This is a genomic window from Pseudomonas sp. URMO17WK12:I9 (assembly GCF_900230165.1).
GTDB classification, from domain to species: domain Bacteria; phylum Pseudomonadota; class Gammaproteobacteria; order Pseudomonadales; family Pseudomonadaceae; genus Aquipseudomonas; species Aquipseudomonas fulva.
Genome location: NZ_OCMQ01000005.1, coordinates 228,385 through 286,055, shown reverse-complemented (window position 1 = coordinate 286,055; position 57,671 = coordinate 228,385). Strand labels below are relative to the sequence as shown.

The window sequence follows — 57,671 nt, the reverse complement described above, 5'->3', positions numbered from 1 at the left end:
TGGTGCTGGTGATGACAGTGCTGCACAAGACCTTCGCGGTATTCCCGCTGCTGCTGCTGAGCCTCGTGTTCTGCATCATCGTCTCTGGCAACGACCTGCTGGGCGCCCTGGCCCTGCGCAGTGCCCGCTGGCTGGGTGAAATCAGTTACAGCCTCTACCTGCTCCATGGGCTGGTGCTGTGGTGGCTCGCCTATCGCCTCTACCCCTCTTACGGGTTCACCTACGACGACCACGGGGCATTCATGGCCGTGATCGCCATCGCCTGCACCGTCCTGGTGGTCTTGAGCAGCGCCACGTTCCTCATACTGGAAAAGCCGGGGATCGCCCTGGGCAAGCGCCTGGCTCAGCGCCGGCAGACCAAGCCTGACAACCTGAAGTCAGGTTCGACCCGCCAGGCCTGAGGCGCGCTGCTCGGCATAGGCGAGAAACGCCTGGATATCATCGCTGCACAGCTTGCCCACCACGTGGGCAAGCTCAGCAGGTGGCCAGTCCCACCAGGCGCTGGCCAGCAGTTGCACGCGTACCGCTTCCGGGAATCGCCAGCGCACGACGCTGGCCGGGTTGCCGCCGACCACCGCGTAAGCGGGTACATCCCGCGTCACCACGGCCCCAGCGGCCACGATGGCGCCACTGCCAATGTTCACCCCCGACAGGATCGTGCAGTTGGAGCACAGCCACACGTCGTTTCCGATGGTCACATCCCCGCGGCTGAAGGCATAGCCCTCTATGACCGATGCCTCGGGCAGCATGGCCGGGAATGGGTAAGTGGTGACCCAGTCGGCCCGATGATGCCCGCCAAGGAAAATCTGCACGCCTTCGGCAATCGAGCAATAGGCGCCGATGCGCAGCGTCGTGCCCTCTTGCCAGTCATGCACCTCGGGCACGCCATAGCTGCCCACGCCGAAAGCGTACTGGGGGTAACGCGCGGCAAATCGCGCCTGCCCGCGCTCGATGGCCGGCAGCTTGCGAATCGCCCGCTTGGCCCGTTTTTCCCGGTAGCGCGATAGCCAGCCCATGGCCCTTCAGCCCTTTTCCAAGGACGAGAAGAACAACCGCCCCAGCCCGCGCCAGGTCTTGCGCGTATAGGCGCGCAGTGGAATCTGCGCCAGCAGTTCGCGGGCCAGCTTGCGGTCACGGTTGGCCACCTTGAGGAACATCGAGTTCAGCGCCTTGAACTTGACCTGCTCGTAGGCCGGGTGATCCTTGAACTTGGCATAGGTACGCAGGATGTTGTCGATCATGAATCGGTGGTTCTTGTACGAGTTGCTGGCATGTTTGCGGTAGCGCGCCATGACCACGCTCAGGCCATCGATGAAGTACCCGGCATGGGTCACCTTCAGTTCGATCAGCAGGTCTTCCAGGCGGATATCCGGGTCGAAACCGCCCACCTTCTCCAGCGCCTCGCGGCGGATCAGCAGCGTGGGCGCAGGTGGGTAGGGTTTGCGTTCCAGGAACATGTCCTCGAAGTCCAGGCGCCTGAACGGAACCTCGCGGCGCTGCCGCGCTTCGGGGAACAGCTCACCCTGGGAATCGATGAGCTCGATGTTGCCAGCGCAGATACCCACTTCGGGCTTGTCGGCCATGTACTGGACCTGGATCGCGATGCGATCCGGCATCATGATGTCGTCGGACCCGAACGGCGCGATCAGCGTGCCCCTGGCCCGCGCAATGGCCTCGTTGAGCGTGTGGGTCAGGCCTTTGTTGCGCTGCACGCGAAAATCGAAGCCATGTTGCGCCTGCAGACGCTCGATACGCTCGACGCTGTCATCGGTCGAGCCGTCGTCCACCACCAGCAGCTCGATGTGCGGGTAGGTCTGGTTCAATACGCTGAGAATGCTCTGCTCGATGTAAGGGCCATGGTTGTACGATGCAATGATCACCGTGACCAGGGTTGGGTCCGCACTCATTTCGGCTCCTTGGCAGCCAAGCCCGACTCGATCAGCGCCAGGTATTGCTCACGGAACACGTCGATGTCGTGGTGTTGATTGAGGTAGTGGTAGGCCTGCTCGCCCTTGGCATGCAACGCCGCGTCATCCAGCGCCAGGTAGCGGTCCAGGGCCGTGGTCAGGCTGTCAACGTCCGCGGGCTTGACCACCTCGCCGCCCGCGCCGGTAATCAGCGGCAACATGGCCGGCACGTCGCTGGCGATGACCGGCAAGCGCCCGCTCATGCCTTCGAGCAGGGCAAGGCCAAGGCCTTCGGCTAGCGATGGCATGGCCCAGATGTCGAAGGCACGGACGTAGCGCAGGGCGTTGTCACGAAAGCCCAGCAGGTGCGCCCTGCCCGTCAGCCCCAGGCGATCGATCTCAGCCTGCAGGCGCGCCTGCTCACGACCAGCACCGATGATCGCCAGCTGCGCGGTGGGGTACTTGTCCTTCAGGGCGGCAAGCGCCTGGATCAGGTAGGTATGGCCTTTGACCGGCACCAGGCGGCCCAGCGCCCCGACCATGCGAACGTTCTGGGCCAGGCCAAGTTGCGTACGGGCCTCGGCCTTGTCCAGCTGCAACGCCTGGGCCTGATCCGTGTCGATGGCGTTGGTGATGGCGTGGGTGTTGGCATCGGTGAAACCGCAGGTGCAATCCAGCAGGTACTGCTTGACTGCCGGCGACACGCCTACGAACTGCCAATGCCCGTCGATCAGGCGCTGGGTCTGACGACGGCGGTAGGCGCGGTCGTACTCGCCGAAGCCATGGGAAATGCCGATGCACAACGGGATCTTCAACCAGCGGTTGAGCTGCAACAGCATGTTCACAGGCTTGAAGCGGTTGCAGATCACCACGTCGAAGCGTTCGCGCCGGCAGTACCGGTAGAGCTGCCACAAGGCCTTGAGACGCATGCCCTTGAGCGCACTGTCGCTGAAGTCGAAGTACACCGAATGGTCGGCGCGGCTGACCGGTTGGCCAGGCGCAGGCCGGCCCTTGAGAAAGGCCATGGTCGTTTCGAACCGATCCGCTGGCAGCGCCTTGAAGATCTGCTCGGCCAGGTCGGCGAAATCGTGCTGCTTGATGTTGTAGTCCGGTTGCAGTTGCAGGACTTTGAAACGCTTCATACGTTTTCCCGATGTACACCCTGGTGGCGGTCCGTCAGAACCCAGAACAGCTCGTGGCGACGCACGGCCTTGCGGAAAAATTCGTTCTCGCCGTAAGGCGAACTGCGCCGGCCTGCCAGCCAGCGCTGGATCACCCGTCGCACTCGGCGCTTGAAGGGCGGGCGGGGCTGCAGGTCGTGCATCATGCCCAGAGCCATGGCCTTGTCCAGTTGCAGAGGACGGTCCAGCACCAAGGTGCACGGCTGCCCGACCGACAACGCGTGGGTGACCGGCGGCAAGGCCACGCCTGCACCGCTGTCGCCCATGGGCCAGCGGTCGTTGTCGTGCAGGTGATTGGCATAGCCCAGCAGGATCTCGGGTTGCCACGGCAGGCCCTGCAACGCTTCCTGCAGGGCTTGCTGGGCAGCCACGTGGTCAGGGTGCGGATCGAGCACCGGGTGCGGCATCACGATCACTTCCGGACGCGCCTGTTGTATCAACGCGCGCACGTCGGCCAGCAGGTTGTGCCAAGTCGGGACGCCGTCGTCGCCGGGCAGAGGCAACGCGTTGAGGGTACGGAAGGGGCGCGTGTCGGCCATGTCCGCTTCACGCGAGCCGAAGGGGGTCGTCGGTGCCTGCCGCATGGCCGGCAATTGCAGGCAGAAATAGCCCAACTGCACGCAGCGCTCTTGCGCAACGCCTGCCCAGCGAGGCACCGCGATACTGTCCCAGGCGCGCAAGCGCCCTTTGAGGCGCGCAGCCTCGACAGATGACAGGCCCATGGCCTGGTAGTGCTCGGCCTCGATTTCGCCAGCGGTCAGGGTCACGATCCAGGCTTCGTCTGCCTGGCTGTACAGGCCGTAGGCGGCAAGTTCGGCATCATCGGCATGGGGCGCGATGACCATCACCCGCTTACGACGTAGGTCTGGCTGCTGGAACATCCACAGGCGCGGCTGGCCCACCAGCCGGCAGAAGCGCCCGCGCAAGGTGATCTGGCCCTGACGCAGCGCCGTGTCGAGCCCAGTCAGGTTGAGGTAGCGCTTGCCGCGAACACCGCGCTCGAACACCTGCAGGTCTTCGCCACCTGCGCCTTCGATGGACACGCCGGGGTCAAGAAACCTGCCCAGCAGGGCGCAACGCAGCTCAACCTGCAGCACCCACGTGGCGCCTTCTGCGACGGGCAATGCAGGTAGCTGCAAGCGGCCGTCCTTCAAGCTCACGCCCGCCACTTCATCGGCCTCATCGAAGGCGTAGGTGTAGTCGTCGGCCGGGGTGTAGAACAGATGATCGGCCAGCCATGCCTCGTGGGCCACCCACAGCAGCGGCAGCAGCAACAACGGCAGCCACCAGGTGACCAAACCCAGCGCAATCAACGCCGCCAGGGCCACCAGGAGCGCGAGGCGCTTGTTGCGCCGGTGGCGCTTTAGCAACTGCTGCTTGCGGCTCACGCCTGGTACACCGGCACGGGGTGGCACCAGCGGTCCTTGTACTCGCGGTCGGCACGGCCGAACGAGAACCGCAATGGCTTGTTGCGCGCGCGGGCGTCTTCCCAGGCGGCCTGGGTGTTGAGGAAACTCAACACGCTGCCGGGGCTGAACGCCTTGGTCTCGGGGTCGACGCCGCCATTGACGTATTCGACGCTGATCCACTCAGGCGCCTCGACGCGGTACACCAGCTGGATGGCGATAGGCTTGTTTTCGAGCAGCAGGACCGAGCCGATCAGCAGGTCCCGCAGCCGCGCGATCACGTCGCCCATGCGCTCGGCGCCGGTGGCTGCGAACCCCCAGCGACGCTGGAAAAGGTCGCAATACATGGCGGCGATGGTAGCGGCATCGAAGTCGCTGATCGGCCGCACCACGCCACCGGCTTCTTCCAGTAACCGCAGCTCACGGCGCTGGTTGTAACGGAATTTCTTCGACAGGTCTTCGGGCGCACGGGCCATCGCCAGCTGTTCTTTCTGCGCCTTGAGACCAACAAAGCGGCCCTGGTTCAGCTCGGACAGGTAGCGTGCGCCATGGCGCAGCGGCGCAGCGGCGTCGGCCGCCGCCGGCAGGATGATTTCGGCATTGCCCAGGTCAAACAACGCCTTCTTGCCGCTGCGCTTGAGCACGTCCTTGGACAGCGCCAGGTGGCGCCCCCAGGTGGGAATGGCTGCCTTGAGCTCCCCGCCCTGATGCCAGGCCAGGTAACGCACGGGGATCTGCGCCAGGTCCGCCAACTGCGAGACCACCAGGGGATGAGTGGCGACACTGCCGCCGAAACGCGCCCAGGCCTGGGCATAGGTTTGCGCGTCAATGACTTGCCAGCCACGCTCGCGCAGGGCTTTTACATGATTGAACATCAGGCCCCCACCAACGCGCGAACCTGGGGCAGTTGCCAGAAGGTATCGCGCACCGCCTGGTCCGAGAAACGCTCGCGCAGGCGTTCGAGCATATGCTCGGCGCACGCCTGGCGTTGCGAGTCGTCCAGCGCAGCCATGCGTTCGAGGCCTTGCGCCAGCTGGCTGGCCTCGCCCAGTGGGAACAGCATGCCGACACCCTCGACCACTTCCCGCGCGCCGCCACAGGCCGTGGCCAGCACCGGGACGCCAGCGACCATGGCTTCGAGCAGGACCATGCCGAAAGGCTCATGGTCGGAACTCAAGGCGAACACGTCGAAGGCCTGGAAATAGCGACGCGCATCGGGCACCTGCCCCAGGAAGTCGACCTGATCGGCAACGCCCAGCTCGCGGGCCAGGGCCTTCAGTTTGGGTTCCAGGCGGCCCTTGCCCAGGATGGCCAGGCGCGCACCACCCGGCAAGGCCGGCAATGCCTGGGCAAAGCCGCGCAGCAAGGTGGCCTGGTCCTTGTCCGGGTGCAACCGACCGACGTTGCCCACCACCCAGGCCTGCGCATCCAGCCCCAAGGCTTCGCGTGCCTCGGCACGCGGCACCAGGGCAGCTTGCAGGGCCGCGATGTCGATGCGGTTGTACAGCGTCTGGATGCGCTCGGCGGGCCACTGCGCCAGGCAGCGGCGCATGTCGTCGCGCACTGCGTCGGATACACCCAGCAGGCTCAAGCGCTTGCTGAACAGGTTGGCGAACAGGCGCCGGCCTTTGCGCTCATAGTCGCCAAAGGCATGGTGCACGCCTATCACCGGTAACCGGGTGCCGAGCAAGGCGACGTAGATCGGCTTGAAGCGGTGAGCTATGCAGAATGCGAAGTTGCGCTGGGCCGCGACCTTGCGCAACGCCCGAATCGCGCCAAGCTTCAGGCCACGGACCGCCTTGGAGCTGAACTCCAGAAACAGCACTTCATCCGACGCACAGCCGGCCGCCACCTGCGGGTCGGCTGCGCCGGTCAGAAACACGGTCGTAACCTTGTAGCCGCTGCCCTCGAACAGGCTGGCGTATTGACGGGCACAATCCAGGAAAGGCCCATCATAGCCATGGCAGAACTGCAGGATGCGCGGTTCAGAGCGGCTGTTCATAGGCGGCAGCGCCGTCCTTGACGACAAGGATGTCTTCCATGATCAGGTACTGCAGATCCGAGCCGAAGAACATGTTCAGGGCATCGGTCGGCGAGCAGATCATCGGTTCGCCCCGGCGATTGAGCGAGGTATTCAGCGAGACGCCATTGCCGGTCAGGTCTTCGAGCGCCTTCATCATGTCGTAGTAGCGCGGGTTGTATTCGCGCTTGAGCACTTGGGCACGGGAGGTGCCGTCCTCATGGACCACTTCTGGCACGCGGGTTTTCCATTCTTCAGCCACTTCGAAGGTGAAGGTCATGAATGGCGCCGGATGGTCGACCTTGATCATTTGCGGGGCGACCGTATCGAGCATGGACGGGCAGAAGGGTCTCCAGCGCTCACGGAACTTGATCTGCTCGTTGATGCGGTTGGCAACGCCCGGCACGCTCGGGCAGCCAATGATCGAGCGACCACCCAGGGCACGCGGGCCGAACTCCATGCGGCCCTGGAACCAGGCCACCGGGTTGCCATCGACCATGATCTTGGCGATGCGCTGCGGCATGTCGTCGAGCTTGCGCCATTTCGGGGCGTTGGGATGACGAGCACAGGCCGCGATCACATCTTCGTTGGAGTAGGACGGGCCAAGGTAGACGTGCTCCATCTTCTCGACCGGCACGCCGCGGGCGTGGGACACGTAGGCTGCCGCGCCCACTGCCGTACCGGCGTCACCGGAGGCCGGCTGCACGAACAGCTCCTTCACATCGGAACGGGCAATGATCTTCTGGTTGAGTTTCACGTTCAGCGCACAACCGCCGGCGAACGCCAGCTTGCCGGTTTCGCGCAGGGTATCGCCCAGGTAGTGGTCGATCATCTGCAGGGCGATCTTCTCGAACAGCGCCTGCATGCTGGCTGCGTAATGGATGTACGGCTCGTCGGCGATGTCGCCTTCGCGCTTGGGCCCCAGCCACTCGATCAGCTTGGGCGAGAAGTAGAAGCCCTTGCCTTTTTCCTTGTAGCGACGCAAGCCGATGACGTTGGCGTAATCGGTGTTGATCACCAACTCGCCGTTTTCGAAACTGGCCAGGCGCGAGAAGTCATATTTGCTGGCATCGCCGTACGGCGCCATGCCCATGACCTTGAACTCACCGTCGAGCATTTCGAAACCGAGGAATTCGGTAATAGCGCCGTACAGGCCACCCAGGGAATCCGGATCGAAGAACTCCTTGATCTTGTGGATCTTGCCGTTCTCGCCGTAGCCGAAGAAGGTGGTGGCGTACTCGCCTTTGCCGTCGATGCCCAGGATCGCGGTCTTTTCCTTGAAGCCCGAGCAGTGGTAGGCGCTGGAGGCATGAGCCAAGTGATGTTCCACGGGCTCGATCTTGACCTTTTTCGGGTCGAAGCCCAGCTGCTCCAGACACCAGACGATCTTCTTGCGGTAGCGCTTGTAGCGGCGGTTGCCCATCAGGATCGCGTCGAGGGCGCGGTCCGGTGCGTACCAGTAGCGCTTGGCGTAGTGCCAGCGCGCCTTGCCGAACAGGCTGATGGGCGCGAACGGGATGGCAATGACATCGACGTCGGCGGGCTTGATGCCGGCTTGTTCCAGGCAGAACTTCGCCGATTCGTAGGGCATGCGGTTTTTCGCATGCTTGTCGCGCACGAAACGCTCTTCTTCGGCGGCGGCAATCAGCTTGCCGTCGATGTACAGGGCCGCGGAAGGGTCATGGCTGAGGGCGCCGGACAGGCCAAGAATCGTCAATGCCAAGGGATAGGCCTCTTCATTCGGTAGAGATGCGCCAGCGGCCCGGTGGGCGGGTGGCGGCTAAAAGGCGGGATTATAACGCAAAGCGCAGCGTACGCATGCCTCTGCAAAGGCTACGCCTTCGGCCACGGCACAAACTCCACAAGCACGGCAACCGCGCAACTTGTCCATCACGCGGTCACTGTGGGAGCGCCCTAGCGCCGCGATGGGCCGCAAAGCGGCCCCTGCACTACGCGCTGCGAAGCTGAAACCCTGCGGCCACTTTGCGGCCCATCGCTGACTAGGCCGCTCCACGCTCTGTGGGGCTACTCACTCAGGCGTCACGCGGCCTGTGTGGAGCAGCCTCGCCGGGGCGGCCTTATTCGGCGATCAGCCAGTCCATGCGATAGCTGCCTTCGGTCTGCGCCAACTCCCGGGCGAGCCAGGGCAGCAGCTCCTTGAGTTCATCTTCCAGCCCCCAAGGCGGGTTGGCGATGGCAAGCCCAGATCCATTGAGGCCTTGCGGGCTGTCCTGGTGATGCACATACAGCTCGACGCGCAGCAGCTTGGGCGCCCCAGTGCTGGTAAGGTCCTGGTAGAAACGGGTCAGCGACCGCTGGTCCTTGATGGGGTACCAGATGGCCGCCACCGTCTGGCGCATCCGACCAATGGCTTCCTTCATCGCGGCTGTGCAACGCTTGAGTTCATCGGCCTGCTCGAACGGCGGATCGATGAGCATGACCGCGCGTTTTTCCTGCACGGGCAACAAGGCGCGCGGCACGTGCCAGCCCTCGCCCAGGTGCACGAACACGCGCGGATCCTTCTTCATGTTTTCCTTGAGCAGCGGCCCGTCCTCCGGGTGCTTCTCGTTGAGCAAGGCGCGGTCCTGCTGACGCATCAGGCGACGCGCCAATTCAGGTGAACCCGGGTAGTAGCGCAGCTCGCCGTCTGCGTTCAGACGCTTGATGACGCGCAGGTAATCGGCGGTCATGGCCGGCAGGTCGTCACGGTTCCACAGCCGCGCGACCCCCTCGAGGTACTCACCGGTCCGGCTCGCCTGGTCACCCTTGAGGTCGTACAGCCCCAGCCCGGCATGGGTGTCGAGGTAGGCGAACGGTTGCTCCTTGCGCGACATCAGGGCGATGAGGCGGGTCAGCACGATATGTTTGAGAACGTCGGCATGGTTGCCGGCATGGAAGGCGTGACGATAGTTCATGGCAACTCCTGCGCAGAGCGCAAGTTTACCCTGCCTGGCAAACGACGTCAGGCCTGACGGTCGTCAGAAAACAACGAACCCGCTACCGCAGTGCAGCACGAACCTTTGAAGGCCGTGCGGACACTGCAGGAGCGGGCCCGTCTTTCAGCTAGCAGCGCGCCTTGGCGCTGTCACTTGTCAGCGTGATACGCCGCATCAGCCGTCTCGAAGCGGCTCACCATCGCCTGCGAAGGACGGCCCAGCTTGCTCACCAGGACGATGGCGATGCTGGCGAACAGGAAGCCAGGGATGATTTCGTACAGCCCCATGGTGTCGAAGCTTTTCCACAGGATCACGGTCAGTGCACCCACCACGATACCGGCCAGCGCGCCATTGCGCGTCATGCCCTTCCACAGCACCGAGATCAGCACGACAGGGCCGAACGCAGCACCGAAGCCCGCCCAGGCGTAGGCCACCAGGCCCAGCACGCGGTTTTCAGGGTTGGCAGCCATGGCGATGGCGATCAGGGCCACGGCCAGTACCATCAGACGACCGACCCACACCAATTCTCGCTGGGAGGCATTCTTGCGCAGGAAGGCCTTGTAGAAGTCTTCGGTCAGCGCACTCGAGCACACCAGCAGCTGGCAGCTCAGGGTACTCATCACCGCCGCCAGGATGGCCGACAGCAGGACACCGGCGACCCACGGGTTGAACAGGATCTTCGCCAGCTCGATGAACACGCGCTCGTGGTTTTCGTTCACCGGCCCGGCCACCTCAGGGTGGGCCGAGAAATAGGCGATGCCGAAGAACCCAACGGCGCAGGTACCGGCCAGGCACAGGATCATCCAGGTCATGGAAATACGGCGCGCCTTGGCGATGGACTTCACCGAATCGGCCGCCATGAAGCGCGCCAGGATATGTGGCTGACCGAAGTAGCCCAGCCCCCAGCCCATCAGCGAAATGATCCCGATGAAGCTGGCGCCCTTGAGCATGTCGAAGTGGGCCGGGTTGACGGCCTCGATCGCGGCGAAGGTCTGGTCTAAGCCGCCGGTGGAGATCAGCACGATCACCGGGGTCAGGATCAGCGCGAAGATCATCAGCGACGCCTGGACCGTGTCGGTCCAGCTCACGGCCAGGAAGCCTCCGACGAAGGTGTAGATGATGGTGGCGGCTGCCCCTGCCCACAGCGCTGTCTCATAAGACATGCCGAAGGTGCTCTCGAACAGGCGAGCACCGGCCACGATGCCAGAGGCGCAATAAATGGTGAAGAACACCAGGATGACGATGGCCGAGATGATCCGCAGCAGGCCGCTCTTGTCCTCGAAACGGCTGGAGAAGTAGTCCGGCAGGGTGAGCGCATCGCCGTTGTGCTCGGTCTGCACGCGCAGGCGCCCGGCGACGAACAGCCAGTTCAGGTAGGCGCCGACGGTAAGGCCGATGGCAATCCAGACTTCTGACAGACCCGCGAAGTAGATGGCGCCGGGCAGGCCCATCAGCAGCCAGCCACTCATGTCGGATGCACCGGCCGACAATGCGGTGACCACGCTGCCGAGGCTGCGGCCGCCGAGAATATAGTCGGAAAGGTTCTTGGTGGCGCGGTAGGCAGCGAAGCCGATCAGCACCATTGCTGCGATGTAGACCACGAATGTGATCGTTAAGGGATTACCCATGTGTTGGCCCTGGCGTTTGTTGTTATCTCATGCGCACCCACATCGTTGGTGGTTGCACCCAGGCGGCAGATGCTATTCAACAACGTAAATCCGGTGCAACCATTTTTCACTGTGAAGTTGCACCCAAGTATGCATTTTCAGACAAAGCCTCGTTTTTGCTCCCTAATGGGGCAGATGAGGCTCTTTTTTAGAACAAATCCTTCCTCGCCTGACGCTTTGACCCTCACTGAAAACGACAGCCTGACGAGTTGCACCTTATTCACGACATTTTAGGGTTGCACCTGGTTGCACCCGCGTTTTCCTGAAGATAATCTTGTCGCCAGCTTAAGCCACACTCGTGGCAATAATGAGGATAAGAAATGGCGACGACCACCCTTGGGGTCAAACTCGACGACCCTACCCGTGAACGACTCAAGGCCGCTGCGCTGTCCGTGGACCGCACGCCGCACTGGTTGATCAAGCAAGCGATCTTCAGCTACCTGGAGAAGCTCGAGGGTGGCGCGACCCTGACCGAAATCAATGGCCAGACCCTCGGCCTGAACGATGAAGCCGGCGACGTGCAGCCCGAGCAGGGTCACCAGAGCTTCATGGAGTTCGCCGAAAGCATCCTGCCGCAGTCGGTGCTGCGCTCGGCCATTACCGCCGCCTACCGTCGGCCCGAGCAGGAGATGGTGCCGATGCTGCTGGAGCAGGCGCGCCTGAGCGCTCCGCTTGCCGACGCGGCCAACAAGATGGCTGCCGGCATCGCCGAGAAGCTGCGCAACCAGAAGAGCACCGGGGGCCGGGCCGGCATCGTTCAAGGCCTGCTGCAGGAATTCTCGTTGTCGTCGCAGGAAGGCGTGGCACTGATGTGCCTGGCCGAAGCGCTGCTGCGCATTCCCGACAAAGGCACCCGCGACGCCCTTATCCGCGACAAGATCAGCACCGGCAACTGGCAGCCGCACCTGGGCAACAGCCCGTCGCTGTTCGTCAATGCCGCCACCTGGGGCCTGTTGCTAACGGGCAGGCTGGTAAGCACCCACAACGAATCGGGCCTGACCTCCTCGCTGACCCGCATCATCGGCAAGAGCGGCGAGCCGATGATCCGCAAGGGCGTGGACATGGCCATGCGCCTGATGGGCGAGCAGTTCGTCACGGGCGAAACCATTGCCGAAGCACTGGCCAACGCCACGCGTTTCGAGTCCAAGGGCTTCCGTTATTCCTATGACATGCTCGGTGAAGCGGCACTCACCGAGCACGATGCCCAGAAGTACCTGGCATCCTATGAGCAAGCCATCCACTCGATCGGCAAGGCATCCAACGGCCGCGGCATCTATGAAGGCCCGGGCATCTCGATCAAGCTCTCGGCCCTGCACCCACGCTACAGCCGTGCCCAGTACGAGCGGGTGATGGAAGAGCTGTACCCGCGCCTGCTGTCGCTGACCCTGCTGGCCAAGCAATACGACATCGGCCTGAACATCGATGCCGAGGAAGCCGACCGCCTTGAGCTGTCCCTCGACCTGCTCGAGCGCCTGTGCTTCGAGCCTGCACTGGCCGGCTGGAACGGTATCGGTTTCGTCATCCAGGCGTACCAGAAGCGCTGCCCGTATGTGATCGACTACGTGATCGACCTGGCCAAGCGCAGCCGCCACCGCCTGATGATCCGCCTGGTAAAAGGCGCCTACTGGGACAGCGAAATCAAGCGTGCCCAAGTCGAAGGCCTGGAGGGCTACCCGGTCTACACGCGCAAGGTCTACACCGACGTGTCCTACGTCGCCTGCGCCCGCAAGCTGCTGGCCGTACCCGAGGCCATCTACCCGCAGTTCGCCACGCACAACGCCCATACCCTGTCGGCCATCTACCAGATCGCCGGGCAGAACTACTACCCCGGCCAGTACGAGTTCCAGTGCCTGCACGGCATGGGTGAGCCGCTGTACGAACAGGTGGTCGGCAAGATCGCCGATGGCAAGCTGAACCGCCCTTGCCGCGTGTATGCACCGGTCGGCACCCATGAAACCCTGCTGGCCTACCTGGTTCGTCGCCTGCTGGAAAACGGCGCGAACACCTCGTTCGTCAACCGCATCGCCGACCAATCCATTTCCATCCAGGAACTGGTCGCCGACCCGGTCACCAGCATCGAGCGCATGGGTACCCAGGAAGGCCGCATCGGCTTGCCACACCCCCGCATTCCACTGCCGCGTGACCTGTACGGCACCGAGCGGGCCAACTCCGCCGGCATCGACATGGCCAACGAGCACCGTCTGGCTTCGCTGTCCTGCGCCATGCTGGCCACCGCCAACAACGACTGGAAAGCCGGCCCGCTGCTGGCCTGCACCGCCAGTGACAGTGCGGCAACGCCGGTTCTGAACCCTGCCGATCACCGCGATGTGGTCGGCCACGTTCAGGAAGCGACCGTTGCAGACGTCGACAATGCCATCCAGTGCGCACTCAACGCAGCGCCCATCTGGCAGGCCACCCCGCCAGCCGAGCGCGCCGCCATCCTGGAACGCACGGCCGACCTGATGGAAGCCGAGATCCAGCCCCTGATGGGTCTGTTGATCCGCGAAGCCGGCAAGACCTTCGCCAACGCCATCGCCGAAGTGCGCGAAGCCGTCGACTTCCTGCGCTACTACGCCGTCCAGGCGCGCAACGACCTGAGCAACGATGCCCACCGCCCATTGGGCCCTGTGGTGTGCATCAGCCCTTGGAACTTCCCGCTGGCGATCTTCACCGGCCAGGTAGCCGCAGCCTTGGCCGCCGGCAACCCGGTACTGGCCAAGCCTGCCGAGCAAACCCCGCTGATCGCCGCCCAGGCGGTGCGCCTGCTGCTCGAAGCCGGCATTCCGGAAGGTGTCCTGCAACTGCTGCCGGGCCGCGGCGAAACCGTCGGTGCTGGGCTGGTGGGTGACGAGCGCGTCAAAGGCGTGATGTTCACAGGCTCCACCGAAGTGGCGCGCCTGTTGCAACGCAACGTGGCGGGTCGCCTGGATAACCAGGGTCGCCCAGTGCCATTGATCGCCGAAACCGGCGGCCAGAACGCGATGATCGTCGACTCCTCGGCCCTGACCGAGCAGGTGGTGATCGATGTCGTGTCCTCGGCCTTCGACAGTGCCGGCCAGCGTTGCTCCGCCCTGCGCGTACTGTGCCTGCAGGAAGACTCCGCCGACCGCGTGATCGAGATGCTCAAGGGCGCCATGGCCGAAAGCCGGCTCGGTTGCCCGGACCGGCTGGCCGTGGACATCGGCCCGGTGATCGACGCTGAAGCCAAGGCTGGCATCGAGAAGCACATTCAGGGCATGCGCGAGAAAGGCCGCTCGGTCTATCAGGTGGCGATTGCCGACAGTGCCGAGATCAAGCGTGGCACCTTCGTGATGCCAACCCTGATCGAACTGGACAGCCTCGACGAGCTCAAGCGCGAGATCTTCGGCCCCGTCCTGCACGTGGTGCGCTACAACCGCCGCAACCTGGACCAGTTGATCGAGCAGATCAACAATTCGGGGTACGGCCTGACCCTGGGTGTGCACACGCGTATCGACGAAACCATCGCCAAGGTGGTCGAGTCGGCCCATGCCGGCAACATGTACGTCAACCGCAACATCGTCGGCGCCGTCGTAGGTGTACAGCCGTTCGGTGGCGAAGGCCTGTCGGGCACTGGCCCGAAAGCCGGCGGTCCGCTGTACCTGTACCGCCTGCTGTCGACCCGCCCGGCGGACGCCATCGGCAGCCACTTCCAGCACCAGGACGGCGAAGCCAAGCCAGACCGCGCACTGCACGAGCAGTTGGTCAAGCCGCTCCACGCGCTGAAGGCGTGGGCCGAGAGCAATCAGCTGTCCGACCTTGCCGTGCTGTGCAGCCAGTTCGCCAGCCAGTCGCAGAGCGGTATCGCCCGTCTGCTGCCAGGCCCGACCGGCGAGCGCAACACCTACACCATCCTGCCGCGCGAACACGTGCTGTGCCTGGCTGACAACGAAGCCGACCTGCTGGCGCAGTTCGCTGCGGTGCTCGCGGTAGGCAGCTCGGCGGTGTGGGCCGACGGCGAACCGGGCAAGGCCCTGCGCGCCCGACTGCCCCGTGACTTGCAGGCCAAGGTGAAGCTGGTACCCGACTGGAACAAGGACGAAGTGGCGTTCGATGCCGTGATCCATCACGGCGATTCGGACCAGCTGCGCAGCGTCTGCCAGCAGGTGGCCAAGCGTGCCGGTGCCATCGTCGGGGTACACGGCTTGTCCAGCGGCGATCATCAGATTGCACTGGAGCGCTTGGTCATCGAGCGTGCGGTGAGTGTGAACACTGCGGCGGCTGGGGGTAACGCCAGCTTGATGACCATCGGCTAACGCTGAAGGTCGAAGAAAAGGGAGAGCTCGGGCTCTCCCTTTTTTATGGTCGCCATCTTGCCGCAGTGACAACCTGGCTAAGCAGCGGCGCCCGTCCAATAGCGGTGGTGTGACCCGTGGTATCGCAAGTGGCTTGCGGCACCACGGGCTTTACTTTTCTCACGCCATATCACCCAGACCTATTAACCTGTCCTCGCCATCCAACCCGCTTCTACACTCGCAGCATTGTGCCCCAGGACCGCCGTCATGCCCGAGACCTTGCTTAGCACCCGAAACCTGGCATTCGAACTCTATGAAGTCCTCGACGCCGAAAGCCTCATACAGCGCCCTCGCTTTGCCGAGCACAGCCGTGAAACCTTCGACGCCGCGCTGACCACTGCGCGCACCATCGCCGAAAAATACTTCGCGCCCCACAACCGCAAAGCTGACGAAAACGAGCCGCGCTATGTAGACGGCCGCGCTGAGCTGATCCCAGAGGTCAAGCCTGCCGTCGATGCCTTTCTTGAAGCCGGGTTCCTCAACGCCAACCGCGACTTCGAGGTCGGGGGCATGCAGTTGCCCAGCCTTGTGTCACAAGCCTGCTTTGCGCATTTCCAGGCTGCGAACGCCGGCACCACCGCCTACCCGTTCCTGACCATGGGCGCGGCCAACCTGATCGAGAGCTTCGGAAGCGAAGAACAAAAGCGCCTGTACCTGCAGCCGATGATCGAGGGCCGCTACTTCGGCACCATGGCGCTGACCGAACCCCACGCAGGGTCTTCGCTGGCCGATATCCGCACCCGCGCAGAACCTGCCGGTGACGGCAGCTACCGGCTCAGGGGCAACAAGATCTTTATTTCCGGCGGTGACCATGAGCTGTCGGAAAACATCGTGCACATGGTCCTGGCCAAACTGCCGGACGCCCCACCGGGGGTCAAAGGCATCTCGCTGTTCATCGTGCCCAAGTACCTGGTCGGGCCCGACGGTAGCCGGGGCTCGCGCAACGACGTAGCGCTTGCGGGGCTGTTTCACAAAATGGGCTGGCGCGGCACCACGTCCACTGCGCTGAACTTCGGCGACAACGGCCAGTGCGTGGGCTATCTGATCGGCCAGCCACACCAGGGCCTGGCCTGCATGTTCCAGATGATGAACGAAGCACGCATCGGCGTCGGCATGGGCGCGGTGATGCTCGGTTACGCCGGTTACCTGTACTCGCTGGACTATGCGCGTCAGCGTCCACAGGGCCGATCAGCCGACAACAAGGACCCGCAAAGCCCGGCCATCCCGATCATCGAGCACACCGATGTCAAAAGGATGCTGCTTGCGCAAAAGGCCTATGTGGAAGGCGCTTTCGACCTGGGCTTGTATGCGGCGCGGCTGTTCGACGACACCCACACCGCACCCGATGAAAACACTCGCCAGCAGGCCCAGGCGTTGCTCGACCTGTTGACGCCCATCGTCAAATCCTGGCCCTCGGCGTATTGCCTGAAAGCGAACGAACTGGCCATCCAGATTCTCGGTGGGCACGGCTATACCCGGGAGTACCCGGTCGAGCAGTATTACCGTGACAACCGCCTGAACCCCATCCACGAAGGGACCGAGGGCATCCAATCGCTCGATCTGCTGGGCCGCAAGTTGGCCCAGAACGGGGGGGCCGGGCTCAAACACTTGATGCGCCTGATCGCTGTCACTGGCGAGCGCGCCAGCCATCATCCCGTCCTCGACCCGCTGCGCCATCCCCTGGAGCAGCTGGTCAACCGCTTGCAAGGTGTCACCCTGGCCCTGCTCGGCGACCTGGCCCAAGGCAAGGTTGCCGGCGCCCTGGCCAACTCGACCCTGTACCTCAAGGTCTTCGGCCATTGCGTGATTGGCTGGCGCTGGCTGCAACAGGCGATTCATGCCGAACTCGGTCTGCTTCAGTGCGGCGCCACTGACCGCGACTTCTACCTCGGCAAGCTGCAGGCAGCCCGGTATTTCCTTACCTGCGAAATACCGGGCTGCCATGCAGACCTGGCTTTGCTCGAGGCGCGCGATGACACCAGCTTGAACATGCAACCAGGGTGGTTCTAGAAGGTGGCCCAAACCCGCTCATCGTTGCGGACACTCCCCTGACGACCGCACACGTCGAGCGGTGCGGGTGATGGCAATGCCTGTGGCGACTATCGCGATACCCAGATAGGTCGTCCAGTGAATGGCATCGCCGAACATCAACGCCGCCCAAATGAGCGTTACAGGGGGTTCCAGGTAAACCAACGCGGACACCCGTGTGGCAGACAGTTTGGTCAAAAGTATCCACAGGCTCAGGTAGGCGATGAAGGTCGAAAACAACGTCAACCACGCCACCGCCACCCAGACCTGAGCGCTGCCGGGCAGCTCAATCAGGCGCAACGGCACTCCCGTGACGCTGAGCAGTACCAGCGTCGCGCTCGATTGCAGGAAGAGCGGCATCAACAAGCCTTCTTTACTGTGATCCGTGCCCATGACCGACTGTCGCCGTTGGTAGACGGTGGCAATTGATAACGTGATCGCGGCAATCAGCGGTAGCGCATACAGCCAGGGTTCGAGCCGGGTGGAAGACAGGCGGTATTCACCAAGAATCACCACACTGACACCGGCAAACCCAAGTCCCAGCCCAAGCCACTCCTGCCTGCCGCTTCGCTCCTGCTGATCCGCGCTGCCCATCGCCGCCGTGATCAGGGGCTGCAGCGCGCAAATGATTGCGGCTATCCCCGCCGGCAAGCCACCGCGTATGGCAATGTAGACACTTATCAAGTACGCGAACTGGGCCAGAAATCCGATGACCGCGTTGTAGCGAACTTGCGCCCAGGACAGGTTGCGTAATCGATGCCATACAAACGGCAACAGACAGCAACTGACCAACAGGAAGCGCCAGAACAGCAAGTTCACCGCGCCTGCATCCTGCGTGCCGAGCCGTGCGCCAATGAAACCGGAACTCCAGGACAGGACAAAGACAACTTGCAAGACCAGCATGTAGAGCGCACTCGAAGGCATGGTCACGCCCCTGTCTGACGTAATTCTTCGAAGGTGATGGGTTCGATACCCAGCCTGGCGTAGTGACGGGCTGCCGATCGATGGAGCGCCCATCGCAAGGCTAACCAATTGGGGAGTGTTCGAGGGATGCCGTCATCCGACGCCAAGTGCCAGAAGCGGTTGGAATCGTCGTTGAAGTAAGGGCAATGAAAGGACAACACGAGCGACATTCGTCGCCCACTGAGTACCGGTCGCACACCGTGGAACAACCGACTGCCGAAGATGAACAGCGCATCGCCCGATGCGTTCAGATGCGCCGTTTCGAAGGTCCGGTAGTCCAAGGCGTCGAACGTATCGACTGTGCCATTGTGATACAGGAATTCGCCGCCGGTATAACTGGCCGGTCCCGTTAACACGATGTTCAACACATAGTTCGTGCCGTCGGTGTGCCACATGCCCCTTTGCTGCTGTTGCTCGGGCGGTTTCGGGTAGTAATAGTTGACCTGCGAGCGGGCATTGAGCATCGGATAAGGCACCAGTGGCACGCCCGCGATGCGCGAGACAGCCAACAGAAATGCACGGCTGCTCATCATGTCGTTGATAAACGGCGAGCGTGCCGTCACCCCCCGCGTGCGCCGGGAAATGATCCAGTCACTGTCACCTGCCACGTGCTCAAGGCGTGCGCAGATGTCTTGCAAAATGGTGACGCACTCAGGTGTGAACAGCCGATGAACCGCCGCAACCCCTGTGATCGTATCAACGGCCAAGCTCGCATGTGGGCTCTGGCTGTATCCCAGTTCGCCCAGCGTACGGATGTCTGCAATAGCAGGCCCCACTGGCTGCAGCAGATCGTCCCGCCAGCAAGCGTGACCGTCAGAACAGGCCGTTGATGGCCGAGGCGCGCCCTTGAAGGTCGACTTGAGCGCCAGCTTGATTCGGCCCAGGCCGCGTTCGAACAAGGGCAAGGTATTCGAATGGCTCATGACGTCTATCTCCGTTTGATCACGCTATTGGAGGTATTCAGCGATCTGATAGCGCACCGAACCATCACCGCTGGCAAATTCATCGACCACCCTGCAGTTGCAATGCCGAGCCCGAGTGCGGCGAAACTGCTCCGGGGTGAATTTCAGACAGATGTTGGTCAACAGGAACCCCTCTGTTTGCCCGTGTAGGACAGGCTGCAAGGTGACTGCCACATAAACGGTTTCGTCGAGTATGCGCAGGGGCACCAGCAAGGCTTCATGCTCAGCCATGGGGCAGAAACCTTGTTGCAGGGCAACCAAACGGGAGAACTGAACCATATTGGCATTGGCGTAGAAACCGAGAATGGTTTGCTCCAGGCCAGGCTCGTATACCTGCATTTCAGAAAGAACGTAGGTCCCTTTGCCGGCCAATGTACGAATCAGTCTGCCCGTACTGACCGGCCATTCATTGCCTTCCTGGAAGCCCAGCAAGGTAATCAGTGTGATGTCCTCATCAGGATGCAACGCTTCGCGGGTCACGGTGCGATAGTCGGCAGCGATATAGTTGAAGCTGCCCTGGGCGCTCAGGATCGGACACAGGGCATCCCTCATGGCCGGTTCGGAAGTCTGATTGATGTCGATGGCGGTGTAGCGAACGGCCGTACAGGTGTCAGCCATATGCTTGAGCAAACAAGCACTCTTGACCGGTTCCGGCCCTAGTTCAACGTAATGAGCACTGCGGTCGCGGCCTAGAGCAGCCAGTCGTTGTGCTACATCACCAATAACGCTGCGCAGTGGTCCCCTGCCTTGCGCATCGGCGCACAAGCCAGGTTCATTCAAGCCCTGCTCGTTGAGGGCGCGCATGAGCAAAAATATCTCGTGGTTGAAGCGGTAGGTGTCTTGAGTGCCCTGTTCAGGCGGCGCGAGGGTTGAGTATTTCTCGTGGTTTTCGACGGACCATAACCGTGCCCGTTGATAGGAAGGGGTATGCACAAGAGCGTCTACAACAAAGTCGTTCAGGCTCATCCGTATCATTCCTTTGCATTTCGGCAGTGGCGCACGCTTTGACCTCACGTTAAGAGGGGCTATAAAGCCTGTACAGTTGATTAAATCGAAGTGCTGATTCGATCCAGCCAAATCAGGTGGTTTCATGGGCAAAGGTCTAGATATCAATGTGTTGAGAACTTTCCAGGCCGTGGCTCGACTCGGTCGTTTCAACGCAGCGGCAGACTATGTCCATCGCAGCCCTTCAGCGGTGACCACGCAGATACAAAAGCTCGAAGAGCAGGTTGGCCAACAGCTGTTTGCGCGTAGCAACCAGGCGGTGGCGCTCACGCCCGCAGGCCGGCATCTGCTGGGCGAGGCGACACGCTTTCTGATCGCCCACGACAAGCTGCTGGCGACGCTGTCTCCCCGGCAGCTGACCGGCAAAGTCCGTCTAGGAGTACCGGACGGCTATGCCGCCACGCTCATGAGTGAGTGTCTGCCGGTGTTCGTTGCCAGTAATCCGAAGATGGAGCTGGAAGCTGTGGCGTGCTCCAGCGCGCAGTTGCTGGACTTGTTTGCCAGGCAGCAGCTGGACCTGGCCGTGGCGGTCAGCAGCGAGCAGATCCAGCAGGGTGACTGGCTGCGCTCCACAGGACCCCGTTGGGCTGCCGCGAAGGGCTTCATCCGCGATGACAGCCGCCCGCTACCCCTGGCATTGCAATTAAAGGGCTGTCCATACCGGGAGGCAGCGCTCCAGGCATTGAAAGCCAAAGGCATCGCGTACCGTATCCTGCTGGAAAGTGCCAACTGGCATGCGGTACTGGCCTGCGTCAAAAGTGGCCTGGCAGTTGGCATCATCGAGGCGCTCGAAGCCGACGACGCGCTCGTCTTTTTGCAAGACCAGGATCTGCCGGCGCTTCCCCCGCACGGCATCTACCTGTTGACGGACACCGCGCACCCTGTGGCAGTGCACTTGCACGCACTGCTCAAGGCTGCCATACAAAAAGAAGCCGACTAAGGGTTCGCAGCAACGCAAACGACCGTTAATGCCTGACCAGCACATCAGCAGGCTGCCATAATGACCCGGCATTGCCCGAGCCCGTAGCGCGGCCCGCCTTGGCATTGCCCAGCGCGTGGTTCCAGGGGGCCACCGTGTATCCGGAGGCTTGTCCATGTTCGATTCCAGCACCCTGCTGCGCCAGCGCTTCGCCGCCCTGCGCAGCACGGCCGATCTGTTTTCCTTGCGCCATGTCAGACAGTCGCACCAGGCCTTGTCCGTGCGCCGTAACGTTGCCGAACCGCCTGCCTTGAGCCAGGACGAGGGCGCCATGCTGACCGTGCGCATCAACGGGGTGGAGGCCTACGCTGCCACGGCCGATCTGTCCCAAAGCGGCCTTCAGCGCGCATTGGAGCAGGCTGAAAACCTCGCTCGACAGATTGCCCGCTACAGCCTGCTGGACCTGCGCGATCAGCCTGTGCCCACCGGGCGTCACGATTACCTCTCGCCTCATTTCGACCAGCCCATGCCGGGCCTTGCCGACTGCCTTGGCCTGCTCGCCGAAGAATCGGCCAGCGTGCCGTCGGACTCACGCCTGGTGGACTGGCAGGCGAGCCTTGGCATGAGCCTGGTGGAGCAGACGTACCTGAACTCGGCCGGTGCCGAACTGCGCCAGGCCCAGCGCTTTCTGTTCCCTGGCATGGCGGTGACGGCCAGCGATGGCCAGGACAGCCAGAGCCGCAGCCTGGGCAGGGAGAACTTCGGTCAGCAGGGTGGCTTCGAAATCATCGAGCGCTGCGGCCTGAGGGGCGCTGCCCGGCAGGTTGCCGACCAGGCCCTGCAATTGCTGCAGGCGCCGAACACGCCCAGCGGCGTGCGCGACCTGTTGTTGATGCCTGACCAGATGATGCTGCAGATCCACGAGTCCATCGGCCACCCCTTGGAGATGGATCGCATCCTGGGCGACGAGCGCAACTACGCCGGGACCAGCTTCGTCAAAGCCGCCGACTTTGGCCGGTTGCAATATGGTTCCTCCCTGCTGAACGTAACCTTCGACCCGACCTTGAGCGAAGAGCTGGCCAGCTACAGCCACGACGACGATGGCACGCCGGCCAGCAAGCAATTTCTCATTCAGAACGGCGTGCTGCTGCGCCCGCTGGGCGGTGCCCTTTCCCAGTTCCGCTCTGGTCTGGGCGGCGTGGCCAACAGCCGCGCCTGCGGCTGGAACCGGGCGCCGATCGACCGCATGGCCAACCTGAACATCGAGCCGGGTGATCAGTCCCTGGATCAACTGATCGCAGGAATCGAGCATGGCATCCTGATGCGCACCAACCGGTCCTGGTCCATCGACGATGCGCGCAACAAGTTCCAGTTCGGCTGCGAATGGGGCCAACTGATCGAACATGGCGAACTCAAGGGCATCGTGAAGAACCCCAACTACCGCGGCATCTCCGCACGGTTCTGGCGCAACCTGGCCGCCGTCGGCGACCGCAGCACCTTCCAGGTCCTGGGTACCCCAAATTGCGGCAAGGGCGAGCCCAACCAGGTGATCCGGGTCGGCCACGCCTCGCCGGCTTGCGTGTTCAGCGCCATCGACGTGTTTGGAGGAGATGCATGATGAAACAGGCCTTCCAATCCCTCATCGACACCCTGGGCTCTGCCCTTCAGGCAGGCGAACACTACACCCTGGGGTTGAGCGCCGAGCAGTCGCAGTTCGTGCGCTTGAACCACGCCAAGGTCCGTCAGGCGGGCGAGGTAAGCCAGGCCAGTGCTCACCTGCGTCTGATCCACGCCGGTCGTCAGGCCGAGCAACAGCTGACCCTTAGCGGTGATAGGCACCTGGACCGTCAGCGCTTGCTCGACGCCCTGTCGCAACTGCGCCAGATCCTGCCACTGCTGGCAGCAGACCCGTACCTGAGCCTGGATGACAGTGCCTGGCGCAGTGACAGCCAACAGACGCAGGCCCTGCCCGACCTGAATGAGGTGCTGGCCCTGCTGGAACAGGAAGCCGGTGACCTAGACCTGGTCGGCATTTATGCCGCAGGCCCGATCTGGCGCGGTTTCGCCAGCTCATTCGGCGCCTTTGGCTGGCACCAGGCTAATAGCTTCAACATCGACTGGAGCCTGTTCCACGAGAGCGGCCAGGCGGTCAAGGCCAACTATGCCGGGCAGGTATGGCGCGCCGACGACTTTACCGCTCGCCTGCGCCAGGCTCGGGCGCAGTCGGGCCACTTGGGGCGTGCGCCGGTGGTACTCCAACCCGGCAGCTACCGCGCCTACCTGGCGCCTGCGGCCATGGACGAAATCGCCGGCATGCTGTGCTGGGGCGGTTTCTCGGCGCAGGCCCTGGCGACCGGCAGCAGTGCCTTGCAGCGTTTGTACAGCGGTGATGCCACACTCAGCCCACTGATCAGCTTCACCGAGCAGGTCAGCGGCTCATTGAGCCCGGCGTTCTCCGACGAAGGTTCACCGCGCCTGGACGTGGCGCTGATCGAGCAGGGCAAACCAGCACAACGCCTGGCCTGCGCGCGCAGCGCAGCCGAATTCGGGGTGTTGGCCAATGGTGCCGACAGCTACGAGTCGCCCTGCGCACTCAGCCTCGCACCCGGCCAATTACCCCGTGAACAGGTCCTGGCGCGGCTCGGCACCGGCCTTTACATCAGTAACCTCTGGTACTTGAACTACTCCGACCTGCCCGCAGCGCGCATGACCGGCCTGACCCGCTTCGCCACGTTCTGGGTGCAGGACGGGCAGATCCAGGGGCCGGTGAACACGATGCGCTTCGATGACAGCCTGTACAACCTGCTGGGCGACCAACTGGAGGCGCTGACGTGCGAGCGGGAGCTGATCCTCTCCACCAGTACCTATGGGCAACGCAGTACCGGATCGAGTCATTTGCCGGGCGCGCTGGTCAAAGCCCTGACGCTGACATTGTGATTGGAATTTGCCGGCCCCTTCATGGCGGTCGCCACGCCTGCCTTGCCCCGTAGGCGCGGCGTTCGCCGTGAAGAGGCCAGTACAGACAGACGAGGACGTCATGCCCGAACGCACCCCGCTCGACCCCATCACCGCCCGCTGGCTGCCATGGGTGGTGGCGATCGCCTTCTTCATGCAGTCGCTGGACGGCACCATTCTCAACACCGCCCTGCCCGCCATGGCCCGCTCCCTGGCCGAAGACCCCCTGCGCATGCAGGGTGTGATCATTTCGTACATGCTCACCGTGGCCTTGCTGATCCCCGCCTCGGGCTGGATCGCCGACCGCTTCGGCACCAAGCGCATCTTTTTCAGTGCCATCTTGCTGTTCAGTTTCGGTTCGTTGCTGTGCGCGGTGGCCAACAGCTTGGGCTTTTTGATCTTCGCGCGGATCGTGCAGGGGCTCGGCGGGGCGCTGATGCTGCCGGTCGGCCGGCTGGTGGTGCTGCGTGCCTACCCTCGCACCGAACTGGTGCGCATCATGAGTTTCATCACCATCCCCGGTCTGCTCGGGCCATTGCTGGGCCCGACGGTAGGTGGCTGGCTGGTGGAGATCCTGAGCTGGCACTGGATCTTCCTGCTCAACTTGCCGGTCGGCCTGCTGGGCTGCTACGCCGTCTGGAAGTTCATACCCGACCTGCGCGGCGCCGAGCGCACTACGTTCGACGGGCCGGGCTTTTTGCTGTTCGGCGCCGCGATGGTGCTGATCACTATCGCCATGGAAGGCCTGGGCGAGCTGCACCTGCCGCACTTGCGCGTCATGTTGCTGCTGTTCGCCGGCATGGCCTGCCTGGCGGCCTACTGGCTGCGGGCCGGGCGCGACCCGGAGCCGTTGTTCTCTCCCAGCCTGTTCCGGGTACGTACCTTCGCCATCGGTATCTTGGGCAACCTGTTCGCCCGCCTGGGCAGCGGGGCACTGCCGTTCCTGGTACCGCTGCTGCTGCAGGTAGCGCTTGGCTATTCACCGGCACAGGCGGGCATGAGCATGATCCCCTTGGCGGCGGCGGCCATGGTCGCCAAGTCCGTGGCCAGGCCGCTGATCGAACGCCTTGGTTATCGCATCATCCTGACCGGCAATACGGTGCTGCTGGGCGTACTGCTGGCCGGCCTGGGCCTGGTGGACGAGCAGACCCCGTACTGGCTGCTGCTGGTGCAACTTGGCCTGCTGGGCGCCGTGAATTCCCTGCAGTTCACTGCCATGAACACGGTGACGCTGATCGACCTGGACGATGCCAGCGCCAGTAGCGGCAACAGCTTGTTGTCGGTGGTCGCCCAGCTGTCGCTGAGCCTGGGGGTGGCCTGTGCCGGTGCGCTGCTGGGCGGTTTCACGGCAGCAGGCAGCGCCGAAGGCGTGGAAACCACCCTGGGTGCGTTCCAGCTGACGTTCTTCACCATTGGCATCATGGCCATGCTGGCGGCGGCCATCTTCCTGCAACTGGCGCCGACGGACGGAAGGCGTGCCCGTCGTCCGGAAGAGCACGTGGAGTCTTAGGGCGAATGGCGTCGGGGCTGGTAGACTGTGCAGCATTTTTCGCTTCGCACCGTAGGCCCGCCTCGTGACCACCGATTCCACCGCCTTTGCCACCTTGCCGTTGTCCGCCGCCATGCTGGCCAACCTGGACGCCCTCGGCTACACCTCGATGACGCCGATCCAGGCCCAGAGCCTGCCGGTCATTCTCAAGGGCCAGGACCTGATCGCCCAGGCCAAGACCGGGAGCGGCAAGACCGCCGCCTTTGGTATCGGCTTGCTCAACCCGATCAACCCTCGGTACTTCGGCTGCCAGGCGCTGGTGCTGTGCCCCACGCGCGAGCTCGCCGACCAGGTGGCCAAGGAACTGCGTCGCCTGGCCCGTGCCGAAGACAACATCAAGATCCTGACGCTGTGTGGCGGCGTGTCGCTGGGCCCTCAGATCGCCTCCCTGGAGCACGGTGCGCACATCATCGTCGGCACCCCGGGCCGCATCCAGCAGCACCTGGACAAGGGCACGCTGGTTTTGGGCGGCCTGAACACGCTGATCCTCGACGAAGCCGACCGCATGCTCGACATGGGTTTCTTCGATGCCATCGCCAGCATCATCGCCAAGACCCCAGCGCGCCGCCAGACCTTGCTGTTCTCCGCCACCTACCCCTCCAGCATCAAGCAGCTGGCGGCCGATTTCATGCGCGACCCGCAGCAGGTCAGGGTCGAGAGCCTGCATACCGACAACCAGATCGAGCAGCGCTTCATCGAAATCGCCCCCGAGCAGCGCCTTGAGGCGGTGACCCGTGTGCTGGCCCATTATCGTCCCCAGTCCTGCGTGGCGTTCTGCTTCACCAAGCAGCAGTGCGAGGACGTGGTGGCCCACCTCACGGCCAAGGGCATCGTGGCCCAGGCGCTGCACGGTGACCTGGAGCAGCGTGACCGCGACCAGGTGCTGACCATGTTCGCCAACCGCAGCAGCTCGGTGCTGGTGGCCACCGATGTGGCCGCCCGTGGCCTGGACATCGACGGCCTGGACATGGTCATCAACGTGGAACTGGCGCGTGATGCCGAAATCCACGTGCACCGGGTGGGCCGCACGGGCCGCGCTGGCGAGAAGGGTATCGCAGTCAGCCTGGTCGCGCCTGCCGAAGGCCATCGCGCCCAGGCCATCGAAGCCTTGCAGAAGAGCCCGCTGCGCTGGGACCTGTTGGACAGCCTCAAGAACAAAGGCGGCGAGCCACTGCTGCCGGTCATGAGCACACTGTGCATCGCAGCCGGGCGCAAGGACAAGCTGCGCCCGGGCGATATCCTCGGTGCGCTGACCGGTGATGCCGGCATCCCCGGCAAGCAGGTGGGCAAGATCGCGATCTTTGATTTCCAGGCATTTGTGGCAGTTGAGCGGGCACTGGCCAAGCAGGCCATGCAGCGCTTGAATAGCGGCAAGATCAAGGGCCGCTCCCTGAAAGTCCGCATCGTCTGACATTTATTTCGGGCCGCGTTGCAGCCTGTCGCAAACAAGCCAGCCCCCACAGGGTCATCACAGGCCTCAAGCCGGTGCCGTCCCTGTGGGGGCTGGCTTGCCTGCGATGGGCTGCAACACGGCCGCGGCTATTGATGAGGTAACACCGTGCACTCCACCGACGTGATCATCTTGGGCGCAGGCGCTGCCGGCCTGATGTGTGCCCAGCTCAGCGCCCGCCGGGGCCGCCGGGTCCTGCTGCTCGACCACGCCAACAAGCCAGGCAAGAAGATCCTGATGTCCGGCGGCGGGCGCTGCAATTTCACCAACCTGTACACCGAGCCGAGCAATTTCCTCTCGCACAACGCGCACTTCTGCAAGTCGGCCCTGGCGCGTTACACCCAGTGGGACTTCATCGAGCTGGTGTGCAAGCATGGCGTGCCCTACCACGAGAAAAAGCTGGGCCAGCTGTTCTGCGACAACAAGGCCAGTGACATCCTTGACATGCTCCTGGCCGAGTGCGACGAAGCCGGCGCCGAAATCCGCATGCACACCAGCATCGAGCAGATCGACAAGACCGACAGCGGCTACCTGCTGCGCACCAGCGCTGGCCCATTCGCTTGCCAGTCGTTGGTGATCGCGACGGGCGGCCTGTCCATCCCGACGTTGGGTGCGACCGGTTTCGGCTACCAGGTGGCCCGACAGTTTGGCCATACCTTGCTGCCAACCCGCGCGGGCCTGGTGCCGTTCACCATCACCGAGCCCCAGCTCAAGGCCATGTGCACCGAACTGTCCGGCACCTCGCTGGACTGCACCGCCAGTTGCAACGGCACCAGCTTCCGTGAAAATCTGCTGTTCACCCACCGGGGCCTGAGCGGCCCGGCGATCTTGCAGGTTTCTTCATTCTGGGAAGCTGGCGATACGCTTGAGATCAACCTGTTGCCTGACCGCGATGCGCTGGACTGGTTGCACACCCAGCAAACCGAGCGCGGCAATGCTGAACTCAAGACCGTACTGGGCGAGGTGTTCACGCGCAAGCTGGCCACTTTGCTGGCCGAGCAGTGGTTCGAATCCAAGCCGATGAAGCAGTACACACCGGCCGAACTGGCCCTGATCGCCGACAAGCTGGCACGCTGGCAACTGGTGCCTGCCGGCACCGAAGGCTACCGCACCGCCGAAGTGACCCTGGGCGGCGTGGACACCCGTGAGGTCTCGTCCAAGACGATGGAGTCGCTCAAGAGCCCTGGGCTTTACTTCATCGGTGAAGTGCTGGACGTGACGGGGCACCTTGGTGGCTTCAACTTCCAGTGGGCCTGGGCATCGGCCAACGCCGCGGCGCAGTTCGTCTAGGGTAGAATCCAACGCGCAGCACGGAACGCTTCTTGCTGGCACGTGCTCAATAGCGGGTGGCGGGGCATCTGGCTGCCCGCTCATCGCTACGGTATTTCTACGATCACTGCCCGGCAGGCCATCATGTCATCGAGCTCGTTACGTCATTCATTGCGTCGCCTGTGGGGCCAGGACAAGTTCAGCTACAGCATCCGGGTGACCATTGCCCTTACCGGCAGCCTTGCCCTGTGCTGGCACCAGAACGAAATGGCCCTGTTGATCCCGCTGTTTCTGGGCATCATCGCCAGTGCCCTGGCTGAAACCGATGACAGCTGGCAAGGCCGCCTCAGCGCCCTGGCGGTCACCCTGGTGTGTTTTGCCATCGCGGCGCTCGCGGTCGAACTGCTGTTCCCCTACCCCCTGATCTTCGTCTGCGCCTTGGCCCTGGCAGCGTTTGCCTTGACCATGCTGGGCGCTTTGGGCGAGCGCTACGGCGCCATCGCATCGGCAACGCTGATCACAGCGGTGTACACGATGATCGGTGTGGACCAGCGCGGCGGGCAGGTGACGGACTTCTGGCACGAACCCATGCTGCTGGTGGCGGGTGCGGCCTGGTATGGGCTGCTCTCGGTGCTGTGGCAGGCATTGTTTTCCAACCAGCCGGTGCAGCAAAGCCTGGCGAAACTGTTCTTCGAACTGGGCAGCTACCTCAAGCTCAAGGCCAGCCTGTTCGAGCCTGTCCGCACCCTGGACGTCGAGGCACGTCGGCTTGAACTGGCCCAGCAAAATGGCAAGGTGGTGGCGGCCCTCAATGCGGCGAAGGAAATCATCCTGCACCGGGTGGGCAACAGCCAACCCAACTCCAAGGTCAGCCGCTACCTGAAACTCTACTTCCTGGCCCAGGATATCCATGAGCGGGTCAGCGCCTCCCACTACCCCTACAATGCACTGGCCGAAGCCTTCTTCCACAGCGATGTGATGTTCCGGTGCCAGCGCCTGCTGCGCAAGCAAGGCGCCTCGTGCCAGGAGCTGGCACGCTCGATTCGGCTGCGACAACCTTTCGTGCTGGCCAGCGGCTTTACCGAGGCACTCGAAGACCTCAACGCTTCGCTCGAACACCTGCGCGGCCAGAACAACCCGGCCTGGCGCGGGCTGCTGCGCTCATTGCGTGCACTGGCGGCCAACCTGGCCACGCTCGATCGCCTGCTCGGTGCTGCAAGCAATCCCGACAGCCTGGCCGATGCCAGCGACAGCAGCCTGCTGGACCGCTCGCCGCGCTCGCTCAGGGACATGGGCAAGCGCCTGCGCACGCAATTGACGCCCACCTCGCTGCTGTTCCGCCATGCTCTGCGCCTGCCGCTGGCCCTGTCCATCGGTTACGGCATGGTGCACCTGATCCACCCAACCCAGGGCTACTGGATCATCCTCACCACCCTGTTCGTGTGCCAACCCAACTACGGGGCGACCCGGCGTAAACTGGTGCAGCGCATCATCGGCACCGCCGTAGGCCTGACCGTTGGCTGGGCGCTGTTCGACCTGTTCCCCAACCCGGTCATCCAGTCGCTGTTCGCGGTCGTGGCGGGGGTGGTGTTCTTCGTCAACCGGACCACGCGCTACACCCTGGCCACGGCCGCGATCACACTGATGGTGCTGTTCTGTTTCAACCAGATCGGCGATGGCTACGGGCTGTTCCTGCCAAGGCTGTTCGATACCCTGATCGGGAGCCTGATCGCCATCCTTGCCGTGTTCCTGTTCCTGCCCGACTGGCAAGGCCGCCGCTTGAACAAGGCGCTGGCCAACACACTGATCTGCGCCAGCGAATACCTGCGCCAGATCATGCAGCAATATGCCTACGGCAAGCGCGACGACCTGGCCTATCGCCTGGCGCGGCGCAATGCCCACAATGCCGATGCAGCGCTGTCGACGACCCTGGCCAACATGCTCATGGAGCCTGGCCACTTTCGCAAGGAGGCCGATGTGGGCTTCCGCTTCCTGGTGCTGTCGCACACCCTGCTCAGCTACCTGTCGGGACTGGGCGCCCACCGCGACACGGCCCTGCCGGCCGAGGCACGGGAGCACTTGATCGAGGATGCGGGCAGCCGCCTGGCGAACAGCCTTGAGGAGATAGCCAATGGCCTGGCGGCGCGTTCACCGGTAGCGATTCACAGTGATGCCGAAGAAGCGCTCGCCACCGCTCTTGAACAGATGCCCGAGGAGGTGGATGAACATCAGCGCCTGGTACAGACGCAACTGGCATTGATCTGCCGCCAGTTGGCCCCTTTGCGCACGTTGGCGGCGCATTTGATCAAGAAGGATGCTTCGGCAGGTGACGCCTCGCGTTAGGTCTGGCGCGAGGGTATATAGCCTGTTTTGCCTACGAAGACGGGCAAATCTCCAGGCGCTGCGGACCGGCCATGATCAGCTGCGAAGCTCAAATCCGAAGCCACTGCCAAGCCGGCGCCTGGGAACGCCACCCGCTCGCCTAGAACCCATACTGATGCAGTAACCGGTCATAACTGCCATCGGCCTTCATGGCGGCGATGGCCGCATCGAAGCGCGCGACGATCGACTGGTGGTCCGGATGCTTCAGGCTGACCAGGATGTGCAGCGGGTTCTCGCCCAGTACAGGCTCCATCAGCTCTACCTTGTCACGCACATTGTCCGGCTCGCGCTGCAGGTGATAGCGGGCCACGTACTCGTCCTCCACGGCCAAGCTTACACGCCCCGCCGCCAGCATGCGCACGGCGGACGAAAAGGTACTGACCGCAACCTTGTGCAAGCGGGTATTGCCGTCGAACGCGCTCGAGTAGGCGTAATCACGCACCACGGCGATGCTGTAGGGGTACAGGTCCGAGAGGTGCTCGTAATGCAGGCCCGCGTCCTTGCGCTGCAGCAGGCGGATGCGGTTGCTCAGGTAGGCGCTGGAAAACTGCCCGATGCGTGCGCGCGCGTCGTTGTGCCAGGCGTTGATCAGTATGTCGTAACGGCCGTCACCGACGCCTGCCAGGGCCCGCGCCCAGGGTGCCTCCTCGAAGCTGCTGCTGTAGCCCGCCCGCGTCAGCGCCGTGGTCACGATGCTGATGGCCAAACCGCCGCCAGGCATGCTGGCGTCAGTGAAGGGCGGCCAATGGTCCGATACCAGCCGCAGCTTGGCGGCGGCTGCGGCCGGGGGCACCATGACAGTGGCCAGTAACCCGAGAACACAAAGCATCAGCCGCATGCCCAAGCCCTTGTGCGGTGAAGAAACGTACACTGCGAATGAGCTTACACAAAGGCTCTGGCCGGGGCAGCGGCCAATAGTGTCATCTAGCCTCTATTCTGGCCGAACCTGCGATTTTTATTGCAGCGGCCTTAGCGGGTACAGGTCAGGGATAACCCAGTACCTGGCGTACCTGATTCAGGTGAAGCTCGATCCACTGCCGGTCGATGGCCCCCCAGTCCTGTATACGGTAGTGACCTGCGTGATTGCGCGCGCCTTCCTGCTGCTCGAAGGTGCAGACGATGTCCAGATCGGCCAGCGCCGCAAGGGTGTCCTGGGCCGTGCGCCGGGGCATGCCCGTAGCCTGCATCAGCGCAGGCACGCTGGTAGCGGTCTGGCTGTCGATCAGCCAGGCGACGTAAAGACGGCGGTAGAAACTGCTTTTTGTCTTGCTCACTTCCATGCTGCGGGGTCCTCAAGCGTTGCCCGGCAATTCCCGATAGGTCAGGTAGACGCGCAGGTCGAATTCCAGTTGATGGTAGTCCGGCTCCATGTGCTGACAGAGCTGGTAGAACGCCTTGTTGTGGTCACGCTCGCGCAAATGCGCCAACTCGTGCACCACGATCATGCGTAGAAATTGCGGCGCGGCCTCCTTGAACAGCGAGGCGATGCGGATCTCCTTCTTGGCCTTGAGTTTGCCGCCCTGCACGCGAGAGACAGCAGTGTTCAGGCCCAGCGCCCGGTGGGTCAGGTCCAGGCGGTTGTCGAACAGCACCTTGTCCAGCGGCGGTGCACTGCGCAGAAAACGCTGGCGCAGTTCCTGGGCGTAGCCGTACAGGGCCTTGTCGCTTTGTACCTCGTGGCGCTCTGGATAGCGCTTGTGCAGGTACTCGCCAAGGCGGTCGCTGTCGATCATCTGCCGCACTTGCTGTTGCAGGTGCGGTGGGTAGGCTTGCAGGTAGCGTAGGACGGTCATGGCAGTACGGTCGGCGTAACGAGCGCCAATTCTAACCCGCCAGCGGATCAGGCCAGGGGAAAATTGCCGGGAAGTTGCCGGCATCGGCAGCTGTCATGGGGTGCGCTACCAGAAAGCCCTGAACGTATTCGCAGCCTGCGGCTTTAAGCCATTGAGCCTGAGCCTGGGTTTCAACGCCCTCGGCAATCACGGTGATCCCGTAATCGGCACACAGCCCGATGACGCTGCGTGCCAGCGCCGCATCGGTCGACGCGTCCGGCAAGCGCGCCACCAGGTGGCGATCGAGTTTCAGGGTGTCGATGGGCAAATCGCGCAGCATGCGCAGCGAACAGTCACCGGCGCCGAAATCGTCCAACGCCACCCGCACACCCAGCGCACGCAACCGGTCGACCTGCTTGACCGCCGCATCGATGTTGTACATGAGCGAGGTTTCGGCCACTTCCACTTCCAGGTGCGCCGGCTGCAGGCCATAGCGCTGGATGACCCGTTGCAGCTCCTCGACCAGGCTTGGCGAGACGAACTGGGCCCGGCTCAGGCTGATGCCCAACACGATGTCGGTCGCAAAGCGTTGATACCAGGCCTGGCGCTGGGCAGCACTCTGACCGTAGATCCAGCCGGCCAGGCGGTTGATCAGCCGCGCCTCCTCAAGCAGGGGGATGAACAGGCCTGGCGGCACATCGCCAACGCTGGGGTGCTGCCAACGCAGCAGGGCTTCGAAGCCGCGCAGGCGACCATCGGCGAAGGCCACTTGCGGCTGGTACACCAGGGTGAAATCCTGCTGCTCGATGGCTGTACGCACGCCGTCTTCGAGCATCAGGCGGGAGCGGGCGCGGCCATTGAGCTCCTGGTCGTAGAAGCGATACTGCTGGCGCCCTGCCTGCTTGGCAGCGTACATGGCCGCATCGGCTGCGCGCAGCAAGCCTTCTACGTTGCCACCGCAGTCAGGGTACGTGGCGATACCGATGCTCACGCCCAGGCACACGTCCAGCCCATCGATCTGATGGCTGATGGCAATGCGCTCGAGCAGCCGCTCGGCGTAGCGCCCGGCTTGCTCGGCATAGGGCAAGCCGTCGAACAGCGCGGTGAATTCGTCCCCGCCCATGCGTGCCAACAGCGCTTCACTGCCCAGGCAATCCTTGAGTTGCTCGGCCACCCAGCGCAGGACCCGGTCACCGGCATCATGACCAAGGGAGTCGTTGATACGCTTGAAGCCATCGAGGTCCATGTACATCAAGGCCTGCGCCCGGTCCGAACGCTCATTGCGCAGCAACGCCCCTTCGGCCGCCTGGTAGAACCCACGGCGATTGAGCAGACCGGTGAGCGGGTCGGTAATGGCTTGGTATTCGAGCTGTTGGTGCAGGTTGTGCACCGCCGACATGTCCAGCACGGTTACCACCATCGCCTGTTGCTCGGCAGGCAGGGGCGCACATGACAGGGCCACCGGCAGCAGCTCGCCGCTCGGGCGACGCAACTGGGCGTCATGCATGCGGTGGATGCGCCTGGCCAGATAGCTTTGGTGGAACGTCGAATCCTGCCACGTACTCGGCGTGCTCAGCTGCAACAGCCCCAGCAGATCGACGTTCTGCAACTGTTCGATAGGCGTTGCCAGCAGGGAGCAGATAGCCGGGTTGGCGAAGCGGATGATGCCCCCGGCATCCACCACCAGAATACCCTCGGCCGCATTGTCCAGAATCGATGCATTGAAGGCGCGGGCCTCGTCGAGTTCACGGGTCAGCGCCTGCAGGCGCCGCCGATTGCGCTGCTGGTCGAGCAGGGCCTGCACCTTGGGCTTGAGAATCCGCGGGTCGAACGGCTTGAACATGTAGTCCACGGCGCCGTTGGCGTAGCCTTTCAACACGGCGGCCTGGGACTGCTCGTTGGCTGTCAGGAAGATGATGGGCGTGAGTTGGGTTCGCTGGCTGCCGCGCATCAGGCGAGCGACTTCGAAGCCGTCCATCTCAGGCATGTGCACATCCAGTAAAACCAGGTCGACATCGTTTTCCAGCAATGCGCTCAGGGCTTCTCGGCCCGAACTTGCCGTCAGCACCAGCCAATCCTGGCGCGACAACAAGGCTTGCATACTGATGAGGTTCTCTGGGTAATCGTCGACTACCAGAAGCACCGAGCTGCCATCCTGTGGCATGAGTTGAAGGTGAGCGCCATCCATGCTGCATCTCTGTTATATGACCGACTACAAACTGGCCGTTGGATCCAGTTTTACCCCAGGCATGAGCTGATAGCACGCATCACAAGCCAAAAACCATCAGCCACTGACTGAAGGTAGCCGACCGATCGCGGTTTCGCTGACATTCTGTGACATGCAATGGCAGAACGCTTTCGCAGCCACCGCCAGAAACGAAAAACCCGCATCGCTGCGGGTTTTCCGGGGGCCGGTTTGCTTAGTTGACTTTTGCGGCCAGCTCGCCTTTGGCGTAGCGCTGGAACATGCTTTCCAGGGAGATCGGCTTGATCTTCGAGGCATGGCCGGCAGTGCCGAATGCTTCGTAACGGGCGATGCACACGTCGCGCATGGCTTTTACGGTTTCAGCGAAGAACTTGCGCGGGTCGAACTCGCTCGGGTTCATGGCCATGTGACGACGGATGGCACCGGTGGACGCCAGACGCAGGTCGGTGTCGATGTTGACCTTGCGCACGCCGTACTTGATGCCTTCGACGATTTCCTCGACCGGCACACCGTAGGTTTCCTTGATGTCGCCGCCGTACTGGTTGATGATCGCCAGCCACTCCTGCGGTACCGAGGAGGAGCCGTGCATCACCAGGTGGGTGTCGGGAATGCGCTTGTGGATTTCCTTGATGCGGTCGATGGCCAGCACGTCACCGGTAGGCGGCTTGGTGAACTTGTAAGCACCGTGGCTGGTGCCGATGGCGATGGCCAGGGCATCGACCTGGGTCTTCTTGACGAAGTCGGCAGCTTCTTCAGGGTCGGTCAGCATCTGGCTGTGGTCGAGCACGCCTTCGGCACCGATACCGTCTTCCTCACCGGCCATGCCGGTTTCCAGCGAGCCCAGGCAGCCCAGTTCGCCTTCTACCGACACACCACAGGCATGGGCCATGGCAACGGTCTGCTGGGTGACGCGCACGTTGTATTCGTAATCGGTCGGGGTCTTGCCGTCTTCGCCGAGCGAGCCGTCCATCATGACCGAGCTGAAGCCCAGCTGGATGGAGCGCTGGCAGACATCCGGGCTGGTGCCGTGGTCCTGGTGCATGCACACCGGGATGTGCGGGAATTCTTCGATGGCCGCCAGGATCAGGTGACGCAGGAACGGCGCACCTGCGTACTTGCGCGCACCGGCCGAGGCCTGGACGATCACAGGGGAGTCGGTCTTGTCAGCCGCTTCCATGATGGCGCGCATCTGCTCAAGGTTGTTGACGTTGAAAGCCGGTACGCCATAACCGAACTCGGCGGCGTGGTCCAGCATCTGGCGCATGCTAATGAGTGCCATTGTGTATCTCTCTCCCGACAAGCGTCGTTGTTTCGTGCAAGCCTGCCGCAGGGGCAGTTGCTGTTCAAGTAGTGTGGGCCACCTAGCGGCCCGGCCAGTCACGGTGCCTTGCAGCCCCGCCCTATCAGATCGTTGGTCGCCACCCAGTACACCAGGCCCTCTTCGCCCTTGGTGTGAAACGCCAGCATGCCGTCGCTGTACAGCGCGCCGGAGGCGCCGGGCTCGGCCTTGAGCCGGTACACCTGGTCGCCGCCGCCAAGGCGTACGTCAACCTGGTCACGCTGGGGGTCGGCAAACCGCCACAGCACTTCGGCCTGGGTGTCGCAGACCCACCGGGTCCAGTTGTCCGCCGGCGCGGTCTGCGCCGGTTGCAGCAGTGAACATCCTGCCAGTGTCGCCAGGGCCATTACGGCCAAGAGCGCTTTCATTCAGTTACCTCGATGGGCAGCACACGGCCCTTCTCCAAGACCACAAACCGGCCTGCAGGTTGCCAGCGGCCCGATCAAGGGCAGCCGGGCGCCTTGCGCTGGTGCTCTTCGTCGTACTTTTCCAGCCCTTCCGGGCCTACGCGCTTGCTGATCACTGGCACGGTTTCGGCTTGCCATTCGGACTGATAGCAACCGCCCTTGGGCGGTTGCGCCGGGTCGTCCTGGGCATCCGGGCTGCCGGCGCAGGCGCTCAGCAGCCCGACCAGCAGCAACACAGGCAACTGCTTGGCCATCAGGCCACTCCTTTTGCCAGGCGCCGTGTTCATCAGGCTTTGGCCCGCTCTTCGAGCATGGCCACCGCTGGCAGAACCTTGCCTTCGACGAACTCGAGGAAGGCGCCGCCACCGGTAGAAATGTAGGAGATATCCTGGCTGACGCCATATTTGTCGATGGCTGCCAGGGTATCACCGCCACCGGCGATGGAGAACGCGGCGCTGTCGGCGATTGCCTTGGCCAGCACCTGGGTGCCATTGCCGAACTGATCGAACTCGAATACACCAACCGGGCCATTCCACAGGATGGTCTTGGAGGACTTGAGCAAGTCGGCGAACTGGGCGGCGGTCTGCGGACCGATGTCCAGGATCATGTCGTCGGCCGCAACATCGGCAATGGCCTTGACGGTCGCTTCGGCGTCTTCGGCGAAGGCCTTGGCAACCACCACATCGACAGGCAGCGGCACGCTGACCTTGGCGGCAATGGCCTTGGCCGTTTCGACCAGATCGGGCTCGTACAGCGACTTACCGACCGGGTGCCCGGCAGCCGCCAGGAAGGTGTTGGCGATGCCGCCACCGACGATCAGCTGATCGCATACCGAGCTCAGGCTGTTGAGCACGTCCAGCTTGGTGGACACCTTGGAGCCGGCGACGATGGCGGCCATTGGCTTGGCCGGGGCCTTCAGCGCCTTGCCCAGGGCATCCAGCTCAGCTGCCAGCAACGGGCCAGCCGCCGCGACCTTGGCGAACTTGGCAACGCCGTGGGTGGAACCCTCGGCGCGGTGAGCCGTGCCGAAGGCGTCCATCACGAACACATCGCACAGCGCCGCGTACTGCTGGGCCAGCTCATCGGCGTTCTTCTTCTCGCCCTTGTTGAAGCGCACGTTCTCGAACAGCACCAGCTCGCCTGCCTTGACCTCGACGCCACCCAGGTAGTCACCCACCAGCGGCACGTCGCGGCCCAGCGCCTTGCTCAGGTACTTGGCAACCGGCTCAAGGCTGTTCTCGGCAGAGAATTCACCTTCGGTGGGGCGGCCCAGGTGCGAGCAGACCATCACCGCCGCACCCTTCTCCAGGGCCAGCTTGATGGTCGGCAGCGCTGCCTGGATGCGCGCATCGCTGGTCACCACACCGTCCTTGACAGGCACGTTCAGGTCTTCGCGAATCAGTACGCGCTTACCTTGCAGGTCGAGGTCGGTCATCTTCAACACGGTCATGAATGCGGTCCTTCAGGGCTGTTTGTTGCGGGTTGGGTGGACGACGTGCAGAAAATGTCCGGCAACGTCGAGCATACGGTTTGCAAACCCCCATTCGTTGTCGAACCAGGCCAGCAGGTTGACCAGGCGCGGGCCTGATACACGGGTCTGGCTGGCATCGACGATGGCCGAATGCGGGTCGTGGTTGAAATCACAACTGGCGTGGGGCAGCTCGGTGTAGGCCAGCAGCCCCTTGAGCGGCCCGGTCAGCGCCGCCTCGCGCAGTACCCTGTTGACCTCGGCTGCGGTGGTGTCGCGAGCGGTCTGCAAGGTGATGTCCAGGCACGAGACGTTGACCGTCGGCACGCGTACCGCTTTGGCCTGGATTCGCCCGGCAAGTTCCGGGAGCAGACGCTCGATGCCGCGCGCAAGGCCGGTGGACACCGGAATCACCGACTGGAACGCCGAACGGGTACGGCGCAGGTCTTCATGGTGATAGGCGTCGATCACTGGCTGGTCGTTCATGGCCGAGTGAATGGTGGTGATCTGTACATAGTCGATGCCAAATGCCTGATCCAGCACCCGCAGCAGCGGTACACCGCAGTTGGTGGTGCACGAAGCATTGGAGACCAGCCGCTCAGTGCCGGTCAGGCAGTGCTGGTTGATGCCGTACACCACCGTGGCATCGACGTCAGCCTCGCTGGCCATGGGCTGGGAGAACAGCACCCTTGGCGCACCGGCCTCGAGAAAGCGCTGGCCATCGGCACGGGTGTTGTAGGCGCCGGAACACTCCAGGACCAGGTCCACGTCCAGGGCCGCCCAGTCGATGCCTTCGGGCGTGGCGCTGCGCATCACCTTCACGCAATCGCCATTGATGTGCAGGCAATCGCCATCGACCTTGACCTCGCCGGGAAAGCGCCCATGGGTGGAGTCGAAGCGGGTGAGGTATTCCAGGCTGGCCTGGTCGGCCAAGTCGTTGAGTGCGACGATCTCGAAATCGGCCCTGCTGCCCCGCTCGAACAGCGCGCGCAGAACACAGCGGCCGATACGGCCATAACCGTTGAGTGCAACTTTATAGGGACGCAAGTGGGACATTCGTTGACTCGCTAAGCGTGATGGCTTCGAGGCCGCATGGCGGCCTATCGCGGCACAAGGCCGCTTCCACAGGTACTACGCCGTGGCTGGCGACAGTACCTGTGGAAGCGGCCTCATGGCGCGATGGAGGGCGACGCCCTCCCCTCGCACGACCAGGAGGGCATCCTGCCCTCCCTGATACATCAGTCTTCCAGCAGCTCTTCGGCGGTACCGAGGATGTTCTCCAGGGTGAAGCCGAATTCTTCGAACAGTGCCGAGGCCGGCGCCGACTCACCGTAGGTGGTCATGCCGATGACGCGGCCTTCGAGGCCGACGTACTTGTACCAGAAGTCGGCATGTGCCGCTTCGATGGCGATACGGGCACTGACTTCCAGTGGCAGCACCGACTGCTTGTAGGCAGCATCCTGGGCATCGAACACGCTGGTCGATGGCATGGACACCACGCGTACATTGCGGCCTTGCTCGGTCAGCTTGTCGTAGGCCTGAACGGCCAGGCCCACTTCGGAGCCGGTGGCGATCAGGATCAGCTCAGGCTCGCCAGCGCAATCCTTGAGCACGTAGCCGCCACGGCTGATGGCAGCGAGCTGCTGCGCATCGCGGGCCTGGTGCTGCAGGTTCTGGCGCGAGAAGATCAGCGCCGATGGACCATCCTTGCGCTCCAGAGCGTTCTTCCAGGCCACGGCCGACTCCACGGCATCCGCCGGGCGCCAGGTGTCCAGGTTCGGCGTGGTGCGCAGGCTGGTCAGCTGCTCGATCGGCTGGTGGGTCGGACCGTCTTCGCCCAGGCCAATGGAGTCGTGGGTGTAGACATGGATCACGCGCTGCTTCATCAGCGCCGACATGCGCACGGCGTTGCGGGCGTATTCCATGAACATCAGGAACGTCGCGCCGTAAGGCACCAGGCCGCCGTGCAGTGCCACGCCGTTCATGATGGCGGTCATGCCGAATTCACGCACGCCGTAGAACACGTAGTTGCCGCTGGCATCGCCAGCTTCCAAGCCCTTGCAGCCCTTCCACAGGGTCAGGTTGGAACCGGCCAGGTCCGCCGAACCGCCGAGGAACTCGGGCAACATCGGGCCATAGGCGTTCAGGGCATTCTGGCTGGCCTTGCGGCTGGCGATGGTTTCGCCCTTGGCCGCCACTTCCTCGATGTAGGCCTGGGCCTTTTCGCTGAAATCGGCAGGCAGGTCACCGGCCATGCGGCGCTTGAACTCTGCGGCCAGCTCCGGGTGCGCCTGAGCGTAGGCGTCGAAACGCTGGTTCCACTCGGCTTCAGCCTTGGCACCGGCTTGCTTGGCGTCCCACTCGGCATAGATGTCGGCGGGGATTTCGAACGGACCGTGGTTCCAGCCCAGTGCCTGACGGGTCAGGGCAATTTCGTCGTTGCCCAGCGGCGCGCCGTGGGACTCTTCCTTGCCCTGCTTGTTCGGCGAGCCGAAACCGATGGTGGTCTTGCAGCAGATCAGGGTCGGACGGTCGCTCTTGCGGGCGGTCTCGATGGCCGTCTTGATCTCTTCGGCGTCGTGGCCGTTGACGTTGCGGATCACCTGCCAGTTGTAGGCTTCGAAGCGCGCCGGGGTGTTGTCGGTGAACCAGCCATGCACTTCACCGTCGATGGAAATGCCGTTGTCGTCGTAGAAGGCAACCAGCTTGTTCAGCCCCAGGGTACCGGCCAGCGAGGCCACTTCGTGAGAAATGCCTTCCATCATGCAGCCATCGCCCAGGAACACATAGGTGTTGTGGTCGACGATGGTGTGGCCGTCACGGTTGAACTGGGCCGCCATGACTTTTTCGGCCAGGGCGAAGCCCACGGCGTTGGCGATGCCTTGGCCGAGCGGGCCGGTGGTGGTCTCGACGCCAGGGGTGTAACCGTGCTCCGGGTGGCCAGGGGTGCGGCTGTGCAGTTGACGGAAGCCCTTGAGGTCGTCGATCGACAGGTCGTAGCCGGTCAGGTGAAGCAGCGAATAGATGAGCATCGAGCCGTGGCCGTTGGACAGCACGAAGCGGTCGCGATCGGGAAATGCCGGGTTGCTCGGGTTGTGCTTGAGGTAGTCGCGCCAAAGAACCTCGGCGATATCCGCCATGCCCATGGGGGCACCGGGGTGGCCGCTGTTGGCCTTTTGCACGGCATCCATGCTAAGGGCACGAATGGCGTTGGCACGTTCACGACGGCTGGGCATCGCTGATCTCCTGGGGGCTTGAATAGGTGGTGATACGAAAAAGGCGTCCATTTTCGCCCACTGGGGCGCTTGGGGCAAACATTTAAGCAGCAAGCGGCGTGCATTGGTCCGATCATCGACCGCAATGGCAACACAAGGGTAATGGCTAATGGGCAACGGACCTGCAATATCAAAACTTTTTGATATAGGCCTTGCTAGGGCAACGATGCCTGTCTAGACTCCCGCACCATGAACCTTCGTGCGCAAGCGATACCGGAACAACGCGAGGCACTGGCCGCCCTGTGCAAGGCCAGTGGCGACGAGTTGCGCCTGAATGTGCTGCGCGCCCTGGCCAACGATTCCTTCGGCGTGTTGGAGCTGGCGCAGATCTTCGACATCGGCCAGTCGGGCATGAGCCACCACCTCAAGGTACTGGCCCAGGCCGACCTGGTAGCCACCCGTCGGGAAGGCAACGCCATTTTCTATCGCCGCGCCCTGCCCGACAGCTTGCGCTTGGGCGGACGCTTGCACGCCGCGCTGCTCGACGAGGTCGATGACCTGGCCTTGCCCGCCGAGGTGCAAGGCCGCATCGCCCAGGTGCAGCAGCGCCGCGCGGCAACCAGCCAGGACTTCTTCCTGCGCGTGGAAGAGCGCTTTCGCGCCCAGCAGGACCTGATCGCAGGCTTGCCGCAATATCGCGAGAGCCTGCTGGCGCTGCTCGACAAGCTGCATTTCGACCCAAGCGCCAGCGCGCTTGAGGTCGGCCCCGGCGATGGCGGGTTCCTTCCGGACCTGGCCCGGCGTTTTGCGCAGGTTACCGCGCTTGACAACAGCCCGACCATGCTCGAACTCGCCCGCCAGGTCTGTCAGCGCGAAGGGCTGGACAACGTGAACCTGCAGTTGGCCGATGCACTGGGTGCAACGGATGTGGTCGCCGACTGCGTTGTGCTGAACATGGTCCTGCATCATTTCAGCGATCCGGCCCTGGCGTTGTGCCAGCTGGCCAAACGGGTGAAGGCAGGCGGCAGCCTGTTGATCACCGAATTGTGCAGCCATGACCAGGGGTGGGCGCGGGAAGCCTGCGGCGACCTGTGGCTCGGCTTCGAACAGGACGACTTGGCCCGCTGGGCCAACGCGGCAGGCCTGTCCCACGGGGATAGCCTGTACGTAGGCCTGCGTAACGGTTTCCAGATCCAGGTCCGCCATTTCCAGCGGACGGCTGGCGACATACACCATCGGTAAATTTCAGGAACCTTCGAGATGAGCGAATACTCCCTTTTCACCTCCGAGTCCGTGTCCGAAGGGCATCCGGACAAAATCGCCGACCAGATTTCGGACGCCGTGCTGGACGCGATCATCGCCCAGGACAAGTACGCCCGCGTCGCCTGTGAAACGCTGGTCAAGACCGGCGTGGCGATCATTGCCGGCGAGGTGAGCACCTCGGCCTGGGTCGACCTCGAGGACCTGGTACGCAAGGTCATCATCGACATCGGCTACAACAGCTCCGACGTCGGCTTTGACGGTGCCACCTGCGCCGTGATGAACATCATCGGCAAGCAGTCGGTGGACATTGCCCAAGGCGTCGACCGTTCCAAGCCAGAAGACCAAGGCGCCGGTGACCAGGGCCTGATGTTCGGCTACGCCAGCAACGAGACCGAAGTGCTGATGCCAGCGCCGATCTGCTTCTCGCATCGCCTGGTCGAGCGTCAGGCCGAAGCACGCAAGTCCGGCCTGCTGCCCTGGCTGCGCCCGGATGCCAAATCGCAGGTCACCTGCCGTTACGAAGGTGGCAAGGTCGTGGGTATCGATGCGGTGGTGCTGTCCACCCAGCATAACCCCGAGGTGTCGCAGAAAGACCTGCAGGAAGCGGTCATGGAGCTGATCGTCAAGCACACGCTGCCTGCCGAACTGCTGCACAAAGGTACCCAGTACCACATCAACCCGACGGGCAACTTCATCATCGGCGGCCCGGTCGGTGACTGCGGCCTGACCGGTCGCAAAATCATCGTCGACTCCTACGGTGGCATGGCCCGCCACGGCGGCGGCGCGTTCTCGGGCAAGGACCCGTCCAAGGTCGACCGTTCCGCCGCCTATGCCGGCCGCTACGTGGCCAAGAACATCGTCGCCGCCGGCCTGGCCGAGCGCTGCGAGATCCAGGTCTCGTATGCCATCGGCGTGGCCCAACCGACCTCCATCTCGATCAATACCTTCGGCACTGGCAAGGTGTCGGACGAGAAGATCATCCAGCTGGTGCGCGAGTGCTTCGATCTGCGTCCATACGCCATTACGACCATGCTCGACCTGCTGCACCCGATGTACCAGGAAACCGCTGCTTACGGCCACTTCGGTCGCACCCCGCAGCAGAAAACCGTGGGTGACGACACCTTCACCACCTTCACTTGGGAACGCACTGACCGCGCTGAAGCGCTGCGTGACGCTGCCGGCCTGTAATTTCCTACAGCGCTGAGCGAAAGCCCCTGCCGAGCAATCGGTAGGGGCTTTTTTGTGACATATCGCCTGACAAACCGCCCGAGGCGAACACCGTGAAAACCCCATAGGCTCGGCACACTTCAAGCCACGCAAGGAAGCGGGCCATGCCAATCGTATTGCTGCTGATCATGGTGGTGTTGCACCTGCCGCCGACCTGGGCCAACCCGTGCCCGGACTGGACACCGGCACGCTCACACGCACAGATCGCCCAACTGAGCGCAACGCTCGCCCATTGGGACGAACGTTATCACCGTGACGGCGTGGCACTGGTGGCCGATGAGCTGTATGACCAGAGCCGCGATCACCTGGCCATGTTGCAGCGCTGCGTTGGCCTTGCGACCGAGGCCTCGCCGCTGGCCAGGGCGGGCGGTCCGGTCGTCCATCCCGTGCCGCACACCGGCGTGCAGAAGCTGGCCGACTTCCAGCGGGTTGCCGGCTGGATGACTGGCAAGACCGACCTGTGGGTACAGCCAAAGGTCGATGGCGTGGCGGTGTCACTGATCTACCGCCAGGGCCGGCTGACCCAGTTGATCAGCCGAGGCGACGGGGTCCGGGGGCACGATTGGAGCCGCCATATCCCACAACTCGAAGGGATTGTCCGGCAGCTGCCCCGCCCGCTCGATCTGTCGCTGCAAGGCGAGCTCTACTTGCGCCTTGAAGGCCACATACAGGCAAGCGCAGGGGGCCTCAATGCCCGTGGCACGGTCGCCGGCCTGCTCGCTCGCCACCAGATCGACGAGGAACAAGGCGCCCGCCTCGGTCTGTTCGTCTGGGAGTGGCCCAAGGGGCCTGAACAGCAAACCGAGCGCCTGTCGCAGCTGGCCCAATTGGGCTTTGCGGACAGTCAGCGCTACAGCGTTGCGATAAACACCCCCGAAGAAGCTGCGCGGTGGCGGGACCACTGGTTCGGCACGCCGCTACCCTTCGCCAGCGATGGGGTGATCCTGCGCCAGGGCGAACGCCCGCCTGCCCAACGCTGGCAGGCCAAGGCGCCGTACTGGATCGCAGCCTGGAAATACCCCTACGCACAAAAATTGGCGCAGGTGCGCGAGGTGCGCTTCCAAATCGGACGCACAGGTAAGGTCACCCCCATCGTTCACGTCGAGCCGGTGACCCTCGATGATCGACGCGTGACCCGTGTCAGCCTGGGCTCGCTGTCACGCTGGCAGGCATTGGACGTTCGTCCAGGCGACCAGATAGCCATCAGCCTGGCAGGGCTGACCATCCCCCGTTTCGACCAGATCGTGCATTACTCGGTCGAGCGCCAGCCAGTCACTGCACCGGCAGTCGACCAATACCATGCCCACAGCTGCTGGCGTGCCGGAGAAGGCTGTAATGAGCAGTTCATCGCTCGCCTCAGCTGGCTGGCCGGCAAACAAGGCCTGGCCCTGCCAGGAACGGGCCCAGGCACCTGGCGACGGCTGGTCGAGGCAGGCCTGGTTTCGACGATGACCGACTGGCTGGAGCTCGATGCCGGGCGCCTGCAACAGGTGCCAGGCATCAGCACCCTGAGGGCAGCCCAGTTGCTGGCCGCCTTCGAACAGGCCCGCTTGCGTCCATTCACACAATGGGTTCGCGGTATCGGGACACCTATCGGCAAGGGGGTGGCGCTGCCCGGTGACTGGCCGACGGTGGTTGCCCAGACGCGTGGGCAGTGGCAAGCCCAGCCTGGCATCGGCTCGAAACGGGCGGACGAACTTGCGCGATTCTTCGCCAGCGCCGAGGTGCAAGCCATTGGGTCACATCTGGCCGGGCAAGGTGTAGACGGGTTCTCGGAGCAGCCGCTCAGGCCTGAGCAATGATTATTTACCAAAAAAACTGTAGGAAAATCCGGAGATTTAGCGGCCCAGTCTTATCAAGGGTTCCTAAATGGCCAAAACCAAGGCAGGATTTCCATCCAGAATTTTTCTCGTTGCCCTGCCCCGTCCAGGAGGCTTTTCATGAAACGCTTTTCTTCCCTTTTTCTGCTCGCGGCCTTGGGCCTGGGCGCAGGCGCTGCACAGGCAGCCGCGCCCGATGCCGGCCTGACCGGTTGCGATGCCAAGCGCAGCGCGATCGAGAACCAGCTCAAGATCGCCCGTGAGCACGGCAATGCCGCGCAGGCGGCCGGGCTGGAGGAGGCCTTGCGTGGCGTGGCCAATTGCACCGAGGCCAGCCTGCGCAAAGAGCGTGAGCAGAAGGTGCTCGATGCGCGCCATGAGGTGGCCCAGCGGGAGAAGGACCTGAAAAAGGCCGAGAAGAAAGGCGACGCCGAAAAAATCAACAAGCGCAAGGACAAGCTCGCCGAGTCCCGCAAGGAACTGCAGGACGCGGTAGACGACCTTGACCGCTGAGGCCAGCGCCTGAGGCGGCGCACGGGCCAGCCGCCGCCTGCCGCGTCATTCAATGGTTACGAAATTCGCTGTGGCACGCCCGGCATGCGTTTTCGACCTTGTCCATGGGTGCCTTCAACTGCGCAGCGTCCAGCGACGGCTGGCGGGTCGCTTGCACCAGCGCTCCGGTAGCTGCCTCCAGCTGCCGGGCCAGGTCTTGAAAGCGCGCCTGCCGTTGCCACACCTCGGGGCGCGCCGCGCTGCCTTCGCCCTCGGGTACCTGCGCAAAGTGCTGCCAGGGTTGGTGAGACAGCGTATCCAGGGTGTCCGCCCCTTGGGCGAAGCGACCGGCGTCGAACGGCAGTCGACCACGCAACATGCCGCCCAGGTCCTCGCTTGTCTTGAGCATGTCCTTGAAGATGGCCTTGCGCTTGCCCAGTGGCGAGTTGGGGTCAACGCCCCCGCAACCTGTCAGGCCACTACCCAAGGTCAATGCTGCAAGCACAACAACGCCCAACCGCTTAAACATCTCGCCTACCCATGCCTGGAAAAAGGGCCGGCCAGTATCGCTGCCAATGGGCGAAAGACCAATAGCCACATAAAAAACAAGGGTGAACCGCGTGTTCGTCCATGACAGGAATACACCGATGAAACATGCCTTGCGCCACCTGGCCTGGACACTCCCGCTACTGGCCTTGCTGGCCGGCTGCGACAACGACCAGACGGCAAAGCCCGAGCCCCACGCCATCGCAACCTACGCGCCTGGTACTTGGAAAGACCTGCCCACGGTCAGCGACGAAGACCTGCTCGCCGGTTTCTATGCCTGGCGCAGCGGCTGCGAAAAGCTCAAGCGCGACCCGGTCTGGGCGGCCACCTGTGAAGCCGCTGGGAGCCAGCCGGCAAGCGCTGCACAGGTGCGCACCTTTCTCGAGCAGAACCTGGAGGTCTATGGCCTGCGTTCGGCTGACAACAGTGCCAACGGCTTGATCACCGGCTATTACGAACCTGTCTACCCCGGCAGCCTGACCCCCTCTGCCACCTATGATGTGGCGGTCTACGGCCCTCCCGAAGACATGATCACGGTGGACCTGGCCAGCGTGTACCCCGAACTCAAGGGCAAGCGCCTGCGTGGTCGCCTCGAAGGCCGCGTGCTCAAGCCCTACGACACTGCTGAGGTCATCAACCGCAACGGCGCCAAGGCCCCGGTACTGGCCTGGCTGACCGACCCGATGGACTTGCAGTTCCTGCAGATCCAGGGCTCTGGTCGCGTCCAATTGGAGGACGGGCGCCAGCTGCGCCTGGGTTACGCTGACCAGAACGGTCATCCGTATCGTCCGATTGGCCGCTGGCTGGTCGAGCAAGGGCAGCTGAAAAAAGAAGACGTGAGCATGGGCGCCATTCATGCGTGGGCCCAGTCCAACCCTTCACGGGTTCCCGAATTGCTGGCCAGCAACCCCAGCTACGTGTTCTTCAGCACGCGCCCCGACAGCAATGAAGGGCCACGTGGCTCGCTCAACGTTCCACTGACGGCGGGCTACAGCGTGGCTATCGACCGCAAGGTCATCCCGCTTGGCAGCCTGCTGTGGCTATCGACCACCCGACCGGACGGCAGCCCCGTTGTGCGCCCGGTCGCGGCCCAGGACACTGGGGGCGCTATCGCAGGCGAGGTTCGCGCCGACCTGTTCTGGGGGACCGGCCAGGCAGCCGGAGACCTGGCCGGGAACATGAAGCAGCAGGGCCAGATCTGGATGCTGTGGCCCAAGGGCCAACCGCTGCCTGAAGTGCCCAAGGTCCCGTGACGGGGGCCTCGGCACCGGGCGATGCGGTCAGGCCGAGACCACGAAGAACGCCACGATGATCGCAAGGCCAGCGAACCAGACCAGCGAGCGCAGTGCCGCCCAGTCGGCGAGGTAGCAGATGATGTAGAGCAGCCGACTGGTGATGTACATCACACCCAGCACATCCTGGGTCACCTGTTCGGCGTTGCCGACGATGTCTGCCACCAGCACAGCGGCGGCGAATGCCGGAAAGGCTTCGTAACCGTTCTGCTGGGCTGAGTGCGCGCGGCGCGGCAGCCCCGACAGGGTATCGAGGAAGGCGCGCGGGTCATGGTTGTGCTTCAAGCCGAACCGGCCGCTCGCCAGCTTGGCGATCAGCGCACAGAGCGGCGGCAGGATCAGCGCGATCAGGATGCACCACAGGGCAACGGTCATGGACAGGGTTCCTCGTTTGTCAGTCGGTCAGAGCTTCATTACCAGCATACCTGCCAGTACCAGCCCGCAAGCTAGGAGTCTTGGCCCGCCGAAAGGTTCTTTGAGGTAGCGCATCCCCAGCAACACCACAAGGATCACGCTCAGCTCGCGCAGCGCCGCTGCCTCGGCCACCGACCCCAGGTGCATCGCCCAGAGCACCAGGGCATAACTGAACAGCACGCACAGGCCGACGGCAAGGCCCAGCCGCCACTGGGTTTTCCAGAACAGCACGAACGGTGCCCGTCGCGCCACTGCGGCCCGCGCGGGGAATTGCCAGGCACTGAGCAGCGTCAGCCACACCAAGTAGTCCCATGGCTTGCCCCATTCGCGCACGGCCTGACCGTCGAACCAGGTATAGCACCCGATGCACAGCCCGATCAGGGCCACCACCGGCAACATCGACCACGGCAGCCGGTCTCCGCCACCGCCCTGCCACAACAGGCAGGCCATGCCACAGGGAATCAGCAGAATGCCGATGATCTGCTGCTGGCTCAGGGGTTCTCCGGCAAACGCCAGGGTCAGCGCCAGTACGACCAGAGGCGACAGCCCACGCATCAGCGGGTAGACCAGGCCCAGGTCACCCACGCGATACGCCTTGATCAGCAGCCAGCGGTACAGCTGCTCGGCAAACGCCGAAGCCAGCAACCAGGGCCAGATACCGGCAGGCGGGATGTCCACGAAAGCCACCGCAGGCATCACCAGGGCCAGGGCCACCGTGTCCATGCTGGCAATGACCAGCAGGCGCTCGCCGCTGAATTTGATCAGGGTGTTCCAGGTCGCATGAAGCAAGGCAGCGATCAGCACCAGAGACGTGGCCAACACGCGGTGGGTCCTCAAGGGGTTACCGGACGCAGACTATAAGCCCTGGCCAGGTGAGCGCGTCAATCACGAAGCGGCCTCGCCACCCCCTGTTACAGCCCGCCCACCGCCTTTGGCAGGGCGCTAATGGGAACGATTAATGCAAAATCGGTCAAACCCTGTGCCCCGAACCCCTCGTCAGGTCATCAAAGAGCTGCCCGAGTCATTCGGGTGACGACTTGGAAGCCACTGTTACAGGAATCGGGATGCTTGAATTAGTTGCCGCGTTTATCTGCCTTACCACCCTTCTCACCTATGTGAACTACCGATTCATCGGCCTGCCACCTGCGATCGGCGTGATGGTCACGGCCTTGCTGTTCTCGCTCATGCTTCAGGCATTGAGCCTGATCGGCTTTCCTGGCCTGGAAGCCCGCGTCGAAGCGCTGATGAACCAGATCGACTTCAATGACCTGCTGATGCACTGGATGCTGGCGTTCCTGCTGTTCGCCGGTGCCTTGCACGTGAACTTGTCCGACCTGCGCAGCTACCGCTGGCCCATCGGCCTGCTGGCGACCGTGGGCGTGCTGATCGCCACCGTGGTCATCGGCTACCTGTCGCACTGGGTGTTCGCGATGTTCGGCTGGCAGGTGCCGCTGATCTACTGCCTGCTGTTCGGCGCGCTCATCTCGCCGACCGACCCGATTGCGGTGTTGGGCGCCCTGCGTACGGCCAATGCTCCTAAACCCCTGAAGACCACCATCGTCGGCGAGTCGCTGTTCAACGACGGTACTGCCGTTGTGGTCTTCACCGTGCTGCTGGGCATCATCCAGCTCGGTGAAACCCCGAGCATCGCCGACACGGCGCTGCTGTTCGTTCGCGAGGCCATCGGTGGCGTGCTGTTTGGCGGTGTGATCGGCTACGCCACCTACCGCATGATCAAGAGTGTGGAGCAATACCAGGTCGAGGTCATGCTGACCCTGGCGCTGGTGATCGGTGGCTCGGCGATGTGCTATGAGTTGCACGTCTCGGCCCCTATCGCGATGGTGGTGGCGGGCCTGATCATCGGCAACCTGGGGCGCAACCTGGCGATGAACGACATGACCCGTCGCTACATGGACGGTTTCTGGGAGTTGATCGACGATATGCTCAACGCGCTGCTGTTCGCGTTGATCGGCCTGGAGCTGCTGTTGCTGCCTTTCAACTGGCTGCACATGGCCGCCGGCAGTGTATTGGCGCTGGCCGTGCTGCTCTCGCGCCTGCTGACCGTGGCGCCGGCCATCGTGTTGCTGCGGCGTTGGCGCCCGGTGCCCAAGGGCACGGTGCGGGTGCTGACCTGGGGTGGCCTGCGTGGTGGAGTATCGGTAGCCCTGGCGCTGTCGTTGCCTTTGGGTGAAGAGCGTGACCTGCTGCTGTCGATCACCTACATCGTGGTGCTGTCCTCGATCCTGGTGCAGGGCCTGAGCATCGGCAAGGTGGTACGCAGGGTCAGCGTACAACCCTGAAAGAAGCGGGGCTGCACCCTGCAGCCCCCAGACCGTCACTCCACGGCGGAGTCGGGGAACTGGTCCTGCACGTACTTGATTTCGGTACGCCCGTGGGGCGCAGGCAGCCCGTCCTCGCCCAGGTTCACGAAGACCATGCGTTCGACGGTCAGGATGCTCTTGCGCGTGATCTTGTTGCGCACTTCGCAGCGCAGCGTGATCGAGGTGCGGCCGAACTCGGTGGCGGTGATGCCCAGTTCGATGATGTCGCCCTTGCGCGAGGCACTGACGAAATTGATTTCGGACATGTACTTGGTCACCACGCGCTGGTTACCCAGCTGCACGATGGCATAGATGGCCGCTTCCTCGTCGATCCAGCGCAGCAGGCTGCCACCGAACAGCGTGCCGTTGGGGTTGAGGTCTTCGGGTTTAACCCATTTGCGGGTGTGGAAGTTCATCGGGACTCCTGAGCATCCTGGCTTGCGTAAAACGATGATGGCAGAGCGGCCAGCGCCGCTCCACCCAACATCGACTATCGTCTCGATTAATCGACAGAAAACCTTGGGGATGGTGCCGCACCCGGCTATAATCGTGGCCGTTTTACATGGCCGTCCACAGCGGCGCCATGCCCGCCACCTGTCCGAGGGGCGCTGCAGCAGGCTCGACCTGTCAGGCTCGGATGGGGCGTTGTCCGCTCCCGCGGACGCTCAACGCACAACGGCGCCCATTCGCACACTACGAATGGAGGCTCTGATGAGCGCTGCAAACATGCCTGCTGGTTTTACCGATTTCAAAGTTGCCGACATCTCCCTGGCCGCCTGGGGCCGTCGCGAAACCATCATCGCCGAATCGGAAATGCCTGCGCTGATGGGCCTGCGCCGCAAGTACCAGGCCGAGCAACCGCTCAAGGGTGCCAAGATCCTGGGCTGCATCCACATGACCATCCAGACTGCCGTGCTGATCGAAACCCTGGTCGCCCTGGGTGCCGAAGTGCGCTGGTCGTCGTGCAACATCTTCTCCACCCAGGACCAGGCCGCCGCCTCCATCGCAGCCGCCGGTATCCCGGTCTTCGCCTGGAAGGGTGAAACCGAGCAGGAATACGAATGGTGCCTGGAGCAGACCATCCTCAAGGACGGCCAGCCCTGGGACGCCAACATGGTCCTGGACGACGGTGGCGACCTGACCGAACTGCTGCACAAGAAGTACCCACAGGTGCTCGAGCGCGTCCACGGCGTGACCGAAGAAACCACCACCGGCGTGCACCGCCTGCTGGACATGCTGGCCAAAGGCGAGCTGAAGGTTCCGGCCATCAACGTCAACGACTCGGTCACCAAGAGCAAGAACGACAACAAGTACGGCTGCCGTCACAGCCTGAACGATGCCATCAAGCGCGGTACCGACCACCTGCTGTCGGGCAAGCAGGCCCTGGTGATCGGCTACGGTGACGTGGGCAAGGGCTCGGCTCAGTCGCTGCGTCAGGAAGGCATGATCGTCAAGGTTACCGAAGTCGACCCCATCTGCGCGATGCAGGCGTGCATGGACGGTTTCGAAGTGGTATCGCCCTTCCTCGATGGCCTGAACGATGGCACCGAAGCCAGTGTCGACAAGGCGCTGCTGGGCAAGATAGACCTGATCGTCACCACCACCGGTAACGTGAACGTCTGCGACGCCAACATGCTCAAGGCCCTGAAAAAGCGTGCCGTTGTCTGCAACATCGGTCACTTCGACAACGAAATCGACACGGCCTTCATGCGCAAGAACTGGGCATGGGAAGAGGTCAAGCCGCAGGTGCACAAGATCCACCGTACCGGCGCCGGCAGCTTCGATCCTCAGAACGACGACTACCTGATCCTGCTGGCCGAAGGCCGCCTGGTCAACCTGGGCAACGCCACTGGCCACCCAAGCCGCATCATGGATGGCTCCTTCGCCAACCAGGTCCTGGCACAGATCTTCCTGTTCGAGCAGAAGTACGCCGACCTGTCGGCCGAGAAGAAAGCCGAGCGCCTGACGGTCGAAGTGCTGCCCAAGAAGCTCGACGAAGAAGTGGCCCTGGAAATGGTCCGCGGTTTCGGCGGCGTGGTCACCCAGTTGACCAAGCAGCAGGCCGACTACATCGGCGTAACCGTTGAAGGCCCGTTCAAGCCAGACGCCTACCGTTACTGATCGGTACGCTTCAAGCGCCAGGCAGTGCCAGACCGTGGCATTGCCGCTTGAAGTGCACGCCTGAAAGAAACGTGAACGATGCCAGGCCAGGTCGGCCATCACCGACCTGGCTTCTACTTGCAGCTTGCAGCTTTGGGCTTGCTGTTAGAGGAACGAGTGATGTCACAAGAACGCCGTTACAGTTTCGAGTTCTTCCCGACCAAAACCGACGCAGGTCATGAAAAGCTGATGGGCGTGGCGCGCCAGTTGGCCGCCTGCAACCCTGACTTCTTCTCCTGCACCTACGGCGCCGGCGGTTCCACCCGCGACCGCACGCTCAACACGGTATTGCAGCTGGAAAGCCAAGTGCAGGTGCCGGCTGCGCCCCACCTCTCGTGCGTAGGCGATACCAAGGCCGAGTTGCGCGCGCTGCTGGCCGAGTACAAGCAAGTCGGCATCAAGCGTATCGTCGCACTGCGCGGTGACCTGCCTTCGGGCATGGGCATGGCCAGTGGCGAGCTGCGTTATGCCAGTGACCTGGTCGAGTTCATCCGTCAGGAAACGGGTGACCATTTCCACCTCGAAGTCGCCGCCTACCCCGAGATGCATCCACAGGCACGCAACTTCGAAGCCGATCTGGCCAATTTCGCGCACAAGGTCAAGGCCGGTGCCGACAGCGCCATCACCCAGTACTTCTTCAACGCCGACAGCTACTTCTACTTCGTCGAGCGAGCCCAGAAGCTGGGCGTGGACATCCCCGTGGTGCCCGGCATCATGCCGATCACCAACTACAGCAAGCTGGCGCGTTTCTCCGACGCTTGCGGCGCCGAAATTCCACGCTGGATTCGCAAACAGCTCGAAGCCTATGCGGACGATACGGCCAGCATCCAGGCCTTCGGTGAAGAAGTCATCACCCGCATGTGCGAGGAGCTGCTGCAAGGCGGTGCACCGAGCCTGCACTTCTACACCTTGAACCAGGCAGAACCGAGCATGGCAATCTGGAACAACCTCCAGCCGTCTCGTTGAAGCCCGATGGACCACGTGCTGGTAGCTGACCGGCGCCTGGTTCATACGCACGTGTCGCAGGCCCCACCTGCGGCGCCCTGCCTCGCCCAATCCGGCACTGGTCTTGACCTGGCCGAGCGCGTAATCTCCGGGCATGCCAATCTCCGCCCGTCTGATCTGGATCCTGCTGCTTTTTTGCCTCAGCCCGTTCGCGCTGGGCGAGCGCTTGCGCCTGGTAAGCGATGACTGGGCACCCTATGTCTACCAGCAAAACGGCCAGCCGCGTGGCATCGACTACGAGGTCACGACCGAGGTATTGCGTCGTCTTGGGTACGAGGTCCAATGGCAGTTCATGCCCTTCAAGCGGTGCCTGGCAATGATCGAGCAGGGCCAGGCCGACGGCATCATGGATGTCTTCCAGGTCGAGTCCCGCCACCCTTATTTGCTGTATGTCCCGGAACCCATGTCCACGGCCGAGTTGATCCTGTTCCAGACCAAGGCTCGCCGCCATGAGGTATCGAGCCTGGATGCGCTGGCCGGCCTGACCGTGGGCACCTCGCCAGGCTACAACTACAGTGCGGCGTTCAATGAGGCTACCTTCTTCAAGCGCGAAGCGGCGCCGACCCATGAAGCGAACTTTGGCAAGCTGGCGCTGGGGCGCATAGACCTTGCGATTACCGACCGCAGGGTCGGCCTGCATGTCATCCGGCTCATGGGTCTGGAGCAGCAGATCGAAGCCTTGCCGCTTGTCGTCAGTCGCCAGCCCCAGTACCTGGGCCTGGCCCGCAAGCCTGGGCGTGAGGTACTGGCCCAGGCCTTTGCCGAGGAACTGCGGCGATTCAAGCAGGAACCGGCCTACGCGGCCATCATGGACCACTACACACACGACCCTGAGAACCTTGCGAACGCCGTTGAGCAGCAGGAAAGCAGCACAGCGCGCTAGCTCTGTTATACTCGGGCCTTCCCGCCCGGCTCACGCCCGGACGCTCGGCCTCGCAACAGGCATCCCGATCGGCATCGACGCACTCTGGCGTCAGCCCTCCGTTTCCCGGATGTGCAGTGAAAGCCCAGCTGGACCGGACGCGATCGCATCATGCCGATGCCCGTCGCGCCAGGCAGAACATCCCTACGGGCCCAGCCCACACGAGAACAGGATTGCCCATGTCCTTTGCTTCCCTCGGTCTCTCCGAGGCTCTTGTCCGCGCCATTGAAGCCGCGGGCTATACCCAGCCGACCCCCGTGCAACAGCGGGCAGTTCCCGCCGTGTTGCAAGGCCGCGACCTGATGGTCGCCGCACAGACCGGTACCGGTAAGACCGGCGGTTTCGCCCTGCCGATTCTCGAACGTCTGTTCCCGGCAGGTCACCCGGACAAATCCCAGCGCCATGGCCCCCGTCAGCCACGGGTCCTGGTACTGACCCCTACCCGCGAACTGGCGGCCCAGGTGCACGACAGCTTCAAGCTGTATGCCCGCGACCTGCCGCTGGTCAGTGCGTGCGTCTTCGGCGGCGTCGGCATGAACCCGCAGGTGCAGGCCATTGCCAAGGGCGTCGACGTCCTGGTTGCCTGCCCTGGTCGCCTGCTCGATCTGGCCGGTCAAGGCAAGGTCGACCTGGCCCATGTAGAAATTCTGGTATTGGATGAAGCTGACCGCATGCTCGACATGGGCTTCATCCACGACGTCAAGAAAGTGCTGGCCCGCCTGCCTGCCAAACGCCAGAACCTGTTGTTCTCGGCCACGTTCTCCAAGGACATCACTGACCTTGCCGACAAGCTCCTGCACAACCCGGAGCGCATCGAGGTCACCCCGCCAAACACCACCGTCGAGCGCATCGAGCAGCGTGTCTACCGCCTGCCGGCCAGCCACAAGCGTGCCCTGCTGGCGCACTTGATCACCCTGGGTGCGTGGGAGCAGGTACTGGTCTTCACCCGTACCAAGCATGGCGCCAACCGCCTGGCCGAGTACCTGGAAAAGCACGGCCTGACTGCCGCAGCCATCCATGGCAACAAGAGCCAGAACGCACGCACCAAGGCCTTGGCTGACTTCAAGGCCAACAACATTCGCGTGCTGGTCGCCACCGACATCGCCGCCCGTGGCCTGGACATCGACCAACTGCCCCACGTCGTCAACTTCGAGCTGCCCAACGTCGAAGAAGATTACGTGCACCGCATTGGCCGTACTGGCCGCGCCGGTCGCTCTGGCGAGGCCATTTCCCTGGTGGCACCTGACGAGGAGAAACTGCTCAAGAGTATCGAGCGCGTGACCCGTCAGAAGATCGCTGACGGCGACCTGATGGGCTTCGATGCCAGCCAGGTCGAGGCCGAGAAGCCTGAAGTCCGCGAACGCCAGCAGCCCAATGGCCGTGGCGGTCGTGGTCAGCAGGCCCGCGGCGAGGGCAGCAAGGACGCCAACGGTGGCCGCAAGGATAAGGGCAAGGACAAGGGCAAAACCCGCCAGCAGGCTGCGGACAAACCCGCTGACAAGGAAAAGTCCGGCGACAGGCAGCAACAGCCGCGCAAGCCACGTGACAAGAAGCCTCGTCAGCAACAGGCCAGCAACGCGACCCCTCCGGCCATGCAGCCCAACCGCGATCCGGAAGAGTTTCTGGATGACGATGTGGATAACTTCGGTAACCGGGCTGACTACGTGAGCCCGTACCAGAATGGCAAGGGCCAAGGCCGCAACCGTCGCCCAGCCGGTAATGGTAGTCAACCGCAAGGAGGTACGCCGCGTACCAATGCCGGTGGTCAAGGCCGCAACAACGGTCAACCCCGTACTGGCGGTGGTGAGAAACGCCCGCCTCGTGCCAATAATGGCGGCACTGCTCGTCGTGACGGCGGCGCGCGTGGTGGTCGCCCACCGCGTGACGCAGCTGCCCGCCAGGAACCGGCCGTAGGCAACACGCGCCAGCCACAGCATCAGCCTGTGATCATCCGCAAGGAATCCAAGCTGGACCGTTATCCGACCCCCGAGCAGTTGGACGATCTACCAAGCCGTCCGCGGGGCGAACGCCCGGCACTGCTGACCCGCAAGGGGTCGTAAACGAAAACGGGGCCGCAAGCGGCCCCGTTTTTCATTCGGCTGACACGTATTACTTCTGCTTCACGCCTTCGACACTGATATCCAGATCCAGCGTCTGCGAGGTTGGGCCTGGGCCTTTGATGCCGAAGTCATTCAGGTTCAAGGTGGTGGTGGCATTGAAGCCAGCGCGCTCACCGCCCCATGGGTCCTTGCCTTCACCGTTGAAGGTGGCCTTGAAAGTCACCGGCTTGGTCACGCCGTGCAGGGTCAGGTCACCCATGACGTCAGCGGTCTTGTCACCGGTGGACTTGACGCTGGTGGACACGAACTTGGCATCCGGATACTTCTTAACGTCCAGGAAGTCGGGGCTGGCAATGTGCTTGTCACGCTCGGCGTGGTTCGACCACAGGCTGGCGGTTTTCAGGTCGACACTGATCTTGCTGGCTTCAGGCTTGGCACTGTCCCACGTGAAGTTACCGTCGAAATCCTTGAACGTACCGTGAATGAAGCTGTAGCCCAGGTGGCTGATCTTCCAGTCCACGAAAGCGTGCTGGCCTTCCTTGTCGATCTTGTACTCGGCTGCCATGGCCTGGCCAGCGGAGAACAGAGCAGTACCGAGCGCCAGAGCGGCAAAAGTCTTTTTCAACATCGTTACTTCCTTCCTTTGCGATTGAGGTTGAGCGTCAAGCTTTGCGGCCCAGCATACGCATGAGGGTCGCGTCACGGTCGATGAAATGGTGCTTGAGTGCGGCCAGGGCATGCAACCCCGCAAAAACCACCACCCCCCACGCCAGCCACAGGTGGATGACACCGGCCAGATCCGCCTGGTCTGGCAGATTGCTGACCAGGGC

48 protein-coding genes and 1 riboswitch (2 of these 49 only partly in view) are annotated in these 57,671 nt (G+C 63.2%); of the genes, 20 read left to right on the top strand and 28 right to left on the bottom strand.

The window, feature by feature from the left end; genetic code table 11:
- Positions 1–401, top strand: the end of a protein-coding gene (locus CRP40_RS13255) for an acyltransferase (protein ID WP_027913986.1). 808 nt of this gene lie to the left of the window's left edge; the window shows 401 of its 1,209 coding nt (coding positions 809–1,209); its start codon lies off the left edge, out of view; it ends in the stop codon at positions 399–401.
- Here CRP40_RS13255 and CRP40_RS13250 read toward each other — a convergent pair.
- The 9 genes from CRP40_RS13250 to putP all read right to left on the bottom strand — a co-directional run bounded on the left by CRP40_RS13250 (position 378) and on the right by putP (position 11,078).
- Positions 378–1,016, bottom strand: a complete 639-nt coding sequence (locus CRP40_RS13250) for a CatB-related O-acetyltransferase (RefSeq protein ID WP_027913987.1) — start codon at positions 1,014–1,016, stop codon at positions 378–380. The two genes, CRP40_RS13255 and CRP40_RS13250, sit on opposite strands and share 24 nt — an antisense overlap.
- Positions 1,017–1,022: 6 nt before the next feature.
- Complete coding sequence (locus tag CRP40_RS13245) at positions 1,023–1,907, bottom strand: glycosyltransferase (protein ID WP_027913988.1); 885 nt, start codon at positions 1,905–1,907, stop codon at positions 1,023–1,025.
- Positions 1,904–3,049 (bottom strand): glycosyltransferase, encoded by a 1,146-nt coding sequence (locus tag CRP40_RS13240; protein ID WP_027913989.1) that lies wholly within the window; start codon positions 3,047–3,049, stop codon positions 1,904–1,906. Before CRP40_RS13240 ends, CRP40_RS13245 begins: the two co-directional genes overlap by 4 nt.
- A complete protein-coding gene (locus tag CRP40_RS13235) occupies positions 3,046–4,476 on the bottom strand; it encodes a PIG-L family deacetylase (RefSeq protein WP_049696763.1) in 1,431 nt (476 codons plus the stop codon). Before CRP40_RS13235 ends, CRP40_RS13240 begins: the two co-directional genes overlap by 4 nt.
- Positions 4,473–5,369: an antimicrobial resistance protein Mig-14 gene (locus CRP40_RS13230; RefSeq protein WP_027913990.1), complete on the bottom strand. Its 897-nt coding sequence runs from the start codon at positions 5,367–5,369 to the stop codon at positions 4,473–4,475. Before CRP40_RS13230 ends, CRP40_RS13235 begins: the two co-directional genes overlap by 4 nt.
- A complete protein-coding gene (locus CRP40_RS13225) occupies positions 5,369–6,496 on the bottom strand; it encodes a glycosyltransferase (protein WP_027913991.1) in 1,128 nt (375 codons plus the stop codon). The genes CRP40_RS13230 and CRP40_RS13225 overlap by 1 nt, the downstream gene beginning before the upstream one ends.
- Positions 6,480–8,237 carry a carbamoyltransferase gene (locus CRP40_RS13220; protein ID WP_027913992.1) on the bottom strand — a complete coding sequence of 586 codons (1,758 nt, stop codon included), beginning with the start codon at positions 8,235–8,237 and terminating at the stop codon, positions 6,480–6,482. Before CRP40_RS13220 ends, CRP40_RS13225 begins: the two co-directional genes overlap by 17 nt.
- Positions 8,238–8,592: 355 nt before the next feature.
- Entirely contained in the window at positions 8,593–9,429 is an 837-nt protein-coding gene (gene rlmJ / locus CRP40_RS13215) for a 23S rRNA (adenine(2030)-N(6))-methyltransferase RlmJ (RefSeq protein WP_027913993.1), read from the bottom strand.
- A gap of 170 nt (positions 9,430–9,599) precedes the next feature.
- A complete protein-coding gene (putP, locus tag CRP40_RS13210; protein WP_027913994.1) occupies positions 9,600–11,078 on the bottom strand; it encodes a sodium/proline symporter PutP in 1,479 nt (492 codons plus the stop codon).
- Positions 11,079–11,437: 359 nt separating this feature from the next.
- Between putP and putA the strand changes: the two genes are divergently transcribed.
- Entirely contained in the window at positions 11,438–15,391 is a 3,954-nt protein-coding gene (putA, locus tag CRP40_RS13205) for a trifunctional transcriptional regulator/proline dehydrogenase/L-glutamate gamma-semialdehyde dehydrogenase (RefSeq protein WP_027913995.1), read from the top strand.
- Positions 15,392–15,637: 246 nt separating this feature from the next.
- On the top strand, positions 15,638–17,440 hold the full coding sequence (locus tag CRP40_RS13200; RefSeq protein ID WP_027913996.1) for an acyl-CoA dehydrogenase: 1,803 nt from the start codon (positions 15,638–15,640) through the stop codon (positions 17,438–17,440).
- An 18-nt stretch (positions 17,441–17,458) separates the two neighbouring features.
- Here the strand turns inward: CRP40_RS13200 and CRP40_RS13195 are convergent, their stop codons facing one another.
- The 3 genes from CRP40_RS13195 to CRP40_RS13185 are packed head-to-tail and all read right to left on the bottom strand — an operon-like array spanning position 17,459 to position 20,349.
- Positions 17,459–18,382, bottom strand: coding sequence for a DMT family transporter (locus tag CRP40_RS13195; protein WP_027913997.1), 924 nt, complete (start codon positions 18,380–18,382; stop codon positions 17,459–17,461).
- Between the two features lie 2 nt (positions 18,383–18,384).
- Positions 18,385–19,344 (bottom strand): hypothetical protein, encoded by a 960-nt coding sequence (locus CRP40_RS13190; RefSeq protein WP_027913998.1) that lies wholly within the window; start codon positions 19,342–19,344, stop codon positions 18,385–18,387.
- Positions 19,345–19,368: 24 nt separating this feature from the next.
- Positions 19,369–20,349: a hypothetical protein gene (locus tag CRP40_RS13185; RefSeq protein WP_027913999.1), complete on the bottom strand. Its 981-nt coding sequence runs from the start codon at positions 20,347–20,349 to the stop codon at positions 19,369–19,371.
- 124 nt (positions 20,350–20,473) lie between these two features.
- Between CRP40_RS13185 and CRP40_RS13180 the strand changes: the two genes are divergently transcribed.
- The 7 genes from CRP40_RS13180 to yccS all read left to right on the top strand — a co-directional run bounded on the left by CRP40_RS13180 (position 20,474) and on the right by yccS (position 30,873).
- A complete protein-coding gene (locus CRP40_RS13180) occupies positions 20,474–21,328 on the top strand; it encodes a LysR family transcriptional regulator (protein ID WP_027914000.1) in 855 nt (284 codons plus the stop codon).
- A 154-nt stretch (positions 21,329–21,482) separates the two neighbouring features.
- Positions 21,483–22,925 (top strand): TldD/PmbA family protein, encoded by a 1,443-nt coding sequence (locus CRP40_RS13175; protein ID WP_027914001.1) that lies wholly within the window; start codon positions 21,483–21,485, stop codon positions 22,923–22,925.
- A complete protein-coding gene (locus CRP40_RS13170) occupies positions 22,925–24,244 on the top strand; it encodes a metallopeptidase TldD-related protein (protein WP_027914002.1) in 1,320 nt (439 codons plus the stop codon). Before CRP40_RS13175 ends, CRP40_RS13170 begins: the two co-directional genes overlap by 1 nt.
- A gap of 100 nt (positions 24,245–24,344) precedes the next feature.
- Positions 24,345–25,772: a multidrug transporter subunit MdtD gene (mdtD, locus tag CRP40_RS13165; RefSeq protein ID WP_023533030.1), complete on the top strand. Its 1,428-nt coding sequence runs from the start codon at positions 24,345–24,347 to the stop codon at positions 25,770–25,772.
- 112 nt (positions 25,773–25,884) lie between these two features.
- Positions 25,885–27,222, top strand: a complete 1,338-nt coding sequence (gene dbpA, locus CRP40_RS13160) for an ATP-dependent RNA helicase DbpA (RefSeq protein WP_230396040.1) — start codon at positions 25,885–25,887, stop codon at positions 27,220–27,222.
- Between the two features lie 147 nt (positions 27,223–27,369).
- The gene (locus CRP40_RS13155) at positions 27,370–28,551 is read left to right on the top strand and encodes an NAD(P)/FAD-dependent oxidoreductase (protein WP_027914004.1); all 1,182 of its coding nucleotides are present in this window, start codon (positions 27,370–27,372) and stop codon (positions 28,549–28,551) included.
- 123 nt (positions 28,552–28,674) lie between these two features.
- Positions 28,675–30,873: a YccS family putative transporter gene (yccS, locus tag CRP40_RS13150; RefSeq protein ID WP_027914005.1), complete on the top strand. Its 2,199-nt coding sequence runs from the start codon at positions 28,675–28,677 to the stop codon at positions 30,871–30,873.
- A gap of 139 nt (positions 30,874–31,012) precedes the next feature.
- On the opposite strand, the gene CRP40_RS13145 is transcribed toward yccS, so the two are convergent.
- From CRP40_RS13145 to tkt, 10 genes are all read right to left on the bottom strand, one after another.
- Entirely contained in the window at positions 31,013–31,750 is a 738-nt protein-coding gene (locus CRP40_RS13145) for a transporter substrate-binding domain-containing protein (protein WP_027914006.1), read from the bottom strand.
- Between the two features lie 145 nt (positions 31,751–31,895).
- Positions 31,896–32,192 (bottom strand): winged helix-turn-helix domain-containing protein, encoded by a 297-nt coding sequence (locus tag CRP40_RS13140; RefSeq protein ID WP_027914007.1) that lies wholly within the window; start codon positions 32,190–32,192, stop codon positions 31,896–31,898.
- A gap of 12 nt (positions 32,193–32,204) precedes the next feature.
- Positions 32,205–32,705, bottom strand: a complete 501-nt coding sequence (locus CRP40_RS13135) for a M48 family metallopeptidase (RefSeq protein ID WP_023532914.1) — start codon at positions 32,703–32,705, stop codon at positions 32,205–32,207.
- Positions 32,706–32,736: 31 nt separating this feature from the next.
- Positions 32,737–34,872 (bottom strand): EAL domain-containing protein, encoded by a 2,136-nt coding sequence (locus CRP40_RS13130; RefSeq protein WP_027914008.1) that lies wholly within the window; start codon positions 34,870–34,872, stop codon positions 32,737–32,739.
- 232 nt (positions 34,873–35,104) lie between these two features.
- The gene (gene fba, locus CRP40_RS13125) at positions 35,105–36,169 is read right to left on the bottom strand and encodes a class II fructose-bisphosphate aldolase (RefSeq protein ID WP_027914009.1); all 1,065 of its coding nucleotides are present in this window, start codon (positions 36,167–36,169) and stop codon (positions 35,105–35,107) included.
- A gap of 98 nt (positions 36,170–36,267) precedes the next feature.
- Positions 36,268–36,597: an MliC family protein gene (locus tag CRP40_RS13120; RefSeq protein ID WP_027914010.1), complete on the bottom strand. Its 330-nt coding sequence runs from the start codon at positions 36,595–36,597 to the stop codon at positions 36,268–36,270.
- Between the two features lie 74 nt (positions 36,598–36,671).
- The gene (locus CRP40_RS13115; protein ID WP_027914011.1) at positions 36,672–36,923 is read right to left on the bottom strand and encodes a hypothetical protein; all 252 of its coding nucleotides are present in this window, start codon (positions 36,921–36,923) and stop codon (positions 36,672–36,674) included.
- Entirely contained in the window at positions 36,923–38,086 is a 1,164-nt protein-coding gene (locus CRP40_RS13110) for a phosphoglycerate kinase (protein WP_027914012.1), read from the bottom strand. The genes CRP40_RS13115 and CRP40_RS13110 overlap by 1 nt, the downstream gene beginning before the upstream one ends.
- Positions 38,087–38,098: 12 nt before the next feature.
- Positions 38,099–39,160 (bottom strand): erythrose-4-phosphate dehydrogenase, encoded by a 1,062-nt coding sequence (gene epd / locus CRP40_RS13105; RefSeq protein ID WP_027914013.1) that lies wholly within the window; start codon positions 39,158–39,160, stop codon positions 38,099–38,101.
- 182 nt (positions 39,161–39,342) lie between these two features.
- A complete protein-coding gene (gene tkt, locus CRP40_RS13100; protein ID WP_027914014.1) occupies positions 39,343–41,340 on the bottom strand; it encodes a transketolase in 1,998 nt (665 codons plus the stop codon).
- A gap of 228 nt (positions 41,341–41,568) precedes the next feature.
- Here tkt and CRP40_RS13095 point away from each other — a divergent pair, with 228 nt between their 5' ends.
- From CRP40_RS13095 to CRP40_RS13080, 4 genes are all read left to right on the top strand, one after another.
- On the top strand, positions 41,569–42,561 hold the full coding sequence (locus CRP40_RS13095; RefSeq protein WP_027914015.1) for a metalloregulator ArsR/SmtB family transcription factor: 993 nt from the start codon (positions 41,569–41,571) through the stop codon (positions 42,559–42,561).
- An 18-nt stretch (positions 42,562–42,579) separates the two neighbouring features.
- Complete coding sequence (metK, locus tag CRP40_RS13090; RefSeq protein ID WP_023532964.1) at positions 42,580–43,770, top strand: methionine adenosyltransferase; 1,191 nt, start codon at positions 42,580–42,582, stop codon at positions 43,768–43,770.
- A gap of 143 nt (positions 43,771–43,913) precedes the next feature.
- On the top strand, positions 43,914–45,611 hold the full coding sequence (gene ligB, locus CRP40_RS13085) for an NAD-dependent DNA ligase LigB (RefSeq protein ID WP_027914016.1): 1,698 nt from the start codon (positions 43,914–43,916) through the stop codon (positions 45,609–45,611).
- A gap of 138 nt (positions 45,612–45,749) precedes the next feature.
- Complete coding sequence (locus CRP40_RS13080) at positions 45,750–46,142, top strand: DUF1090 domain-containing protein (RefSeq protein ID WP_027914017.1); 393 nt, start codon at positions 45,750–45,752, stop codon at positions 46,140–46,142.
- Between the two features lie 49 nt (positions 46,143–46,191).
- On the opposite strand, the gene CRP40_RS13075 is transcribed toward CRP40_RS13080, so the two are convergent.
- The gene (locus tag CRP40_RS13075; protein WP_027914018.1) at positions 46,192–46,650 is read right to left on the bottom strand and encodes a cytochrome c; all 459 of its coding nucleotides are present in this window, start codon (positions 46,648–46,650) and stop codon (positions 46,192–46,194) included.
- Between the two features lie 118 nt (positions 46,651–46,768).
- On the opposite strand from CRP40_RS13075, the gene CRP40_RS13070 reads away from it, so the two are divergent.
- Positions 46,769–47,920, top strand: coding sequence for a murein transglycosylase A (locus CRP40_RS13070; protein WP_027914019.1), 1,152 nt, complete (start codon positions 46,769–46,771; stop codon positions 47,918–47,920).
- A 27-nt stretch (positions 47,921–47,947) separates the two neighbouring features.
- Here the strand turns inward: CRP40_RS13070 and CRP40_RS13065 are convergent, their stop codons facing one another.
- Entirely contained in the window at positions 47,948–48,334 is a 387-nt protein-coding gene (locus CRP40_RS13065) for an MAPEG family protein (RefSeq protein ID WP_023533046.1), read from the bottom strand.
- Between the two features lie 27 nt (positions 48,335–48,361).
- Entirely contained in the window at positions 48,362–49,195 is an 834-nt protein-coding gene (locus CRP40_RS13060) for a DMT family transporter (RefSeq protein ID WP_027914020.1), read from the bottom strand.
- Positions 49,196–49,437: 242 nt separating this feature from the next.
- Between CRP40_RS13060 and CRP40_RS13055 the strand changes: the two genes are divergently transcribed.
- Positions 49,438–50,673: a sodium:proton antiporter gene (locus tag CRP40_RS13055; RefSeq protein WP_027914021.1), complete on the top strand. Its 1,236-nt coding sequence runs from the start codon at positions 49,438–49,440 to the stop codon at positions 50,671–50,673.
- Positions 50,674–50,708: 35 nt separating this feature from the next.
- Here CRP40_RS13055 and CRP40_RS13050 read toward each other — a convergent pair whose 3' ends face one another.
- On the bottom strand, positions 50,709–51,110 hold the full coding sequence (locus CRP40_RS13050) for a hotdog domain-containing protein (protein ID WP_023533000.1): 402 nt from the start codon (positions 51,108–51,110) through the stop codon (positions 50,709–50,711).
- A gap of 178 nt (positions 51,111–51,288) precedes the next feature.
- A riboswitch (S-adenosyl-L-homocysteine riboswitch) is annotated at positions 51,289–51,385 on the top strand.
- Positions 51,386–51,405: 20 nt separating this feature from the next.
- On the opposite strand from CRP40_RS13050, the gene ahcY reads away from it, so the two are divergent.
- From ahcY to CRP40_RS13030, 4 genes are all read left to right on the top strand, one after another.
- Positions 51,406–52,815 carry an adenosylhomocysteinase gene (gene ahcY / locus CRP40_RS13045; protein ID WP_027914022.1) on the top strand — a complete coding sequence of 470 codons (1,410 nt, stop codon included), beginning with the start codon at positions 51,406–51,408 and terminating at the stop codon, positions 52,813–52,815.
- 159 nt (positions 52,816–52,974) lie between these two features.
- The gene (metF, locus tag CRP40_RS13040; RefSeq protein WP_027914023.1) at positions 52,975–53,820 is read left to right on the top strand and encodes a methylenetetrahydrofolate reductase [NAD(P)H]; all 846 of its coding nucleotides are present in this window, start codon (positions 52,975–52,977) and stop codon (positions 53,818–53,820) included.
- Between the two features lie 133 nt (positions 53,821–53,953).
- Positions 53,954–54,742 (top strand): transporter substrate-binding domain-containing protein, encoded by a 789-nt coding sequence (locus CRP40_RS13035; protein WP_027914024.1) that lies wholly within the window; start codon positions 53,954–53,956, stop codon positions 54,740–54,742.
- Between the two features lie 218 nt (positions 54,743–54,960).
- On the top strand, positions 54,961–56,841 hold the full coding sequence (locus tag CRP40_RS13030; protein ID WP_027914025.1) for a DEAD/DEAH box helicase: 1,881 nt from the start codon (positions 54,961–54,963) through the stop codon (positions 56,839–56,841).
- Between the two features lie 49 nt (positions 56,842–56,890).
- Here CRP40_RS13030 and CRP40_RS13025 read toward each other — a convergent pair whose 3' ends face one another.
- On the bottom strand, positions 56,891–57,469 hold the full coding sequence (locus tag CRP40_RS13025) for a YceI family protein (RefSeq protein WP_027914026.1): 579 nt from the start codon (positions 57,467–57,469) through the stop codon (positions 56,891–56,893).
- A gap of 34 nt (positions 57,470–57,503) precedes the next feature.
- Positions 57,504–57,671 carry the 3' end of a cytochrome b gene (locus CRP40_RS13020; protein WP_027914027.1) on the bottom strand. The gene runs 384 nt beyond the window's last position, so the window shows 168 of its 552 coding nt (coding positions 385–552); the start codon falls outside the window, past its right edge; it ends in the stop codon at positions 57,504–57,506.

Coding starts and splice junctions, on each gene's coding strand:
- CRP40_RS13250 (WP_027913987.1), bottom strand. CDS start 1,016: ATGGGCTGGCTATCGCGCTACCGGGAAAAACGGGCCAAGCGGGCGATT.
- CRP40_RS13245 (WP_027913988.1), bottom strand. CDS start 1,907: ATGAGTGCGGACCCAACCCTGGTCACGGTGATCATTGCATCGTACAAC.
- CRP40_RS13240 (WP_027913989.1), bottom strand. CDS start 3,049: ATGAAGCGTTTCAAAGTCCTGCAACTGCAACCGGACTACAACATCAAG.
- CRP40_RS13230 (WP_027913990.1), bottom strand. CDS start 5,369: ATGTTCAATCATGTAAAAGCCCTGCGCGAGCGTGGCTGGCAAGTCATT.
- CRP40_RS13225 (WP_027913991.1), bottom strand. CDS start 6,496: ATGAACAGCCGCTCTGAACCGCGCATCCTGCAGTTCTGCCATGGCTAT.
- rlmJ (WP_027913993.1), bottom strand. CDS start 9,429: ATGAACTATCGTCACGCCTTCCATGCCGGCAACCATGCCGACGTTCTC.
- putP (WP_027913994.1), bottom strand. CDS start 11,078: ATGGGTAATCCCTTAACGATCACATTCGTGGTCTACATCGCAGCAATG.
- putA (WP_027913995.1), top strand. CDS start 11,438: ATGGCGACGACCACCCTTGGGGTCAAACTCGACGACCCTACCCGTGAA.
- CRP40_RS13200 (WP_027913996.1), top strand. CDS start 15,638: ATGCCCGAGACCTTGCTTAGCACCCGAAACCTGGCATTCGAACTCTAT.
- CRP40_RS13195 (WP_027913997.1), bottom strand. CDS start 18,382: ATGCCTTCGAGTGCGCTCTACATGCTGGTCTTGCAAGTTGTCTTTGTC.
- CRP40_RS13190 (WP_027913998.1), bottom strand. CDS start 19,344: ATGAGCCATTCGAATACCTTGCCCTTGTTCGAACGCGGCCTGGGCCGA.
- CRP40_RS13185 (WP_027913999.1), bottom strand. CDS start 20,349: ATGAGCCTGAACGACTTTGTTGTAGACGCTCTTGTGCATACCCCTTCC.
- CRP40_RS13180 (WP_027914000.1), top strand. CDS start 20,474: ATGGGCAAAGGTCTAGATATCAATGTGTTGAGAACTTTCCAGGCCGTG.
- CRP40_RS13175 (WP_027914001.1), top strand. CDS start 21,483: ATGTTCGATTCCAGCACCCTGCTGCGCCAGCGCTTCGCCGCCCTGCGC.
- CRP40_RS13170 (WP_027914002.1), top strand. CDS start 22,925: ATGAAACAGGCCTTCCAATCCCTCATCGACACCCTGGGCTCTGCCCTT.
- mdtD (WP_023533030.1), top strand. CDS start 24,345: ATGCCCGAACGCACCCCGCTCGACCCCATCACCGCCCGCTGGCTGCCA.
- dbpA (WP_230396040.1), top strand. CDS start 25,885: ATGCTGGCCAACCTGGACGCCCTCGGCTACACCTCGATGACGCCGATC.
- yccS (WP_027914005.1), top strand. CDS start 28,675: ATGTCATCGAGCTCGTTACGTCATTCATTGCGTCGCCTGTGGGGCCAG.
- CRP40_RS13145 (WP_027914006.1), bottom strand. CDS start 31,750: ATGCGGCTGATGCTTTGTGTTCTCGGGTTACTGGCCACTGTCATGGTG.
- CRP40_RS13140 (WP_027914007.1), bottom strand. CDS start 32,192: ATGGAAGTGAGCAAGACAAAAAGCAGTTTCTACCGCCGTCTTTACGTC.
- CRP40_RS13135 (WP_023532914.1), bottom strand. CDS start 32,705: ATGACCGTCCTACGCTACCTGCAAGCCTACCCACCGCACCTGCAACAG.
- CRP40_RS13130 (WP_027914008.1), bottom strand. CDS start 34,872: ATGGATGGCGCTCACCTTCAACTCATGCCACAGGATGGCAGCTCGGTG.
- fba (WP_027914009.1), bottom strand. CDS start 36,169: ATGGCACTCATTAGCATGCGCCAGATGCTGGACCACGCCGCCGAGTTC.
- CRP40_RS13120 (WP_027914010.1), bottom strand. CDS start 36,597: ATGAAAGCGCTCTTGGCCGTAATGGCCCTGGCGACACTGGCAGGATGT.
- CRP40_RS13115 (WP_027914011.1), bottom strand. CDS start 36,923: ATGAACACGGCGCCTGGCAAAAGGAGTGGCCTGATGGCCAAGCAGTTG.
- CRP40_RS13110 (WP_027914012.1), bottom strand. CDS start 38,086: ATGACCGTGTTGAAGATGACCGACCTCGACCTGCAAGGTAAGCGCGTA.
- epd (WP_027914013.1), bottom strand. CDS start 39,160: ATGTCCCACTTGCGTCCCTATAAAGTTGCACTCAACGGTTATGGCCGT.
- tkt (WP_027914014.1), bottom strand. CDS start 41,340: ATGCCCAGCCGTCGTGAACGTGCCAACGCCATTCGTGCCCTTAGCATG.
- CRP40_RS13095 (WP_027914015.1), top strand. CDS start 41,569: ATGAACCTTCGTGCGCAAGCGATACCGGAACAACGCGAGGCACTGGCC.
- metK (WP_023532964.1), top strand. CDS start 42,580: ATGAGCGAATACTCCCTTTTCACCTCCGAGTCCGTGTCCGAAGGGCAT.
- ligB (WP_027914016.1), top strand. CDS start 43,914: ATGCCAATCGTATTGCTGCTGATCATGGTGGTGTTGCACCTGCCGCCG.
- CRP40_RS13080 (WP_027914017.1), top strand. CDS start 45,750: ATGAAACGCTTTTCTTCCCTTTTTCTGCTCGCGGCCTTGGGCCTGGGC.
- CRP40_RS13075 (WP_027914018.1), bottom strand. CDS start 46,650: ATGTTTAAGCGGTTGGGCGTTGTTGTGCTTGCAGCATTGACCTTGGGT.
- CRP40_RS13070 (WP_027914019.1), top strand. CDS start 46,769: ATGAAACATGCCTTGCGCCACCTGGCCTGGACACTCCCGCTACTGGCC.
- CRP40_RS13065 (WP_023533046.1), bottom strand. CDS start 48,334: ATGACCGTTGCCCTGTGGTGCATCCTGATCGCGCTGATCCTGCCGCCG.
- CRP40_RS13055 (WP_027914021.1), top strand. CDS start 49,438: ATGCTTGAATTAGTTGCCGCGTTTATCTGCCTTACCACCCTTCTCACC.
- CRP40_RS13050 (WP_023533000.1), bottom strand. CDS start 51,110: ATGAACTTCCACACCCGCAAATGGGTTAAACCCGAAGACCTCAACCCC.
- ahcY (WP_027914022.1), top strand. CDS start 51,406: ATGAGCGCTGCAAACATGCCTGCTGGTTTTACCGATTTCAAAGTTGCC.
- metF (WP_027914023.1), top strand. CDS start 52,975: ATGTCACAAGAACGCCGTTACAGTTTCGAGTTCTTCCCGACCAAAACC.
- CRP40_RS13035 (WP_027914024.1), top strand. CDS start 53,954: ATGCCAATCTCCGCCCGTCTGATCTGGATCCTGCTGCTTTTTTGCCTC.
- CRP40_RS13030 (WP_027914025.1), top strand. CDS start 54,961: ATGTCCTTTGCTTCCCTCGGTCTCTCCGAGGCTCTTGTCCGCGCCATT.
- CRP40_RS13025 (WP_027914026.1), bottom strand. CDS start 57,469: ATGTTGAAAAAGACTTTTGCCGCTCTGGCGCTCGGTACTGCTCTGTTC.